We start from the raw sequence: 57,201 nt of genomic DNA, 5'->3' as shown, positions 1-57,201 counted from the left end.
GGCAAACCGCTTGCGCGAAAAGGCCAGCCGGCCGCCGCCTTTCATCACCGTCATCGGGTGATGGGCGACGGAAATCGCGCCGGACCCGCCGGAAAATACATGTTCCTGGTAGAGGAAAGGATGGCCGTCGCGCAGCGCCAGGATCTTGTCGACACTGGCGCCCATGACCTTGTGCCGCAGCCGGAAGACGGCGCGCCAGCCGCCATCCGTCGCGCCGCTCTCGGTGACATCCCAGGCGCTGTTGGCGGTCCAGCCATGCAGCGGCGCCTCCTCGACATCGCTGCGCGAAAACGGCGCGCAGAGGAAATCGCCGGAGAGCCGAACCGTGCCTTGCGGCAGGTCTTGCGGCAGCGTCTCGCCGGCATCGACCCAGGGCGCGCGGTGCAACGGCTTCAGCTGGCGTCCGCCACTCTCGACGACCATGTCGGCGATGTGGCCGACAGTGAGGTCGAGCGAAACCGAAATACCCCGGGCCTTGATCGTGCAGATGGTCATTGCGCTCTCACCGAATCTGAAGGCGCAAACAGAAGCCTTTCGGCGCGGATTGCGCAAGCACCGCGGCCGGCATTTCGCATCACCTACTGCCGCTTGTATTCCCGCACCGGCGATTTTGTCCCGTCGGTGTAGGTGACCTGCACCGACATCGATTTCACGCTGTCGGCGACCTTGAAATAGCCCTTGGCGTCGTAGGGGATGGCGTACGGGTCCTTCTTGTCGCAAGGCGGTATCTCGAGCGATTTGTCGAGCGCGGCGCCATTCAGGCTGTAGCGCACCTCCTTGATGGCGCAGCGGTAGGACAGCATCTGCGTGAAATAGACCAGGCCGTGATTGCCACTGGCGTCGAAAGCGATCCACGACGTCCAGAACTGGTCGAGGATCTGCTTGTTGCCTTGCTGCAGGGCGGCGTCCGGATCGAAACGGATGTCGAACGGGCCGGTCTCGCGGCCCCTGATATCGAGATATTTGATCGCGATCGTGGTCCCCGCCGTGCTGTCGGGCAATTCAAAGCTCGGATTGGCCATCGGCTTGCCGGTGGTCTGGTCGTTCATCGCCAGGAAGCCGGTGTCGGTGAAGGGACCGCTGTTGCCAAGACGCCAGGAGATCGCGGTCGCCGGCTCGGGCAGCGAAATGGTCATCGACCAGCCCTGGTTGGAGCGCATCGGCGTCAGCGAAGGCGCAAAGCGCGCGGGGTCGAGCACGTCGCCAAGCGCTGCCAGCCGGCTGCGGCTGCGGTCCAGCCAGTCGGCCAGCTGCGTCTGGTCGACGAAATATTTGAGCAGCCCGCCATCCCCTTCGTAAGACACGAATTTGGTCAGCGCCTGGGCTTCGTTGCGCTTGTCGGCCAGTGTCTGGCTGCCGAGGCGGTCTTCCGAAAACTCCTGCGCCTTGAGGTAATAGGCCGGCGCGTAGTCGGGATTGGCCGTGATGAAGGCGTTGAGCTTGTCGAGCCGCTGGGCATCGTCGAACTGCAGCAGGTGGACGAGCTTGATCGACGGCGCCTTGGCCTTCTCGGCCAACTGGCCGAACACTTCGCGGGCGCCCGCTTTGCCGTCCTGCACCCGAAGCAGCGTGGCAAAGCGCGTATAGGGGTCGATGGCGTCGACATCGAAGCCGGCGAAGGCGAGGTAGGAGCGCCGCGCATTGAGCATGTCGCCCGACAATTCGTAGACCCGGGCATTGTGGTAGAACTCATCCGGCCGCTTCGGCTCGGCGATCGCCCCGCCCTGCGCGGCGAGCTGGGCAAACCCCTTGGCGATGGTGTCGATCGAGGCGGCGATCTGTTCGGTCGTCGCCTGCAGCTTTTCCGTCTGGGCCTGCTGCTGTTGCTGGCCGGCGGCGAGCGTCTCGGTCGTCTGCTTGACCGCCTCGACGGTCTTTTGCGTCTGCGCCCCCTGCTGCGTCTGCTGCTGCTGGGCGGACGCGATCTGGTCGGTCTTCTGCGCCACCGTGTCGGTCGATTTCTTGACCTCTTCGACGGTTTTTTGCGTCTGCGTGACCGTCTGCTCGATCTTCGCCACTTTTTCGGAGACGATGCCGATCGACTGCTGCAACTGCGCGATCGCCGGCACCAGGCCGGCGATCACCCCGTTCTGCGAATTGGTCTCCTGCTGCACGGCATAGACACCGCCGGCGACGGCCGCCGCACTGGTGGCGAACACCAGCGCCGGCAGCGCCTTGGTCGCCAGCACCAGCCGCAGCACAATGGCAATGGCAATGATGGCCGCCGCGATCGCCGCGACCAGCGCGATATAGGCGGCGAACGGCGCCAGCGGATTGAGCACGTCGCCAACGGCGCCGCTGATGAAAGCGACGCTGCCGGCCCATTTGCCGGTGCGGCTGAGCGATGCCTTGATAAGCGAGGGCGCTGCGCCCCCGGCCCCGATGTCAGTCATGCCACCCCCCAGCCAGCCGATGCCACGTCCCTTCCCAGAGGAAACGCGGTTTTGGCAAGGAAAGATAGGAAACGGGCGTTTTCGGGGCGGCTTTCGCAAGCCAGCGAAGGCTCGACAATCCTGGGTCTGTCAGCCATTAACCAAATGGACGCATCAAGCGCGTTACGTTAGCTTCGCCTCATCTCAGCAACAAGCATCGCCAGAACAGTCCTGCCCTTGTCCAACCTGCGTCCCTTCTCGCTCCTCCAGAGAGTTTTCGTCGCCCTCGGCCTATTGCTGCTGGTCGCCGGCTGCTCGACCACGACCCCGCCGGACTCCGTGCTGACCGTGCCCGCGCCGCCGCAGAAATATGCGGCCATCGTCGTCGACGCCAAGACCGGCAAGCAGATGTTCGAGGTCAACTCGACGGCGCAGCGCTATCCGGCTTCGCTGACCAAGATGATGACGCTCTATTTGCTGTTCGAGGCGATGGAGTCCGGCCGCGTCACCAAGGAAACGCAGATCCCGGTCTCCGACCATGCCGCTTCGCAGCCGCCGACCAAGATGCGCTTCCGGCGCGGCGAGAGCATCGATGTCGATTCCGCCATCCGCGCCATCGTCGTCAAATCGGCCAATGACGTGGCGGTGGCGGTCGGCGAATATCTCGGCGGCTCGGAGGACCAGTTCGCCGCCATGATGACCTCCAAGGCGCGCTCGCTCGGCATGTCCAGCACCACCTTCCGCAACGCATCCGGCCTGCCCGACGACAGCCAGATGACCACGGCGCGCGACATGGCGGTGCTCGGCATGGCGCTGCGCCAGCGCTTCCCCCAGCATTTCCACTATTTCTCCGAAAGCGACTTCATGTTCCGCGGCAGGCTGGTGCGCGGCCACAACGACATGCTCGGCCGCGTGCGTGGCGTCGACGGCATCAAGACCGGCTACATCAGGGCCTCAGGCTTCAACATCGTCACCTCCTACAATGCCGAGGGCCGCCAGCTGATCGTGGTGGTGATGGGCGCCGACTCGGCCCGCCAGCGCAACGACCATGTCGAGGCCCTGATCCAGCGCAGCCTGTCGCCGACGGATGGCACCAAGACCAGGCTGATGTTCGCCGAACAGCAGTAAGAAGCGAACGGCTAGGAGCGGAGCCTCCCCTCGACTTCGTCATCCACGGGCGGAGCAAGGAGCGCAGCGACGCAGCGCAGACCCGAGGATCCATGCCGCGACCTCCGAGCGTTGCCACGGTGCGGAACTCTGCTCCGCTGCACCCTACGATCAACGTCCCGGCATGGATCCTCGGGTCCTTCGCGACGCCGCTTCGCGGCTGCTACGCCCGTGGATGACGATGTTGGGCGCGCCCAGCCCAAAAACAGCCCCCAAAGAACCCACAGCCGGCTATTGTTACCCGACTGTCACGCAATCGTCCGGAAGCCATGGCATAGGCTGCGAAAACCGACGGTGGCTATGCCCCGCCACCTCGGCGTATCCTCATATACAGCGCCACAGCAGGAGCCCGCACCATGAGCACTGTCCCCAAGACGCCAGAGCAGAAGGCGGCGGCCAATGAGAATGACAGCGGCGGCGAATATTTCGAGGCGCCGACCACTGAAGAAGACCTGCACGAGGTTTCGGACGAGCATTTCGACACCCCCGAAGTGCCGGACTCCGAACCATCAGGCCCCGGCGCATCGCGGATAAAGCCCAGGAAAAAACCGTCGGCGATCTCGGGCCGCAAATTCCGCAAGCGCGACCTCGTGCGCATCGACACGCTGCGCCCAAGCCTCGCCGATCGCATTCACGCCGACCACCCGGACCTGCCCAGGGGCGCCCGCATCAGCCGCGAGGAGCTCGGCCGCTACCGCATGCGCTACATGGAGGAGCTGCTGCAGCAGGAGCACGGCGAATTCTCCGAGCTCGACCGCCAGGTGGTGGAATCGATCGCCAGGCAGGACACGATTTCGGAAAACTCGGAAGAAGAGTTCGAGGAGCACCGCACCTTCCCCGACCGCGTCTCCGACAACATGGCCGCCTTCGGCGGCAGCTGGTGGTTCCTGATCTCGTTTGCCAGCGTGCTGCTGGTCTGGATCGGCATCAACCTGTTCGAGGGTTTGAATGGCGCCTTCGACCCCTATCCCTTCATCCTGCTCAACCTCCTGCTCTCCTGCATCGCCGCCATCCAGGCGCCGATCATCATGATGAGCCAGAAGCGCCAGGAGGTGAAAGACCGCCTGCGCTCCTTCAACGAATACCGCGTCAACCTCAAGGCCGAGCTCGAAGTGCGCCACCTGCACGAAAAACTAGACTACCTCATCTCCCGCCAATGGACGCGTCTGGCCGAGATGCAGCAGATGCAGCTGGATGCGATGAACGAGCTGGCGGGTGCGAAGAAGGTGAAGCGGGCGGTGCGCGGGGTGAGGAGAAGGACGGTTAAGGGGGAGGCGGGGCAGTAGACGCCCGAGGGCAGGGAGTCCGCAAAGGACCGGATGCGATCATGACAGCGAACTCGCGATCGGTTGCCCGGTGACGGCAATTATGCTATAAATTTGCCCATGGTGCTGATTTGCGCCAGCGACCCGCCGCCGAGGCGGGTTTTTCGTTTCAGGCGCCATCCTTCCGTGCGCCTTGGCTTCTCTAGTCTTCGAGAGGGGCTTGATCAAGGGACGCCCATGGCATCAGGATCCCGAAAGCACGTTAATCTCAGTTCGCGGCCCTGCGGCCCGCCAATTGCCCGTTGAAGCCCGCGCCAGCTTCCGCTAAGAAGCCGTGACTTGCCGGTTCGCCGGCTGGTTCGTTTTCCGGAACACCGGGAAGCACCCGTAGCTCAGCTGGATAGAGCGCTGCCCTCCGAAGGCAGAGGTCACAGGTTCGAATCCTGTCGGGTGCGCCAGTTCTTTCAAACAAGCGGCTTCACGCAAACGTGCAACCCTTGCAACAGCCTGGCCGACAATTTCCCCGCCTCTGGCCCGCCCATCCATCATTGCCAACAATCCACCCGCCCCCTATCTCCACCCATCAATCCTGATGAGGCTCGCACCCACTCGGCCATAGCCTCATCGACAGCAGAAGAGGGCGCTACCCAGTCCCGTCGGAGTATGTCCCAGTGTCCATCGCAGCCGCCGCAGCGTCCGCCAACGCCGTTCCCGCCAATCCGCGTTCGCGCGTCATCCTGGCGAGCCTGATCGGCACCACCATCGAATTCTACGATTTCTATGTCTACGCCACGGCGGCGGTGCTGGTGTTCCCGCATCTGTTCTTCCCGGCGGGCAACGAGACGACAGCGCTGCTCGCCTCCTTTGCCGTGTTCGGCGCGGCGATGATCGCGCGGCCGCTTGGCGCCATCTTCTTTGGCCATCTCGGCGACAGGCGCGGCCGCAAGATCACGCTGGTCGGCGCGCTGCTCACCATGGGTGTCGCGACGTTCCTGATCGGCCTCTTGCCGACCTATCCCGTGGCCGGCTGGTTTGCGCCAGCGCTGCTGGTCCTGCTGCGGCTGGCGCAGGGCTTCGCGCTCGGCGGCGAATGGAGCGGGGCGGCCCTGGTGGCGACGGAGAATGCGCCCAGGGAAAGCGCGCGATCTATGGCACGTTTCCGCAGCTTGGCGCGCCTATCGGCTTCATCATTGCCAACGGGCTGTTCCTGATCATTGCCGCGGCATTGCCGTCCGACGATCCGTCGCGGCCTTCGCTCGCCTTCCTGGCGTGGGGATGGCGCATCCCGTTCCTGTTTTCGATCGTCATGGTCGCCATCGGCCTATGGGTGCGCCTCAGCCTGGTTGAAAGTGCTGCCTTCGAAAACGCGGTCCGCAAAGGCGAGGTCAAGAAGGTGCCGCTGGCGGCAGCGGTGAAGACGCACTGGCGGCAGCTGATCCTCGGCACATTCTACATGCTGGCGACCTACGTGCTGTTCTACCTGATGACGACCTTCTCGCTCAGCTATGGCCGGGCTGCGCCCACAGGCGCGGTTCCGGGCCTCGGCTACGACTACACGACCTTCGTGCTGATGATGATCATCGGCGTGGTGTTCTTCGGCATCTTCACCCTGGTTTCCGGCCCGTGGGCGGAGCGTTGGGGGCGGCGCAAGACACTGATCGCGATCACGCTCGGCATCATTGTCTTCGGCTTGCTCTGGGTTCCCATACTGGCGGTCGGCACCGTCGGTGTCATGGCCTGGCTCATCATCGGCTTCACCCTCATGGGCATGACCTTCGGGCCGATGGGCGCCCTGCTGCCGGAACTGTTTCCGGCCAGCGTCCGCTATACGGGTTCGGGCATCGCCTACAACGTCTCCTCGATCCTTGGCGCCGCGGTCGCGCCGTTCATAGCGGTGGCGCTGTGGCGCGTCGGCGGCGGCAGCCCGTTCTGGGTCGGCGTCTATCTCTCGGCGATGGCCGTGCTGACGCTGATCGCGCTGCTGATCGGGCAGGAGACCAGGGATATCGACATCGATAAATAGCTCTGCCCGGGTCCCGTGCCGACCGCGTGTTCAGCATCGCGGCCAGCCGCTAACGCTCACCGCTTGCGCACGAACTCCGTGCGAAGGACGAGGCCCTTGATCGCCTCATGCCGGCAATCGATTTCATCCGGATTGTCGGTGAGCCGGATCGACTTGATCAGGGTCCCCTGCTTCAGCGTCTGACTGGCGCCTTTCACCTTGAGGTCCTTGATCAGGATCACCGAATCACCGTCGGCAAGAACATTGCCGGCGGCATCGCGTGGCACAATGCGCCCTGCCTCGGCGGAGGCAGCGATCTCCGAGGCCGGACGCCATTCACCGGTGGCCTCATCGTAGATGTAGTCTTCGTTTTCGTCGGCCATGATCGCCTCTGTCGCTCGAGTTGGACACCTTCCGACCCGATGCGGCGGTCTGGCGCGAGCCATCTATATCAGGCGCGGCCTATTCTCAACCGCGGCTCCCGGGTCCATGCCGGCAACCGCGGACCGCAGGGGGCGCCGATGAGCACGCCGAGATAGACGGTCGCCTCTCAACCCGTCAGCCTCCTGCCACGGCGCGCACGCTCTCCCGCTCCACCAATGGGCATTCCAGCTTGGTGATGGGATAGCGCCCCTGCCCGGGCGCCGCCGGCGCCTCGAGCTGCTCGATCGCCCATTGGCCCATCGCCATGTGCGGCAGGATCGAGGTCGTCAGCGGCGGAAACAGATGTCGGGCGATTTCCTCGTCGTCGTAGCCGACCACGGAAATGTCCTGGGGGATGTGCAGGCCGGCTTCCTTCAGCGCTTCGTAGCAGCCGATCGCGGTGCGGTCGTTCTGGCAGAAGATCGCGGTCGGGCGGTCCTTCAGCGCCAACAGCTTCACCGTCGCGGCATAGCCCGCACTGGCCGACCAGTCGCCCTCGACCACCAGCTCCGGGTCGAACGGAATGTCGGCGGTGGCAAGCGCGCGGCGGTAGCCCTTCAGCCGGTCCTGTGCCGCCTGCATCCACGGCTCGCCGGTGATGGTGGCGATGCGGCGGTGGCCGTGGCTGATCAGATGCCGGGTCGAGCTCTGGCCGCCGGCGATCTCGGAAGGCACCACGGCCGGGAAGGCATAGTCGGCCGTGTAGCAGTTGAGCAGGATCACCGGAATGTCGAGGCTGTAGAGGAAATCGGGCGCCGTGATCTCGCGCGTGAAGATGGTCATGTAGATCAGCGCCGAAATGCCCCGCCTGGTCAGCGCCTGGATGGCGCGCGGCTCCATCACGGCGTCGCCCATGGTCTGCGCCACCAGAAGCACATTGCCGGCATTCCACGAAGCCTGGCGTGCGCCTTCGATGGCGACCACCGCCTCCGGGCTGGTCGCCAGCTGGTCGACGGCGAAGCCGATCACCCCGTCAAGCCCATCAAAGGCGGCAACAGGCTTGCGCAGTGCCGAGAAAGCGGGCGCGCTGTAGCCCAGCGCTCTTGCGGCCTCGATCACCCGTTCGCGGGTCTGCTGCGACAGCCGGATGCCGGGCGAATTGTTGAGCACGAAGGAAACCGTTGCCTGCGAACAGCCGGCGGCCCTGGCGATGTCGGTCATGGTGACCCGCCCTTTGGGCTTTGCCGGCGCCTTGCGGCGCTTCGCGGCCTCGATGGCCGGATCCCTGGTCTCGCTCATTGCATTCGTGTCCCCAATCCCAAGCCTGTCTAGCGGCAGCCTGCCGGGCCGACAAGATGGCGCGGCGGCGTCGATTTATAGAAAACCTCGCCGCATTTATATCTATTAGTATGTTGTTGATCCATCGATCATGCGGCTCCGGGTATTCAGAAAGGCAGGAATAGCAAGGCTTGGACTGCCGCGCTGGCAAGGCAGGCCATCGTTGGCAGGTCGGTCGGGATGCCGCACCGATGTGTCCAGGCACGGGCGAGAACTAATACTGTTTACTAATACAAGGATGCGCTGTAACGTCAATCCGTCGCGTCCGGCCCGATGGGTCCCGGGTGCGGCGGGAGTACTCGTGAATAGTCCGATGGCGAGCGGATATTGCCTCCGCGAGCCTTGTAGCAGATATGTGATATGTCAGACAAATCGGACTATTTACGAATGAGGGATGAGTCTCTAAAGTCCGTGATCGTGGCTGGACGACGCCATTCTTTCAGTGCCGGGAACCCCTGAGGAGGAGGGGCGTCCAAGCTGCAAACGGCAAAACTCAGGTGAGCAAGGCAATTCTAGTGAGTAAGACCGGTCAGCCCGAAGGCTGGACCAAAACGGGAGGTTGAACATGAAGTCCTTGATACGCAATGCATCCGTGGCCGCCGCGGCCCTGGTTGTCGGCCTGACGGCGACGGCCATCGCACGCGCTGACGACAAGCCGACGCTGGCTTTCGTCGTCAACGGCGCTTCCGATTTCTGGAAAGCGGCCGAAGCCGGCGTCAAGAAGGCGCAGGGCGAACTGCCCGACTATACGCTGGAGCTCAAATATCCGGAACAATCCTCGGTCGCCATCCAGCAGCGGCTGATGGACGATCTGGTGACGGCCGGCGTCAAGGGCATCATGGTCTCGGCCGTCGATCCCAAGACCTCGACCGATGGTCTGAACAAGATCGCCTCGGAAACCGCGCTGTTCACCACCGACAGCGACGCCCCGCAGACCAAGCGCGTCGCCTATATCGGCTCGTCCAATGTCGATGCCGGCAAGCAGGCGGCGGAAATCGCCAAGAAGGCGATGCCGAACGGCGGCAAGTGCCTCGGCTTCGTCGGCCTGCTCGGCGCCGACAATGCCAAGGAGCGTATCCAGGGCATGAAGGATGGCCTGGCCGGCACCAAGATCGAGCTCGTCGACGTGCGCGGTGACGACATCGACCAGGCCCGCGCCAAGAAGAATGTCGAGGATGCGCTGGTCGCCAGCCCCGACGTCACCTGCATGGTCGGCTTCTACTCCTACAACACGCCGCGCATCTATGAAGCGCTGCGCGATGCCGGCAAGCTCGGCTCGATCACCGTCGTCGGTTTCGATGATGATCCGATCACGCTGGGCGGCGTCAAGGAAGGCACCATTGCCGCCACCGTCGTGCAGCAACCCTTCGAATGGGCCTATCAGGGCATGAAGCTGATGGCTGCCTATCTCAAGGGCGACAAGTCGGGCATCCCGGCAGGCAACCTCATCATCATCCCGACCAAGATCATCGGCAAGGGTGACGTCGACGCCTACGCCGCCAATCTGAAGGCGATGTCTGGAAACTAAGACCACAGGCAGTTCAGCCGGCTCAGCTCTGCTTGAGCCGGCTGCGCGCATTGACGAACCCTGCTGGGATCGTCAGTCTGCCGGAAGGCCGGCCCGCTAACTGCTGTCAGGCATGATGAACTATTCCGATACATCCATCGCAGCGATGACACCGTTCCTAAGCCTCGAGAACGTGCGCAAGACCTATCCGGGTGTTGTCGCGCTCGATGGTTTTTCGATGGAGGTGAGGCCGGGCGAGGTCATCGGCCTCGTCGGTGAAAACGGCGCCGGCAAGTCGACCTTGATGAAGATCCTTGGCGGCGTCACCACGCCGGACACCGGTACGATCACGGTCGACGGCACTGCCCATAAAGGCCTGAGCGTCGAAGGCAGTCTCGGATCCGGCATCGCCTTCGTTCACCAGGAACTCAATCTGTTCGAGAATCTCGACGTCGCGGCCAACATCTTCTTTGGCCGCGAACCGCTGCGCGCCGGGCCGCTGAAACTCGTCGACCGCACGAAGCTGCGGGAGATGGTGGCGCCGCTGTTGAAGCGCGTCGGTGCCAATTTCTCCGCCGACACGCAAGTCGCCGACCTGTCGCTCGCCCAGCAGCAGATGGTCGAGATCGCCAAGGCGCTGTCGATCAAGGCAAGGCTGGTCATCCTCGACGAGCCGACATCGAGCCTGCCGATCGCCGAGACCGACAAATTGCTCGACGTCATCAAGGCGCTGAAGGCCGACGGCATCAGCGTCATCTTCATCTCGCACCGCCTGCACGAGGTCGAGCGCGTCGCCGACCGTGTCGTCGTGCTGCGCGACGGCATGCTGGCCGGCACGTTGCAAAAGCGCGACATCGGCCACGACCAGATGGTCAAGCTGATGATTGGCCGCATGCTGAAGGAGCGCGAAAAGGCCTCCGAGGCCGCGCGGGCGCCGGGCGCCACGGCACTTGCGGCCAAGGCCATCCGCACTCCCACCTATCCCAGCCGGCCGGTCGACCTCGACGTCAGGCGCGGCGAGATCCTCGGCCTTGCCGGCCTGGTCGGTTCCGGCCGCACCGAACTGGCGCGCGTGTTCTTCGGCATCGACGGCAGCCTTGGCGGCGCGCTCGAGCTCGACGGCAAGCCGCTTGTGCTGGGCTCGGCGGCCGACGCCGTCGCGCATGGCATCTTCCTGGTGCCGGAAGACCGCAAGCTGACCGGCATCCTGCTCGACCTGTCGATCGCGCAGAACATATCGCTGCCCAATCTGCCGGCGCATGCGAAGCGCTCATTGGTCTCCGCGAGCGCCGAAACGGTAACCGCCGAGAAGCAGAAAAAAAATCTCGGCATCAAGGCGCCTTCGGTGCAGACGCGCACCGGTACGCTGTCGGGCGGCAACCAGCAGAAGGTCGTGCTCGGCAAGTGGCTGGCCATGAACCCGAAGGTGATGATCCTCGACGAGCCGACGCGCGGCATCGATATCGGCGCCAAGGCGGAAATCTACGGGCTGATGCGCGCGCTGGCGGACGCGGGCGTCGCCGTGCTGATGATCTCCAGCGACATGGAAGAGGTGATCGGCGTGTCCGACCGCATCGCCGTCATGCATGAGGGCCAGATCTCCGGCATTCTCGACAAGGATCAGTTCAGCCAGGAAAACGTGCTGCTGCTGGCGGTGGGCAAGCAGCCGAAATAGTTTTTGCCGGGGCTCGCGCAAGCGCGGTCCGCTCAGGCAGGCATTGGGGAGACGACGATGAGCAAGAAAGATCTCGGCCTGCTGATCCTGATCCTGGTGGTGGGCGCCATCGTCGCTATCATCAATCCCCGCTTCCTGTTGCCGATCAATCTTGCCAACACCTCGAACCTGATCGGCCTGTTCGGCATCCTGTCGATCGGCCAGGCCTTCGTCATCATCACCGGCGGCATCGAACTGTCGGTCGGCTCGGTGGTGGCGCTGCTGGGCACGCTGTTCATCGACTTCATTGCCGTGCGTGGCATGGGATGGCCTGTTGCCTTCGTGCTCATCCTGGTGCTCGGCGCTATCATCGGTCTGGCGCATGGCTGGCTGATCACGCGGCTCAAATTGCAGCCCTTCGTCGTCACGCTGTGCGGCCTGTTGATCTATCGCGGCGTGGCGCGCTTCTACACCGGCGACGGTACCGCCGGCTTTGCCTTCGGCCAGAATTTTCCGGACCTGGAATTCCTCACCGCCGGCCGCTCCTGGGGCGTGCCGAACAGCTTCATCGCGCTGATCGTCATCGCCATCATCATGTGGGTGGTTCTGCACCGCTCGGTGTTCGGCCGCTATCTCTACGCCATCGGCAAGAACGAGGAGGCGGCGAAATATTCCGGCATCCGCACCGGCCGCATCGTCATGGCCGCCTATGTCATCTGCGGCGTGCTGACGGCGCTGTCGGCGATCTATTTCGCCATGTATACGCGCTCGATCTCACCGGCCAGCCACGGCCAGTTCTACGAGCTCTATGCCATCGCCGCGGCGGTTCTCGGCGGCTTCTCGCTGCGCGGCGGCGAGGGTTCGCTGATCGGCGTCGTGCTGGGCACCGTGCTGCTGCAGGAGCTGCAGAACCTCGTCAATTTGCTCGGCATCCCGTCCTCCCTCAACTTCGCGGTGATGGGCGGCGTCATCCTTATCGGCGTGCTCGTCGACCAGCAATGGGGTGTGTTCCGCGCGCGACGTCTGATGATCGATGCGGCCCGCAAAAACGTGGCGGGTGCGCCAGCGGAATAACGACTTGCCGCGGCGCAATTGCTTGTCCGCGCCTTAAGAATATTATAATAGCATAACCCGAAATAAGTCGGGGGCGGACGGGACATGCGCTGCGATTTGCGAGGCAAGGTAGCGCTGGTCACGGGGGCCGCTGGCGCCATCGGCAGCTCCATCGCCAGACGCTTGTCCGACAATGGCGCCGCGGTTGTCGTTGCCGACATCAACGGCGAGGGTGCAAGCGAAGTAGCGGCCGGGTTGACCGATGCCATGGCCTGCGCCACCGACATCCGTGATCCCGCATCGGTCGACAGCACGGTCGCTGCGATCATGGAACGGCACGGCCGCCTCGACATCCTCATCAACAATGCCGGCGTCAACACGCTGGCGCACCGCGTCACCATTGATGAATTCCCCGCCGAGGAATGGGACCGAATCACCGGCATCGACCTCGACGGCCTCTTCATCATGAGCCGGGCGGCACTTGGCCCCATGCTCGCCGCCGGCAGAGGCGGCCGGATCGTCAACATCGCTTCCGTGGTCGGCCTTGCCGCCATGCGCCTGCAAAGCCCGTTCGTCGCTGCCAAGGCTGGCATCATCCATCTGACCCGGTCGATGGCGATCGAGCTTGGCGCCAAGGGCATCCTGACCAACGCCATCGCACCGGGTTCGGTGATGACGGCGCTGACCGCCAAGCTGTTTTATGGCGAGGACGGCAAGTTCGCCGGCCGCACGCAGGAATTTTTGGCCCATGTGCCGCTCGGCCGCCCGGCTGAGCCGCGGGAGATCGCCGAGGCGGTGCTGTTCCTGGCCTCGCCTGCCGCCAGCTATGTCAATGGCCAGGTCCTGGCTGTCGATGGCGGTTGGACGGCGGGGTACATGATGTGAGTGACGCGATGGAAATCGATCTCAATGGCGCCACGGTGACGCTTGATGGCGACAGCAACCCGGTCGCCGAAGCAGCGATCACGGCGTTACAGGCCAATGGTGGGATTCTTGTCGAGGGCTCCGACGCGCGCGCCGCCGATATCCTACTGATGTCCTGTCCGCTGCGGCCCGGAACAGCGGCGGGGGATCCGAGATTGCTCTACGCCGATGCGCGCAAGATGGCGGTCGCCATGACAGAGCGCGGCAGCGGGCGCGTCATCTTCCTGCTGTCGGCGACCGCCGGCATGCCGATGCGCCGCCATCCGCGCTTTTCCATGGAGAACGCCTCGATCCTCGCCGGCATGCGCACGCTGGCCATGGAGTTCGGGCCAAGAGTGCTGGTCAACGCCGTCGGCGTCGGGGCGGTCGAGGATGAGACCGTGGTGTCAGGCGACAAGGCCATGCTCAGCCACACACCGGTTGGCCGCGCCGGCAGCATCGAGGAAGCGGTTGCAGCCGTGCTGTTCTTCTGCGATCCACTCAACACCTACACGACGGGCCAGATGCTGGGCGTCGACGGTGGATGGACGGCAGGCTATGGGCGCAATTTCTGAATTGGTGAACATCCGATCGGGAACACTCGAAGTCGGGCTGGTGCCACAAATCGGCGGCTCCGTGAGTTCGCTGCGCTGGCGCGGCATCGATCTCATGCGCCGGCTCTCGGATGGTGATCGCGAGGCCGGCAATGTGCTTGGCGTCGCCATGTTCCCGATGACGCCCTATGCCAACCGCATCGCCGGAAACGCCTTCGATTTCGGGGCAAAAAGCTGGCAGGTCATGCCCAACAATCCGCCCGAAAAGTTCAACGTGCATGGCAGCGGCTGGCAACACGCCTGGACCGTCACCGAGGCCGGAACCGCCAACGCCACGCTGTCGCTGGACATTGCTGCCGGAGCCGACCCCTATTCCTACCGCGCGACCCAGACTTTCACGGTCTCCGATGGGGGCCTGCGCGTGACCATGACACTGACCAACGCGGGGCCGGTCGCCATGCCGTTCGGCTTCGGCTTGCATCCCTGGTTCGATCGCGACCCCGACGTGACATTGCAGTTCAGGGCCAGGCGCTTCTACCTTGAAGAGCCCGATGGCATTGCGGGCGATCCGATCACCTTGTCGCCCGAACTCGACTTTGCCGAGCACCGGCTCTTGCCGGGCGGTTGGCGCAACAATGACTATGGCGGCTGGGGCGGTGAAGCGACGCTCCGCTATCCGGCACGCGGCGCGGGACTGCGCATCAAGGGTGATGCGGTTTTCAAGCACCTGATGCTCTACGCCGATCCGACCAAGCCATTTTTCTGCGTCGAGCCGCAGACCAACGCCTCGGGTGCGTTCAACCGAGGCCGATGGGACGATCCGGAAGAAGGCGTGATCGTGCTCGCCCAAGGGGAAAGTGCTGTCGGCAACGTCTCATTCACGCCCTTCGCGCTCGGGGCGTGATGCCAAACAGAGGTTCGATTTCAAAACCGGCGTCAGCTGGAAAAAATCACAGACTCCAGATGGCCGGCGACAGCCGCCATCGGTGGCGAAAGTGGTTTCAATGCGAGCAGGGCAAGATCCAGACGAGGGAGAGACGGAAACCCTTCGGAAGAACCTAACCGTCGCATCCTGGCCGGGATAGTATCCTCTGCCAGAATTGCCGCGCCTAGACCGGCAAGGACGGCTGCTTGCACCGCCGCGAGACCTTGACCGGTGAATGCAATTTGCCAGGCCCGTCCGCTTGCGGTCAGGGCCTCGGTGGCCTGGGAACGATAAAGACAACCGTGCGGGAACACTGCCAGAGGAACCACGTCGGCGGACGAGTCGAATTCGGGCGAAGCGACCCACACCGCGTCTTCAGGCCGTGCAGCCAGCGCCGGGCTCCCACGCGGTTGCTTGACCAGCGCAAGGTCGAGCTCCCCGTTGGCTTGCAGCCTGTTGAGAACGTCGCCCCACGCGGAGGTAACTTCCAGCCTGATGTCGGGCAAATGCAACCTGCAGGATTCGAGCAACTGCACGAGCAGGCTGCTCGACAGGTCTTCAGTCACCCCCAGACGAACCACGACCTGCCGCTTCTCCTTCGAGACCATCGTGCGCGCTTCGGACGAAATGTCGAGCAGCCGGCGCGCATATGGCACCAGGATTTCTCCTGACGGTGTCAGGGCGACACTGCGTCCCGCACGCTGGCGGAGAATCAGCGGCTGCCCGACCTCTTCCTCAAGGCGCTGTATTTGTTGGCTGATGGTGGATTGCGTCCGCGCCAGCCGATCGGCCGCCCGTGTGAAGCCGTCCGCTTCAACCACGGTCAGGAACACTTTCAGCAGGTCGAGATCCATTTCAATATCCAAATCTGCGATTAATTTCATGGAAACATTTAATTTTACAATTAAACGGCGACCGCCACAATGGCTTCAACAGACACAAAGGAGCGATCAATGGCACAGACGAAACGCAAACTCATTTGGCTCGGCGGCAATCCTGGAGATGGCTGGTACGAGATGAGCCAGGGGCTCGTGGAGCTGATCAACGAAGCCAACCCCACTCTCAACGTCCAGCTTTTCGCGGGCGGCGGCCGGAGCAATCTTGAGAATATTCAGGCAGGCCGCGCGGATGTCGGGATGAGTATAGATGTCGTTGCCAGTGCCGCGAGAAACGGCGGTGAACCGTTTACGAGCCCAATGGATCGGTTGAACGTGCTAGGGACAGGCTGGTCGCCGCTTCCATACAATCTGCTGAAAGGGGCCAAGGGCCCCGCGGACCTGTCGGAAGCTCTCCGCATCGATGGATTGCGCTTTGGAGCACCACCCGAGGATACGACAGACGAGCTGGTGTTTCGCCGTGTTCTCGGCTTCTGTGAGACATCCTACAAGGACATCGTGCGACGCGGAGGCAAGATCGTCCTCGACGGGTACGACGCTCTGGTCGACGCCTTGGCGAAAGGGCAGATCGACTACGTCTTTGGTGCGACAACACTGCCGGCTCGAAGCATTGCCCACGCGTCCGCCACCAAGGCACTGCGTCTGTCGGCGCTCTCCGGCAAGGTGATCTCGCATCTGTCGCGCGAGTGGGGACACGGAAGCGGGGTCATTCCCAAAAGCACCTATCCCGGCCTGTGCGATGGCGATATCGCGACATCGTTCGTCCAGACAGTGCTTGTCGCATCCTCGGATGCGCCGGAGAGCGACATACATGCGATTACCAGGACCCTGCTCGAACATCGCAAAAAACTGCCGAGGATTCACCCAAGCCTCGCGGCGCTCAATCCGCGGACGGCCTGGAGGAATGTTCCGGCGCCGATGCATCCAGGCGCCTCGCGGGCATTCCAGGAACTCGGCTTCATGAGTTGAGGAGGCCCGGCTGAAGCAGTCGGGTGCCGTGGTCTTGCCCTAGAGCAGCCGCGCCAGCAGACCACCATCCACTTGCATGGCGCTGCCGGTGACGAAGGACGAGGCATCCGAGATCAGGAAGCCGATTGCGGTGGCGATCTCGGAGGGGTTGGCGATGCGCGCGATGCGGTTGGCCTCGAAGGACAGGCCCAGTGCTTCGGCACCGCCGGCCGCTTCCAGCCCGTCCAGCGTCATTCTCGTGGCAACGGAGCCGACCAGCACGGCGTTGACGCGGATGCGGTCGACGGCATAGTCGAGCGCCATCTGGCGCGACAGGCCGACGACGGCTGCCTTGGTCGCGGCATAGGCGGGCACGCCGGGTACCGTTGCGTCGGCATGCACGGAGGCGATGTTGACGACCGAGCCGCCGCCGGCCGCGCGCAGCAGCGGCAAGGTCGCGCGGCAGACGCGGAAGATGGCCGTCAGATTGACGGCGATCGCCCTGTCCCACTCCGCGTCGGAAACGTCCTCAAGCCGCTTGCCGGTCGGATAGATGCCGGCGCAGTTGACGACGGCGTCGAGCCCTCCGAACCGTGTATTGGCTGCCGATACGGCAGCCTGGACGTCGTCTTCACGGGTGAGGTCGCTCTCGCGGAAGATCAACCGGCTTTCGGCGTGGCGGCTGGCAAGTGCCCTCCCATCATCGCCATCCAGCCCTGCGCCGAAAACCTTGGCACCCTCTGCAGCTAGGTATTCCGCCGTCGCCTGTCCAATGCCGGTTGCAGCTCCCGTGACAAAAATACGTTTGCCGGCGAACATCATGACGAAACCTGTGCAGCCATGGCATGGCGCTCGGCCTGCGCCGCCGTCACCGACCGCAAGACACGATCCTCGCCACCCTCGCCTCGGCCGAATTCGTCGACGATGCGGCCGTCGGCAACGACGAGGCAGCGGTCGCAAAGGCCGATCAGTTCCTCGATCTCGGAAGCCACGATGAGCAAGCCCACACCCTTCTCGGCAAGTTCGACGACAAGCCGGTAGATTTCGTGCCGGGTTGCCGCATCGACGCCCTTGGTCGGCTCGTCGAGCAGCAGCACTTTCGGCGCCCGCATCAGCACGCGAGCAAACAGCAGCTTCTGCTGGTTGCCGCCCGACAGATGGGTGACCGAAGCCTGCGGCGACGACGCCTTGACGTTGAGCGCGCTCATGGCGGCGAGGATGGAACTGCGCTCCAGCCCGCCACGCACCATGCCGTGCCGCGACAAGGGAGCGAGATTGCCGATGGTGATGTTGGCGCCGACCGGCAGGTTGAACAGCAGGCCGTCACGCTTGCGGTCCTCGGTCAGCAGCGCAATGCCGGCCGCGCGGGCGTCGCTCGGCGATCTGATCGATACGGTCCGGCCAGTGACTCGGATTTCGCCATCGGCGGGAACGCGGCCATAGATCCCGTGCAGGATTTCGCTGCGGCCGGAGCCCAGCAGTCCGGCCAGCCCAACGATCTCGCCTGACGCTACGGAGAGGTTGATATCCCTGGCGCCATGGACGGCGCCGCTATGGCGGGCGACCGTGAGGTGGCGAACGTCCAGCGCGGTCGGCGCGCCGACGGGTGCTGCATGTTCGGGAAACAGTCGCTGCAGTCTTTGCCCCGACATCGAGAAGATGAAGGTCTCGGCGTCGAAGTCCTCTCTTGCGATCCGCACCGCCACTTGCCCGTCGCGCAGCACGGTGGCGCGGTCGCAGATGGCCAGCACCTCGGGCAGGCGGTGGGTGATGTAGATCATCGCCACGCCTTGCGCCTTCAGGCGGCGCAGCACGCGGAACAGCGCGTCGACCTCGGTGCCGGAAAGCGAAGCGGTCGGCTCGTCCAGCATCAGCACGCGCGGTTTCATGACAATGGCGCGGGCAATCATCACCAGATGGCGCTGCGCCGAGGTCAGCGACGCGACATAGGCCCTGGGATTGATGTCGATGCCGAGGTCGGCAAAGATTTCGCCAGCACGCAACTCGAGTTTGCGCTGGTGGACCAGCATGCCGTCGCCCAGACCGGTGCGGCCGGCAAAGACGTTCTCGGCGACCGAAAGCTGTTCGAGCACCTCGATTTCCTGCGGCACGTAGCCGACACCGTTCGATCGCGCATCGGCGGGCGAGGCGAAACTGACGGGCCGGCCGTCGAGCTGGATCGTGCCGGTGTAGGAACCGGCCGGATGCACGCCGTTGAGGATCTTGACCAGCGTGGACTTGCCGGCGCCGTTCTGGCCAAGCAGGGCGTGGATTTCGCCGGCAACGACATCGAAATCGACACCGCGCAGTGCCTGCACGCCGCCAAAATTCTTGGCGATGGCGGTGGCCGAAAACAGCTGCGCTTGGGTGGTCGACACGGCGGTCCTCTCAGGATGTTGCCGGGCCCGCCAGATGCGGACCCGGCAGCAGGGTGTTACTGGCCGGCGCTGTCCAGCATCTTGTAATAGGGATCGAGGTCGGCAGCGGTGATCACCTTGGCCGGCAATGGGTTGTTGTAGGGCACGGTCTTGCCCTGGGCGAGGTCGCCGAGCAGTTCGGCAACCTTGGCGCTCTCTTCATAGAGCGGCTGCGCGACGATGCCGTAGGCGGCGCCCGATTTCACCAGGTCGAGGTTCTGCCTGATATAGTCCATGCCGATGATGACGACATCGCGCCCGGCCTTGCGGGCAGCGCCCGACCAGGTCTGGATGCTGTTGCCGGTGGTGCCGAAGGCGGCGGTCACGTCAGGATTGCCCTGCAGGATGGCCACCGCTTTTGCCTCGGCCGCCGACGGCTCAAAACCTTCCATCTGCGTGTCGAGCACCTTGATGCCGGGGTATTTCGCCGCGATGGTCTTGCGGAAGGCGTCCGACATGGCGTTCTCGGTATCGTTGGAAGCGCCTTGCGTCAGCGCCACCGTGCCCTTGCCGCCGAGCTTGTCGCCAATCGCGATCGCCGCATTGGCGCCGACCTCGGCGATGTCTTCGCCGGTCGCCGCCTTCAAGCCATTGACGGTGCCTTCCGGCGGCAGGACATGCCAGGTGACGATCGGGAAGCCTTCCTTGGCAAGCTTGGTGATGTAGGAATAGATCGCCGGATCCACGCCATAGACGCCGATGGCGTCGTATTTGGTGCGGGCAAGGGCGGCCTCGGCCAGCGGCAGCGTTGCGGGGATGTCCCAGTTGGTGGCGCTCGGGTCGCCGACGACCTCGCAGGTATAGCCGAGTTCCTTGCACTTGTTGAGGAAGCCCGCCTGCATCAGCCGGTGCACGGGATGATCCTTCATCGCCTGTACCCAGAGCAGGTGGATGTCCGCCGCCTGGGCAAGGCTCGCTAAACCGAGCGACGTGGCTACTGCCGCCGCGACGAGCGCGGTGCGGATCAGTCCGTTCTTCAGATTTATTCTCATGTCGTACCTCCCTTGGTTCGCCGGTATTTTTTGCCGGCGCAATATCCACATTTCCCGCGATTTGCTCAGGCTCCGGCGATGAAGTAGCGGCGGCGCACGATGTCGAGGCCGACGGCCATGACCATGATCACGCCGACCGCGATCTGCTGCCAGTTGGAGTTGACGCCGATGACGACGAGGCCGCTCTGCACAATTTTCAGCAAAAGAATGCCGACAACGCCGCCGGCCACCGTGCCGGCGCCGCCGAAGAGGCTGACGCCGCCGACCACGACACCGGCGATGACCGTCAATTCCCAGCCGCTGCCGATCGAGGTGCCGCCGCTGCCGAGATCGGCCATGACGAACATGCCGGCGATCGCCGACAGCGCGCCGACGACAATGAAGGCGCCGATCTTGTAGGCATTGGTGTTGATGCCCACGACGTGCGCCACTTCCTGGTTGCCGCCGGTGGCATACATGTTGCGCCCGAGCACGGTGCGCCGCAGGACGAAGTCGGCAATGACGGCCGCGATGATGAAGAAGGCAAAGCTCCAGCCGAGGCCGAAGGCAAGGTCGGTGCCGCCGATCGTGTTGATCGCCTCCGGCAGCGGGTAGACCGGATAGCCGCCGGTCACCACCTGGATCAGGCCCTGGCCGATGAACAGCATGCCGAGCGTCTGGATGAAGGTGGGAATGCCGAGCCTGACGACGATCAGGCCGTTCAGCAGCCCGATCAGGGCTCCGACGCCGATGCCGCCGAGAATGCCGACCGTGACCGGCAGGGCGGCCGCGGTCATCAGCTTGGCCGCGACCACGGCCGACAGTCCAGCCACCGAGCCGACCGACAGGTCGAACTCGCCGGCAACCAGCAGGATGGTCTGGCCGATGGCAATGATGCCGACAAAGGAGACGACGTTGAGAATGGCGCGGATGTTGCGCTCCGACAGAAACGCCGGTTCTAGCAACCAGAAGAAGGCGATCAGCAGGGCCATCGCTGCCAGCACGCCGACTTCGCCGACGGCAATGAAGCCGATCAGTCGCCGCCGGAACGATTGCGCGTCCCGCGGCGGCGAGCTCACCTCAGCCACGCTGTCCATCCTGACCTCCCTTGCGGTGCCTGTCGCCGGCTCTTGCGACCAGCGCCACGCACCCGCGCCGATCTTGGCGCGCTCCTCGCAGCCATTAAGATTATAATATTATAACTTGTCAACGGCGAAATTCCCCGACCCGGCGATGGCTGGGCCGGTTGCTGGAAACTGTCCGCCACAACCGCTATGAAGTGGCGACGCGATCGGCAGGATATTGCTTTGCTGGATCGCGCTCTCTTGGAGCAGGGTGATGATCGACAAGCCGCCGGCGGGCGAGAAGAAGCCGCAACGCCTCGGCGTCCGCGAGATCGCCAAGCGTGTCGGCGTTGCGCCGATGACGGTGTCGCGCGCACTGTCCAATCCCGACATGGTCTCGCCGGAAACCCGCGCCAAGGTGCTCGAGGCCATCGAACAGGCCGGCTTCGTACCCAACCGGCTGGCCTCCAGCATGCGCGGCAATGGCCGCATGATCGGCACGGTGGTGCCGCCGCTGATCAATTCGGGCATCGCCGAACAGGTGCAAGGCATGTCGGACGAATGCCATGAGAGTGGCTATTCAATGCTTCTTGTGCAGGGCGAATTCACGCAGGAAGCCGAGGAGAAATCGATCCGCAATTTGCTTGGCTGGCGCCCGGTCGGCATGATCCTGCAGAGCTTCGTGCAGAGCGAGACGGCGCGCGCGCTTCTGAAGAGCAGCGGCGCGCCGGTGGTCGAAATCTCCGAAATCAAGGGCCGCAAGCCGATCGACATGGTGGTCGGCGTCTCCAATTTCGAGACCGCCTACGCCATGACCATGCATCTGGCGGCCAAGGGCTACAAGCGCATTGGCTTCGTCTCGACGCCGATCCATGGCAATGACCGCTTGCAGCAGCGCCGCACCGGCTACCATGCCGCGCTCACCGAACTCGGCATCAAGAACCATGCCGACATGGAGGTCGAGGTGCCGATCACCGCGCAGGGCGGCGCCGAGGCGCTGGTGACGCTGACGTCTCGCCACAGGGATATCGACGCCATCTTCTTTTCCAGCGACACGCTGGCGGTCGGCGCCGTGCAGGAATGCCACCGGCGGCGCTGGGCGGTGCCGGGCAAGATCGCCATTGCCGGTTATGGCGACATGGATCTGGCAGCCCAGCTCTATCCGCCGCTGACCACGGTCAAGGTCAATCGCTACGAGATGGGTCGCCGTGCGGTGCGGCAGCTGCTGGCAAGGCTCGGCGGCGACACCAAGGTGCCGACCATCACCAGCCTCGGCTTCGAGATCGTCGACCGCGAGAGTGCCTGATCAGCCTTTTCGCTTCGGCTTCGCAGTCTCGTCACGCCGTCCAAGGCGCTTCTCCCAGCCTTCGGCATGGACGTTGAGATAGGCATCGGGATCGTAGGGATGATCCTTGATCGCATCGATGTTGAGATCGATGCCGAGCCCCGGTGCATCCGGCAGCGACAGATGGCCGTCCTTCGCATCGACCGTTGGGTGCCAGGTCACCAGATCGCGTGTCCACGGGTCGTTGAAGGCATCGAAATGCTCCTGGATGAGGAAGTTCGGCACCGCCGCCGCCAGTTGCAGGCACACCGCCGTCGCCACCGGCCCGCCGCTCTGGTGTGGTGCGATATAGCTGCCATGGGCGAGCGCCAGATTTGCCACCTGCACCGATGGCGCGATGCCGCCGAGCGACATTGGCTCTGGCTGGAAGATGTTGACGCCGCCGCCCGCCGCCAGCGCGTAGAACTGGCCGACCGTGTCGTACATTTCACCCGTCGCCACCGGGATCGGCGAGCGATGCGCCACTTCGTGCACGGTCTCTTGCCGGTCGCGCGAGGTCGGCTCCTCCCACCAGTAGATATCCAGATCGGCGAATTTTTGCGCTGCCTGCAGGGCCGCGATTTCGGTGAAGCGCGCATGCACGTCGATCAGGATCAGCGTGTCCTTCTGCAGCTTGTCGCGCAGCATCCGGCAGATGGCGTAGGAGAGGTCCAGCTCCTCGCGCGAAATAAAACCTTGCGCGGTGCCGAACGGGTCGAGCTTGAATGCCCTAAAACCTTTGGCCAGCACGGCCTTGGCGGCTTCGAGAAAGGCTTCCGGCGTACGCTCGGTGCGGTACCAGCCATTGGCGTAGCCAAGCACGCTGTCGCGAACCTGGCCGCCGAGCAGCTGGTGGATCGGAACGCCCAGGCTCTTGCCCAGTATGTCCCAGCAGGCGACCTCGATCGCCGCGATGACGGTACGGTGGATATGGCCGCCATCGAGCGAGACGCTGTCCAGCATGCGCTTGGCCAGCGCATTGATGCGGCGCGGATCCTGGCCGATGGCGAGATGCTTGAGCTCATGCACGCTGGCTTCGGTGGTCTTGATGAAGCCGTTCAGCGTGCCTTCGCCGATGCCGTGGATGCCCTTGTCGGTATGGACTTTGACGAACAGCCAGTTCTTCCAGCCGGCGCCGACGGCAAAGGTCTCGATCTCGGTGATCTTCATGCGGAACCCTAACTCAGTGCAGCGATCGTCGCGATGACGGCCTCGGTGGTCAGGCCATACTTCGCTTGCAAGGTCGGCACCGCACCACATTCGATATAGCGGTCGGGCAGGCCGATGCGCGTCACTGTCTTCGCAATGCCGGCATCGAACAAGGTCTCGACGACAAGGCTCGCCAATCCACCGACCACGACATGGTTTTCCGCCGTGACAACACGGCCAACTGAGCCGGCAAACTTGGCCACCGCTTCGGCATCGAACGGCTTTATGGTCGGAACATGCAACACGCCGACGGAGATCCCCTGTTTGCGCAAGGCGTCCGCCGCGTCCAGCGCCCGCTCGGTCATGAAGCCGGTAGAGATGATACCGACATCGCTGCCTTCTCGAAGGTGACGCGCCTTGCCGATATCGAAGATGTAGCCGGGTTCGAACACGACAGGCACGCTGCCGCGCAGCAGTCGCATGTAAACCGGTCCTCGATGCTCGGCGATCGCTGCCGTCGCTGCGTCGATCTCGGTGGCATCACAGGGATCGATGATGGTCAGGCCGGGGATCATGCGCATCAGCGCCAGGTCCTCGATCGCTTGATGCGTGCCGCCATAACCGGTCGTCAAGCCCGGCAGGCCGGCGACGATCTTGACGTCGAGGTTGGAGTGGGCGAGCGCGATGGCGACGAAATCATAGGCCCGCCGGGTCGCGAACACGCCGTACGTGGTGGCGAACGGCACCTTGCCGGTGCGCGCCAGACCGGCGGCGACAGCGACCAGATTCTGCTCGGCCATGCCGACATTGAAGAAGCGATCGGGAAAGGCATCGCGGAACGGCAAGATGTCGGTGTATTTGCCAAGGTCGGCGGTCAGCCCGACAATGTCGGGCCGGCTCTGGCCGAGTCGCGCCAGCGCCTTGCCGAACGGCGTCTCCACGCTTCGCCGTCCGCCGCCAACCGCTTCGTCCTGGCCCATGGCCAGGGTGCGTCCGGCCTCCGCGCTGCTCATTGGGCTGCTCCCGCACTTTGTTCGAACTCGGCGATGATGCCGTCCCATTGCGCCACGTCGACGCGGAAGAAGTGCGATTTCTCAGAGATCTCGATGCGCGGTACGCCCTTGCCAGGCAGCGTGCGCAGAACAATCGCCTTCGGCTTGCCGTTACGGTTTCTCGCATTGGCCAACGCGCCGACCACCGCTTTCATGTCGTTGCCGTCGATCTCCGATGTTTGCCAGCCGAAGGCGCGCCATTTATCGGCCACCGGCTCCATGTCGAGCACGACGGGTCCGTCGGCCTGGATGCCATTGCAGTCGATCAGCGCCACCAGTCCGTCGAGCCTGAAGTGGCTGGCCGACATCGCTGCCTCCCAGGTCGATCCCTCCTGCATTTCGCCATCGGACAGTTCGACGAAGACGCGTGCGTCGGATTTGTCGAGGCGCAGGCCCAACGCCTGGCCGACGCCTTGCCCGAGACCATGGCCGAGCGAACCACCGATCATTTCGACGCCTGGCGTGGTGTCAAGCGTCGACATCTCCAGCCGGCTATTGTCGGCGCCATATGTGATCAATTCCTCGACCGGGAGGATGCCGGCCTCGGCAAGTGCCGCCCACAGCGCGATGGAATAGTGTCCGGTCGAGAGCAGGAAACGGTCGCGTTCGGGCCACGCCAGATTGTGCGGGTCATAGCGCAACTCGTGGAAATAGAGCGCCGCCAGCGTATCGGCGATGCCGAGACCCTGGCCGATATAGCCCTGGCCCTGGCCGCGCGCCATGGTCAGCATATGGCGACGCAATTGCGTTGCCTTGCGTTCGAGCGCGCCGATATCGGCGGTGCCGGGTGGGGAATTTCGCAGCATGGGATCAGTCCTTGTCGAGCCCGCCCGACATGTTGAGCCGCTCGGCGGTCATGTATTTCGGTGCGTCGAGGCAGAGCCAAACCACCGCTTCGGCGACTTCGGCGATCTCGGCGCGGCGGCCGAGCGGGATGCGGCGGGTGCGCTCGTCGAGAAAGGCCTGCAGATCGTTGCGGCCATTGGCGCGGGCGAGGTCAACCTCGGTCGAGCGCTGCATTTCGGTGTCCATCATGCCGGGCGCCAGGCTGTTGACCAGCACGCCATAGGGCGCCAATGCCACCGCAGCGGCACGGGTGATGGAATCAACGCCGGCCTTGCTCGCCGTGTAGGCGGTGTAATCGGGCAGCGCCATGCGCGAGCCCGGTGAAGTGATGTTGATGATGCGCCCGGAGCGCTGCTCGCGCATCACCCGGCCGGCCGCCTTGCAGGCCATGGCAAGCGCTGTGACATTGAGCGCCAGCGTGCGCGTCCAGGCCTTGAAGGTGGCGTCGAGGAACGGCTCGATCACGCCATAGCCGGCATTGTTGACCAGGATGTCGATGCCACCCCATCGCGTGACCACGCTTTCCACCGCTGCCTCCGGCGCGCCCTCCAGCGTGAAATCGCCGGTTATGATTTCGGTTTCCGCACCGGTTTCACCGATCTGCCTGATGGTCTCGGCCAGTCCCTCGCCATTGATGTCAGTGATCGCGACGCTACAGCCACGCCGGGTCAGCTGGATCGCCACCTCGCGGCCGAGGCCGCCGGCGGCGCCGGTGACCAGCGCTCTCCTTGGTGTCGTGTTTTGATTTTCGGCAGGCAAGCGAGCACCCTCCCGGTGGCCATCTTGACGGGATTGATACCGGTACCATAAATGGCTGTCAACGCCGATGTGCTATTGTCGCGTCGACCACACGGTCCGCTGCAAGGGGAGAGAAAAGATGAAAGTCGTTGCGCTCGAAACGTTGCAGCTGGCCGAGTTCCCGTTCCTGTTCTGGCTGCGCGTTCACACCGATGCCGGCATCATTGGTACCGGCGAGACATTTTGGGCGCCGGGGCCTGTTGCCGCCTATGTCCACGACAATGTCGCGTCCTATCTCCTGGGCAAGGATCCGCGCGACATCGAGCTGCACGACCGCACGCTGGGCAGCGTCTATGTCGGCGCCCGCGATTCCGGCGCCGAGGTGCGCGGCAATTCCGCCGTCAACATCGCGCTGTGGGATATCTATGGCCAGGCGCTTGGCGAGCCGGTCTGGCGGCTGCTTGGTGGCCGCACCCACAAGACCGTGCCGATCTACAACACCTGCGCCGGCTACAAACATGTCCGTGCCACCAAAAAGAACGCCCTGTTCGAGCGCGGCGAGGACTGGTCGCTCAAGGCTGGCGATTCCAACGAGGGTCCGTATGAGGACCTGCTCGCCTGGCGCTACAATGCCGGCGACCTCGCCAAGAGCCTGAAGTCGGAAGGCATTGGCGCTATGAAGATCTGGCCGTTCGACATTGCCGCCGAGGCCTCGAACGGCACCCGCATCTCGCTGGCCGACCTCGACAAGGCGCTGGAGCCATTCCAGAAGATCCGCGACGCCGTCGGCCGCGACATGGAGATCATGGTCGAGCTGCATGGGCTGTGGACCTTGCCGCCGGTGCTGCGCATCGCGGAGGCGTTGAAAGCCTACGACGTCGCCTGGCTGGAAGAGCCGATCCGCTACAACGAGCTCGACGCCATGGCCGAGCTGGCCCGCCATACCTCTATCCCGATCGCCGCCAGCGAGCGGCTGGCCTCGCGGCAGATGTTCAAGCAGCTGATCGACAAGCGGGCCGCTTCGGTGATCATGATCGATCTCGCCTGGTGCGGCGGGCTCTCCGAAGCACGCAAGATCGCCAACATGGCCGAGGCCAGCGAATTGCCGGTGACCTTGCACGATTGCACCGGCCCGATCGTCTATGCCGCCAGCTGCGCGCTGTCGGCGACCTTGCCGAACGTCAATTACCAGGAAGCGGTGCGGGCCTATTTCACCGGCTGGTACACCGAGATCGTCGCCGACATTCCGCCGGTCAAGGATGGCCATGTCGCGCCGCTCGAAGGGCCGGGGCTCGGCCTCAGCCTGCGCCCGGAGCTGTTTCAACGGCCCGATGCGACCGTGCGGATCACGAAAATCTAGCCCCCGCACGCCTCTGTTTGGAGTCAGTAGACATTATGCTATTATAATCTATGATGCGCCGAAGCGAGTGACCAACAAGCTCGCCGCCGGCGCTTTGCCGCCCGGCGTCAGACGCATTCAGGGAGGCTTTGGTGGCAATGTCTGCGGCGCGCGCACGCGACGATTTTAAGGGCGCTCCAAACCTGCCCGATCGGAAGATACTGCTCGATCTGTTCGAACGCATGGTGCTGTTGCGACGCTTCGAAAGCATCGCCCAGATCGCCTGCCGCAAGGGCGAAACGCCGGGCTTCCTGCATCTCTATATCGGCGAGGAGGCGACCGGCGTCGGCGTATGCGCGCATCTCAGGCCGACAGACTGGGTCACCTCGACCCATCGCGGCCATGGCCACGCGCTGGCCAAGGGCGCCAACCCCGGCCGCGTGATGGCCGAGCTGTTCGGCAAAGTTGACGGCATTTGCGGCGGCCGCGGCGGCACCATGCATCTCTACGACCGCTCGGTCGGCCTGTTCGGCACCAATGGCATCGTCGCTGCCGGCATCGGCCATGCCGTTGGCATCGGCATGAGCGCGCGTCAGCAGGGCCGGGACGACATCGGCGTCGCCTTCTTCGGCGATGGTGCCGCCAATCATGGCGGCTTCCACGAGGCGCTCAACTTCGCGGCCGTGCAGCGGGCGCCGGCGGTGTTCATCTGCGAGAACAATCTCTACGCCACCGCCACCCCGCTCAAGTCCATCACGCTCAATCCCGAGATCGCCACCAAGGCTGCGTCCTACGGCATGCCCGGCGTCGCGGTCGACGGCAATGACGTCTTCGCCGTCTGGCTGGCGATGAAGGAAGCCACCGAGCGCGCCCGTTCCGGTAAGGGGCCGACGCTGATCGAGGCCAAGACCTATCGCACCGTCGGCCACCATGAGGGTGATCCGGTCATCGGCACCTACCGGACGCAGGAAGAACTCGATGCCTGGATCAAGCGCGATCCGATCGACATGTTCCGCAAGAAGCTGGTCGAGGACTACGGCATCGCCGATGCCGAAGCGCTCGCGGCAATAGAGGCGCGGATCGAGAAGGTGGTCGAGGGCGCGCTGGCCTTTGCCCGCAATTCGCCTGAGCCCGATCCGGCAACCGTGCGACTGCATGTCTTTGCCGATCCGATCAATCCGGCTGTAGCCATGCAGCCGAGCACCGTCGGCGAGACGCGCACGCAAGGCTGGCTCGAAGCGGTGCGCGATGGCATCGCCGAGGAGATGCGCGCCAATCCGGCGATCCTCTATTTCGGCGAGGGCACCGGCGAACGCGGCGGCAGTTTTGCCCACACCAAAAACCTCTGGCAGGAGTTCGGTGCCGAGCGCATGGTCGACACGCCGATCTCCGAACAGGGCTTTACCGCCGCTGCCGTCGGCGCCTCGGCCACCGGCGCCCGCACCGTCTCGGACCTGATGTTCGCCGACTTCGCTTTCGAGACCGCCGGCCAGATTTTTTTGCAGGCGGCCAAGCTGCGCTACATGACCAGTGGTTTGATGAGTGCGCCGATGGTGGTGCGCGTCGGCGCCGGCGCGCTGCGCAGCTCCGGCCCCCATCACAGCGGCATCTATCATCCCGTCTTTGCCCATATGCCCGGCCTCATCGTCTGCCTGCCGTCGACGCCGGCCGATGCCAAGGGCCTGATGAAGACAGCGTTGAGGGCCGGCGATCCGGTCATCATGCTCGAGCCCAAGGCGCTGTTTGCCTCCAAGGGCGAGGTGCCGGTCGGCGAGCATTTTGTGCCGTTCGGTGTTGCCCGCATTGCTAGGCCGGGTACTGACATCACCATCGTCGCCGCCGGCCAGATGGTGCAACGCGCGCTGGAGGCCGCCGATGCATTGGCCGCCGAGGGCATCGAGGCCGAGGTGATCGACCCTCGCACCATCATGCCGCTCGACATCGACACCATCGTTGCCAGCGTGCGGAAAACGCATCGTCTGCTCATCGTCGACGAAGCCTGGGCGATGTGCGGCCTTGGCGGCGAGATCGCCCAGGCCATCAACGAGCTCGCCTTCGACGAACTCGACGCACCGCCCGGTAGGCTGCACACAGCGCCGACCTCGCATCCCTTTGCGCCGATTCTCGAGCGCGCCATGCTGGTCGACACCGCCCGCATTGCCCAGGGCGTGCGCGACGTCATCGCTGGCAAGCCGCCGGTGCCGGATCACTGGTATACGGTCGGCCTGAAAGATGCTGTGCCGGCTAAACCTGCGCCTGCTCCAGCCAAAGCGGCCGCGGCTGCGCCACCGATTCAGACAGCCACTGCCGGCGATGATGAGCCGATCACAATGCCGTTCGGCGATCTCACCGTCAGCGAAGGCACTGTTATCAAATGGCTGAAGGCGGTTGGCGACGCGGTCAAGGAAGGTGAGCTGATCGCCGAGATCGAGACCGACAAGGCCGTGGTCGAGATCGAGGTGCCGGTCACCGGGACGCTCAGCGTCATCGATCAGCCGGTTGGCGCCGTGGTGCCGATGGGCGGCCGCATCGGCGGCATCAAGAAATAGACCATGATCCCGAAAAGTGGAATCCGGTTTTCGGACGAGATCATGGTCAACCAAGAAGACTTGTTACACGTGAAATCCAAAGGACTGGCATGAAGATCCTGTGCGCCAACTGGCAAGCCGCCGACGAGGCTGAACTCGAGCGCGAGCATTATCTCGACATCGAGTTCGTCCTTGCCAGATCGACCAACGACAAGGCCGCGACGCTGGATCCGGCAATCTGTGAAACGGTCGACGCCGTCATCAATTATTCGCCCACGCACAATGTCGCCGCCGCTTCGACCGCGTTCCCCAAGGCGCGGATCGCGGTTCGCTCCGGCGTCGGCTTCGACAACATCGACACATCAGGCTGGGGCGCGCGGAAAATTCCGGCCTGCAACGTGCCGGACTATGGCACCACCGAGGTCGCCGACCATGCCATCGGCCTGATGCTGGCGCTGACGCGCGGCACCTCCGCCTATGGTGCGGAGCTTTCCGGCCATGGCGCCGAAGGCTGGCATTTCTCGAAAGCGCCGCTGGTGCGCAGGCACAAGGGCGCCACCTTCGGCATTGTCGGGCTCGGCCGCATTGGGCTTGCCACCGCGCGTCGTGCCGCTGCCTTCGACATGAAGGTCGTGTTCTACGATCCGCATCTGCTGTCCGGTGTCGATTTGTCGACCGGCTACGAGCGTGTCCATTCGCTGGCCGAATTGATGGGGCGAGCGGATTTGGTCAGCATCCACACGCCGCTGAGCGAGGAAACCCGCAAGATATTTGGCGCTGCCGCCTTCGCCGCCGCCAAGCCTGGTCTCGTGCTGGTCAACACCGCGCGCGGCCCGATCGTCGATCTCGACGCGCTGGAGGTGGCGATGCGCGAAGGCACAGTCGCCGGCGCCGGATTGGACGTGCTGCCGAACGAACCCGGCGATCTCGATCATCCGCTGCTGGCGGCATGGCGCGCTCGGGAGCCATGGATCGCCAATCGCCTGATCGTCACCCCGCACGCCGCTTTCTACAGCCCCGCATCGATGCGCGACCTCCGGCTGAAGTCGATCGAGGTGGTGCATGCCTATCTCGTCGAAGGACGGCTGACCAACTGTGTCAATTCAGAGTATCTGAAATGAACATGGCGGTCGCGCAAACCGGACGCCTGGCTGTTTCGCCCTATGCCCGTCGCCTGGCACGCGAGCGTTCGCTGCCGCTCGCAGCGCTTCGCGGTAGCGGCCCTGGCGGCCGCATCCTGGCTGCCGACGTCATGGGCTTTATTCCAGTTGCCGTGCCGGCAGTTTCGCCTGATGTCGTCGCTCCCGCGGCCGCGCCGTCCATTGCCGCGCCTTGCATTGCCGCCTTTGCCACATCGATCGCACTGGACGCTCTGAAGGACCTGCTGGCGGCGCTTGAGAACTCGGGAAATATATTGGCTATCGACGACGTGCTGTTGCGAGCGGCCGGTCGAGCATTTGCCGAGATACCGGATGCCGCCAAGGCTGGTGGCGCTTCCGTGGCGCTGGAACTGGCGGGTCGGCAAACCGTATTCGCTATGACCCCCGAAATGCCCCTGACATCGCTGCGCGCAATTAGGCTTGCGGCACTGGCCGACAGTCGTGATGAAACGGAAACCCCGGCGGACCTGTCGCTGCGGCTGCTGCCGGCGAGCGACGTCAGGCCGATGATGATGCCGCTCCTTCCCGACCGCGCCATGCGCCTCACCGTCTCGCTCAATACGGCGGGCGACCATGCCGAATGCCTGCTGACGGTCGATGCGGCAGGCGTTGATGAGGCCACAGCTGCCGCGTGGCTGGCGACCCTGAAATCGGCGATCGAACACCCGCTTCGGCTCTTTGTCTGAGACGGTCGATCGTCAACAGCCTTGCCTAGCCTCGGGCGCAGGAAGCTATTATAAAAGCTTCGACACAGGCGCGACGAGGCACATGGATCATCCCACCATCGACAGTCTTCCCAAGCGTACACTCGGCCGCGCCAACGGCCCGCTCTATCGCCAACTCGCCGATATATTGCGCGAGCCGATCGGCAACGGCACTTTCCCCGTTGGCGGCGAACTGCCGAAGGAAGCGACCATCGCCGAGCATTTCGGCGTCAGCCTGATCACCGTGCGCCAGGCGCTGCGCGACCTCGAGGCCGACGGCCTGATCCGGAAGCGTTCGGCCAAGCCGGCCGTGGTCGCGGCGCGCAGCCCCTCGGTCAATCTGAGCTGGAAGTTCAAGAATTTCGCCGACATGGCGGCCTTCACCAAGGATGCTGAACTGACGGTGAAATCCTACCGCAAGGAGGTTTCGCCCGTGCTTCAGCGCCATTTCGGCATGGGCAAGGACGAGGCCGGCTATTGTCTGCGCAGCGTGCTGTCGATCGGCGAACAGCGCAAGGCGCAGATCACCACCTATTTCCCGCCCGATATCGGCGCGCGCCTGAAGCGCGAGGATTTCTCCGACGTGCTGATCTTCCGTTCGGTGCAGAAACATCTCGGCCTGCGGCTCGATGTGGCGCATGTCACGGTGCGCGCCGAGATCGCCGACGAGGCGGTTGCCGCCGACCTCGGCATCACGCTCGGCAGTCCGGTGCTGACGGTGGAGATGCTCTACCAGTCGGCAGACCAGCGCAGCATCGAATTCTCCGTTGCCCGCCACCCCGCCGATATTTTCAGCATCACCTACGACGCGCCCAACGACCTGTCCTGAAGCTTGCCAGCGGCGGCATTTTCTATGCGGATCGCATAGACAGGCTCATAAAATTATAATAGCATGATAGCTAGGCTGAAGTGCCGGCCACGAAAGACATCGCAGGGGAGGAAATCCGGCGAATTCTGATCGCGGACGCAGCCTTGGGGGAAGCCTGGTCAAATTGACATTTGCAATTGGTACCGGTATCAATTTGCCGTCTTCATCCGATCAAGATGGCGCAGTCCATCACCGGCTGGGCAGGAAACACTAGGGAGGAAGACCATGAAATTGAGGAGCTTGTGCGCCGGCTTCGTGGCGCTTGCCGGGTTCGCAGCCTCGATGGGTGCGATGCCCGGCCATACCGAAGACAAGAAGCCCTACCTCATCTATCTCTCGAACAATTTTGTCGGCAATGACTGGCGCCAGCAGATGGAGCGCGTCGCCAACGTCGCCGTCAACAAGGGTCCGCTGAAGGGCCGTGTCGACCTGAAGATCGAAAATGCCGAGAACACCGTTCAGGCGCAGATCAATTCGCTGAACAATATCATCCGCCAGAAGCCGGCAGCCATCCTCATCGATGCCTCCTCGGCGGAAGCGCTCAATCCGACCATCAAGAAGGCCTGCGATGCCGGCATCATCGTCGTCAGCTTCGACCAGACCGTCTCGGCCGAATGCGCCTACAAGATGCATTCCGATTTCGACATCATGGCCAACAACCAGGCGGAATGGATGGCTTCCATCCTCGGCGGCAAGGGCAAGGTCTTCATGGATCGCGGCCTTGCCGGCGCGCCGATCTCCGAGCAGTTCGAGAAAAACTTTGGCGCCGTGCTGAAGAAATATCCCGGCATCGAGATCGTCGGCTACTTCAACGGCAACTATGCCGCCGGCCCCGAACAGGAGGGCGTCGCCAGCCTGCTCGCCGCGCATCCTGAAGTCGACGGCATTTTCTCGCAGGGCTATGGCACCGGCGCCATCAAGGCGCTGCAGAATGCCGACCGGCCGATGGTGCCGGTCGTCGCCGCTGCCTTCAACGGCACCGGCGTTACGTGCGCTGAGACCAAGGGCGCCAAATGCTGGCTGGGCGCCAATCCGCCCTCGCTGTCGGCCGAGGCGATCAAGCTCGCCGTCGACATCCTCGACACCGGCAAGAAGCCGGCCGACACCACCGTGCTGTTCAATTCACCAGGCCTGACCACGGATATGGTCGATGCCAAATACGCCCCGAATTCCTCGGCGGTGAAGATCGAACTCGGCAAGACGGTATTTCCGGATCTGGCGCCGGGGCTTTCCTTGCCGGTATCGCCGAGCTGGGTCGAGATCACGCCCAAGGAGGCCTCGGGAACCTGATTTGACAAGTGCAAGGCGTCACATTGGGCGCCGCGATTTCGAAACAAAGAATGGGAGGAGAAAATCATGAAAACATTGAGCCGTAACATCGGCCTTGCAGCGCTCGCAGCCGCCATGATGGCGGTGGGCATGCAGGCCGGCCACGCCGAGGACAAGAAACCCTATACCATCTATCTCTCGAACAATTTCGTCGGCAATGACTGGCGCCAGCAGATGGAGCGTGTCGCCACGGTGTCGGTGAACAAGGGGCCGCTGAAGGGCCGCGTCGACCTCAAGATCGAGAATGTCGAGAACACCGTCCAGGCGCAGATCAATTCGCTGAACAACATCATCCGCCAGAAGCCGGACGCCATTCTCGTCGATGCCGGTTCGGATTCGGCCTTGAACCCGACCATCAAGAAGGCCTGTGACGCCGGCATCGTCGTCATCAGCTTCGACCAGGTGGTGACCGAGCCCTGCGCCTTTGCCGTTGCCTCCGACTGGGATCGTATCCCTTCGGTGATGGCCGAATGGATGGCCACGCAGCTCGGCGGCAAGGGCAATATCATCCTCGACCGTGGCCTTGCCGGCGCGCCGATCTCGGCGCAGCTGCAGGGTGGCTATGAGAAGGTGCTGGCCAAATATCCCGACATCAAGGTCGTCGGTTACTACAACGGCAATTATGCGCTCGGTCCGGAACAGTCTGGTGTCGCGGCCCTGCTTGCCGCCAATCCGAAGATCGACGGCATCATGACGCAAGGCTACGGCTCGGGCGCCATCCAGGCGTTGAAGGATGCCGGCCGGCCGATCGTCCCGGTCGTCGGCTTCTCCTACAATGTCGCCGCCGTCACCTGCGCCCAGACGCAAGGCGCCAAGTGCATCCTTGGCTCCAACCCGGCCTATCTCTCCTCGGAAGCGATCAAGCTGGCGGTCGACATCCTCGACACCGGCAAGAAACCGGCCGAGCGCTCGGTTTCGGTCAAGGGTGATTTCGTCACCACGGATCCCTTCGAGTCCAAGCTCTATCCGGGCACCAAGATGATCAAGATCGCGATCGGCGAAAATGCCTTCCCCGACCAGGCGCCCGGCCTGACGCTGCCGATCACGCCCGACTGGGTCGAGATCACCGCTGCGGAAGCCGCCGGCAGCAAGTAACAGCCATCACCACGACCCTGTCTCCCGGCATCGCAAGATGTCGGGAGAGCTTTTCGAAGGCGCAAGCATGGACCTCGTCACCGTCAACGGCCTGTCCAAACGCTATGGCGGCATTGTCGCGCTGAGCGAGGCGACATTCAGCGCCCGCGCCGGCGAAGTGCACGCGCTGCTCGGCGAGAACGGCGCGGGAAAGAGCACCTTCATCCAGATCCTGTCGGGCGCCGTCCAGCACGACGGCGGCTCGATCCTCGTCGATGGCCAGGACTACCGCCCGGCCAATCCGGATGCCGCGCAGGCGCGCGGCATTGCCGCCGTCTTCCAGGAACTGTCGCTGATCCCCGACCTCAGTGTCGAGCAGAACATCTGGTTCCGCCATGAGCCAAGAACGCTGCTGCGCACCGTCAATCGCGCGGAGATGCGTCGCAAGACGCTGGCGCTGCTCGACAAATACAATTTTCCGGCACTCCGCCCGGACCAGGAACTGCGGCGGCTGACATTGGCCGAACGGCAGATCGTCGAGATCGCCAAGGGCCTCGCCAAGGACCCGCGCATCCTCATCCTCGACGAGGCGACCTCGGCGCTGCCGGCGCGGGAGGCCGAATGGCTGTTAAAGCTCACCCGGCAACTCGCGGCCGAAGGCAGGCTGGTCATCTTCATCTCGCACCGCATGGCCGAAGTGCGCGCCATCGCCGACCGGCTGACCATCTTCCGCAATGGCGCCACCGTCGCCGCGCATGAGGCCAATGCCGTGTCCGACAACGAGATCGTCACCCAGATGATCGGCCGGCATCTCGACCGGCTCTATCCCGAGCGCGTGGCAACCGCGACCGACCGCGTCGCGCTGAGCGTCAAGGGGTTTTCGAGCGGCAGTCGGCTGTCCGGCGTCGAGTTTGCATTGCGTGAGGGCGAGGTGCTGGGCGTCGGCGGCTTGCAGGGCCATGGCCAGCGCGAACTGTTCCAGTCACTGTTCGGCGCCACAAAAGCGAGCGGCACGATCGAACTCTGGGGCAAGCCCACCTCGATCGGCAATCCGCGCCAGGCGCTGACTGGCAAGGACGGCATCGCCCTGGTGCCGGAGGACCGGCGCGGGCAGGGCCTGCTCCTGACCAAGAGTGTGCGCGAGAATTTGACGCTGTCGGTCATCAAGCGCTTTACCGAAAATGGCTTGCTCAGCCGGCAAAAGGAAGCCGCGCTGGTCAAGGAGATGGTCGACTTCCTGCGTATCAAGGCCGGGACATCGGAGCAGCTTGCCGGTACCTTGTCGGGCGGCAACCAGCAGAAGGTGATCTTCGGCAAGATGCTGCTGACGCAGGCGCGCGTGCTGCTGCTCTACGATCCGACGCGCGGCGTCGATGTCGGCACCAAGGGCGAGATTTTTCAGCTGATGCGCGACCTGGCGGCCAAGGGCTATGCGATCCTGTTTCATTCCAGCGACATGCCGGAACTCGTCCATGTCGCCGACCGCGTGCTGGTGATGCGCAACGGCCGCATTGCCGCGACGCTGGAGCGGGATCACATTTCGGAGGAGGAAATCCTGCGTGCAGCCATGCTTGAAACCAAGGCGGCTTGAGGCATGGTGATGTCCGTCGTGGAGAGACCGGTGAACATGGCGCAAGCGCCCGCTGAAAAGAAACCCGCCAAAACGGGCGTCGACTGGCGTGACCGCGTGCTCGACCGCGCGCCGTTCCTGGTCGCCTGCCTGATGCTGGCGTTGATTATTGGCATCTATGGCAGCCTGCAGTCCGGTGTCTTCACGCTGGACGAACTCAACCTCGACACGGCGGCGGCGATGACGCTGATGCTGGCGGCGACGGGGCAGACCATCGTTCTGGTGCGCGGCGGCATTGACCTCTCGATCGGCGGCATGATCAGCCTCGGCACGGTGATCGCGGCGACGCGCTTTACCGACGACCATTCGACCGTGGCGCTCTGGACGCTGGTCATTCTGGCGCTTGGTTTCGTCATCGGCGCGCTCAATGGTCTGCTGATCTCCCTGCTCAAGCTGCAGCCCTTCCTGGTGACGCTTGCCACCTGGTCGATCCTCAACGGCGTTGCCATGATCATCCTGCCGACCGATGGCGGCAGCGTTCCCGGCTGGTGGGTTGGCTTTGCATCTGAACAGATCTTCGGTCTGACCAGCCCGGTCTGGATGCTGCTGGCGCTGCTCGTGTTCTGGTGGTGGTTTCGCGCGACCCGGGTCGGCATCGCCATCCAGGCGACCGGCTCCAACGAGAAATCGGCCTTCCTGTCCGGCGTCTCGATCACAAGGGTCAACCTCGTCACCTATGGCCTGTCCGGCCTGTTTGCGGCCGGAGCGGCGCTGTTCCTGGTGACGCAGACCGGCGCCGGTTCGCCGACCATCGGCAAGGACTATATCCTGCCCTCGGTGGCGGCGGCGGTCATTGGCGGCGTCAGCCTGTTCGGCGGTCGTGGCCATCTCGCCGGCACGCTGATCGGCGCTTTCGTACTGACCCTGATCGGCAACCTCGTTTTCGTCCTGCATGTGTCGAGCTACTGGCAGCCGGTCGCGTCCGGCGTCATCCTGCTGCTCTCGGTGCTGGCCAGTTCCGTTGCCGAAAAGGCCGCAAGGAACCGTGTCCAATGAGCGCCTTCCTCGCCCGCAACCGGCTGATCGTGCTTGCCTATGCCGGCATGGTCGTGCTGCTCCTGGTCACAGCGATGTTCTCGCCGGGCTTCCTGTCGGTTTCCAACATGCGCTCGACCGTCGTGCTGGCGGCATTCGTCGGCATCGTCGCGCTCGGCCAGACCTTCGTCATCATCGGCGGCGGCATCGACCTGTCGGTACCCTGGGTGCTGAATTCCGCCGCCATCATCATGGCGCTGCTGTGCGGCGGCCAGGATCTGCCGCTGATCTGGGTCATGCCGCTGCTGCTTGCCGGCGGCGCCTTCATCGGCCTGATCAACGGCGTCGGCGTTGCCCAGTTCGGCGTGCCGCCGATCATCATGACACTGGCCACCAACGTCATCCTGCAGGGCCTGATCCTGGTGTTGACCGGCGGCTCGCCGACCCCGTCGGCGCCGGCCCTGATCCAGTTCCTGTCGGTCGGGCGCATCGGCGGTTTTCCGGTGATTGCGCTGATCTGGCTGGCGCTGACGCTGGTGGCGACGCTGCTGCTCTCCAAGGCGGCGTTCGGCCGCCATCTCTACGCGCTCGGCACCAGCGCCACCGTGGCCGAATTCTCCGGTGTGCCGACGGCGCGCACCACCATCCTCACCTATGTCATCTCGGGCCTCACCGCCGCCTTCGCCGGCATGCTTTTGACCGGCTATTCCGGCCAGGCCTATCTCGGCATGGGCGACGCCTATCTGTTCACCTCGATCGCCGCGGTCGCCATCGGTGGCGCCTCGATCCTTGGCGGCAGCGGCCATTATCTGGGCACCGTGGCCGGCGCCATGGTGCTGACCATCCTCACCGGTCTTTTGCCGGCGCTGAACCTGTCGAGCGGCGCACTGCTCATCGTCTATGGCGCGGCGATCCTGCTCACCGTGTCGATCGGCAGCGAAACCTTTGCCGGGCTTGGCGGCAGACTGCGCAGAAAAGAGGGCTGACCATGGTCGAAATTTCTTGTGTCGTCGACGCCAGGGCCGAACTCGGCGAGGGCACGCTCTGGGACCCCAAGGCGGGCGTACTGTGGTGGATCGACATCTGGAAGAAGCTGATCCACCGCTACGATCCCGCGACCGGCAAGGATGAGGTCTTCGAGACGCCGGAATATCTCGGCTGCCTCGGCCTGCGCGAAAAGGGCGGCCTGGTGCTGACGATGACCAACGGCTTCCATTTCTTCGACCCGGCGACCGGCAAATTCGAGGCGATCGTCGACCCGGAATCGCATATGCCGGAAACGCGCTTCAACGACGGCAAGCCGGACCGCCAGGGCCGTTTCTGGTCGGGTTCGATGTTCGAGGTGCCGGGCCAGCCGATCGAATTCGTCGGCGCGCTCTACCGGCTCGATCCCGATCTCTCCGTCCACAAGATGATCGACGGCATCGGCTGCTCCAACGGGCTCGCCTGGAGCCCGGATTCGAAGACCATGTATTTCTCCGACAGTCATGCCGGCGCGGTGTGGGCCTATGATTTCGACCCTGCCACCGGCGACATCGAGAACCGCCGCACCTTCATCGACATGACGGTGACCGGCGGCGTCGCCGATGGCGCCACGGTCGACGCCGAGGGCTGCTACTGGGTGACCATCCCGGTGACCAGCAAGATCTGCCGCTACGATCCTCATGGCAAGCTGATGCAGACGGTGCTGCTGCCGACCGATCTGCCGACCTGCTGCGAATTCGGCGGCAAGGATCTCGACATCCTCTATGTCACCTCCGCCGTGCTCAAGCGTCCCAACATCCACTTCATCGGCCAGAACAATCCAGGCGGATTGTTCGCGCTCGACGTCGGCGTCAAGGGCCTGACCTTGCCGGCGTTCAAGGGCTGAAGATCAGACCGCCGACATCACCAGCGGGTTCTCGATCTTGGGTGTCATTCCGGTAGCGAAACGACGTTCCAGATAGCCGGCATAGAGCGACAGCGGCCAGCACAACGCGAAGTAGATGATCGACACCGTGCCGAACACCATCACCGGCTGGAAGGTCACCGTGTTGACCTGTGTGGCCGCCCGCGCAAGCTCGGTCAGCCCGATCAGCGAGGCGATCGACGTCGTCTTGACGATCTGCACCATGAAGCCGACCGTCGGCGGCAGCATCAGCCGCACCGCCTGGGGAATGATCACCAGGCGCAATATCCTGACAAAGCGGAAGCCGAGCGCTGTCGCTGCTTCCCACTGCCCCTTGGGGATGGCCTCGATGGCGCCGCGAAAGATCTCGCCGAAGAAAGCGCCGCCATTGAGCGAGAAGGTCACGGCCGCAGCCACCCACGGGTCGGGCCGATAACCGAGGAACGAAGAACCGTAATAGGGCCATGAACAGCTGGATCAGGATCGGCGTGCCCATGAAGAACTGGATGTAGCCGGCGGCCAGCCAGCGCAGCGGTCGCGCCGGCGCCACCCGGATCGCCGCCACGATGAGGCCGATCAGGCCTGCTTGGTCAGCAGCGCCGGAATGCGGCCGGGCGAAGTGACGGTGACGAACTCGACCGGAACGCCAAGTGCCTCACCCATCTTGTTGGCGACCTCGATGTCGAAGCCGGTTGGCTTCAGATTGGCGTCGAGAAAGCCGTAGGGCGGCGTCGTTGTGTCGATGGCGATGACCAACTTGCCGCGCGCGATGATATCCTCGACCGACTGCGCCGAAGCGATCGACGGCTTGAGCGCCGACAGCGCCAGCACGATGCCAGCCAGCAAGGCGCCGGCCCTTCCCAGGAAAGTCCGCATGTTTTCCTCCCATGCATTTTTTGGGCGCCTCGCATCGATATCGTTCGGGCGGGGCGCGCTGGCCGCCCAAGGATTTGAAACAGATCGGTCTCGCCCGCTGCCATCCCTTGCAAACCCGGGATTCAGCCGTTCCTCTCCGAGTTATAATGGTATGCTATTATAATGTTATTCGCCTGTCTACGATCGTCCAGGCAGGAAGTTCTACCACCTTGATACCGGTACCATAATTTTCGGTTTTACATCCGGCGTCAACGGATCCGACGCCGGCCGATGGTGGTCGTAAAAGCTACCGCTTGATCGCGCGTGCCGCGCGGCGAACGCTTTGCAGCAGGATGGCGAGGCAGCCGACCAGCAGAAGCGCGCCGCCGAGCAGTGGCGGCAGTGCGAGCAGCTTTACCGCCGCCACGACGGCGGCCACCAGCATCAGCGCCAGCAGCGCCAGATTGCCGTCATCGACGAACATGCCGAAGAACTCCCTGGCAACAAGACGAATGCCGTTCATCGGGCGAGCCCTCCAACTGATACGGGGTAGGTGCTGCGCAGCCAGCGCACCATGGCAAAAGACGCCAGCGCGACGATGGCGAAGATGGCGAGCAGAGCGAGATCGGCACCCGGCCAGTCGGCACCGATGCCTTCGCCGGTCCAGAAGATGCCGAAGCTGGTCAGCATCAGCCCGACGACGAATTTGAGCGCATTCTCCGGCACGCGCGCCAGCGGCCGGTGGACAGCCAGGCCGACAAGCATCACCAGGACGAACGCCGCCAGTGCGCCCAGGCTGGCATACAGCGTCTGCCCGTGGGCGGCACCGACGGCAATGACGATGAACACCACCTCGACACCCTCGAGCAGCACCGCCTTGAACGACGCCAGCCCGGCGAGGTAGTCGGCGCGGCGATCGTCGGCCTGCTGGTGCAAGGCGGCGGTTTCCTTGGCGAAGGCTGCGTCCTCGTCATGCAGGGCGATGACGCCGACGCTGCGCAAAATGGCCTTTCGCAGCCAGCGCATGCCAAACAGGATCAGCAGCACGCCCACGACGAACTGCAGCGTGGTGATGGGTACCAGCGCCAGCAACGGGCCGAATGCCAGCACCAGCGCCGCCAGCACCGCCAGCGCCAGGGCGGCGCCCGTCAGGGCCGGGCGCCAGCTGCGCGTCACGCCGACCGCAAGCACAATGGTGAAGGCTTCGACGACCTCGACCAGCGAGGCAAGAAATGCCGCCGTGACTGTCGAGAGGATGGGTGTCAGTGTCTGCATGAAGGCGTCCTGTACTGGCTTGTTGGCCCCATATGCCAAAGGGGTTCCCGGGATCGTGGTCTGGAATCACTTATGCGGTCAGCACCACACAGCGCTCCGGTGGCAGCGAAAATGCAAGTGAGGCGCCAACCGGCGGCGCTTCGGGCCAGTCGAGCCGCACGCGCTGCGGGCCAAGGTCGACCGCCAGCCGCCAGCATCGGCCCTGGAAGGCACTCGACAGAACCCTGCCCTGCAGCCGATTGTCGGGATAGGCGTCGGCCGGGCGCGCGTCCTCGGGACGAATGACCAGCATGCCGGCACCGGAACGAGCGCCTGGCGTGCGCACCGTTTCGGCATCGCTGTCGGCGATCTTGAAGAGCTCGTCTCGGACCTGCCCGCGGACGATCGAAAAGCCGCCGATGAAGCTGGCGACGAAGGAATCGGCCGGTGCTTCGTAGATCGTGCGTGGCGTGTCGAACTGAACGATCTCGCCCGCCCGCATGATGGCAATGCGGTCGGAGACGGCCATCGCCTCCGCCTGGTCGTGCGTGACATAGACGACGGTGATGGCCTCGCGGCGCACCAGTTCCATCATTTCGATGCGCATGTCCTCGCGCAGGGCCGCGTCGAGATTGCTCAGCGGCTCATCGAACAGCATCAGCGCCGGACGCGCCGCAAGGCAGCGCGCTATGGCGACGCGCTGTTGCTGGCCGCCGGACAATTCGGTGGGATAGCGATCCCGGAACGGGGCGAGACGAGTGACGTCGAGGGCATGCGCGAGCCGCTGGGTGATTTCGTGATCCGAGAGCCGCTGTGCCTTGAGCCCGAAAGTCAGATTGTTGGCGACCGTCATGTGCGGCCACAATGCATAGTCCTGGAAGACCATGCCGATCCGTCGCTTTTCAGCAGGAATGACCGAGCTCTTGCTCCACACCACACGCCCGTCCAGTGTGATCAGCCCGCTTTCGGGCTGGACCAGTCCGGCAATGATGCGCAGCAGCGTGGTCTTGCCGGACCCGCTGGCGCCGAGAAGGGACACCACTTCGCCCGCGTCGATCTTGAGATCGAGGTTGGTCAGGACGGCGCGCCCGCCGAGCGACTTGCAAATGCCGGCGCAATGCAGGGAAGCGGTCATGACAAGTTTCCTGCTCTCGCAATCTGATTGCTGCCCACATCAAGATGGCCGGCACTTCGACGCGGTTTGACGAGCCGCTGAAGCGGAAACCAGACCAACGCCGCTCCGATGCCCGCGGCCGTCATGGCCACCAGCGCGATCGCAGATGCCAGGCCGTCGCGGTCGTGGCTGAACAGCCTCAGGATGAGCGTCGGCGCCGGCGGGCCGCTTTGGGGAATGAGCATCTGCGAGATAGGCAGTTCGAACACGGTGCGGATAAACGTCAACAGGAAGGCCGTCACCACGCTGAGCAGGACAAGCGGCAAGGTGATCGCCAGCAATCGCCGGATTGTCCCGACACCGTGCAGGCGCGCCGCGTCCGTCAGGCTCGGCGCCAGCTGGCCGATGGCTGCAAGGATCACCACCAGACAGTAGGGAAGCGCTGCCGCGACATATCCCATGACCAGCAGCGAGCCATCGCCATAATGGGGAAACGGCCAGTCGCGGAAACCCGGCAGGCGGTTCCAGACAAGGATATAGCCGAAGCCTAGCACGATGCCCGGTATTGCCACCGAGCCTAGCGACAGGCCAACGACGGCGGTGCGCAGGACTGGGCTCGCTCGATCGAGCTGCGCCGACAAGAGCAGGGCAAGCGCGCTGGCGATAACCGCCGTCAGCCCGGCATAGAAGAGGCTGCGCAGCAGGCCGTCATTGGCCTCGGTGTTCAGGCTAAGCGCCGCCACCATATTGGCCGAGGTGAAATTGCTCCAGATGAGCCCATTGCCCAGCGTTTGCGTCAGGGCGCGCGCGGCGATCGCGGCGAGCGGCAAGACGAGCGCCAGGAAGGCGATGGCAAGGGCTGCCGCCATGGCGAGCGCCTGCCATTTGCCGAGATTGTACAGGCGCGCCGGCCTGGAGCGGCCCGAAATCAGTCGTGGATCGGCACGGCGACGCAGCAGCCGGTCCGCCACCACGACGAGCAGGACAAGGCCAAGCAGGACGAGAGCCTGGGCGCCGGCGGCGGGAAAGTCGACGGGATATTCGCTGGCCGCCGCGTAAATGCCATAGGTTAGGACACCGAAGTCGGACATTCTGGCGATGGTCGAGGCAAGGCCGAAATCGGACAGCACCTCGGCGAAGGTGGCGATGAAACTCAAGGCAATGGCAGGCGCCAGCAAGGGGCCGTTGATGCGCAGCCAGATCCTGAGCGGCGAGGCGCCGGAGAGCCGCGCGGCATCCTCCAGTTCGCTGCCCAGCCCGGCGAGCGCGTTGCCGATGATGAAGACCGCCAGCGGAAATAGGCTGAGCGTGTGAACGAACACCAGGCCGGTCAGACCGAAAAACGACGTGCCCAGCCAGGGAGGCAGCAAGCCAAACTGCGCCAGGTAGCCGCCGGGCGACATCAGCAGTACCCAGGCGAGCGCCTTCAGATACGACGGCGTCAGGAAAACCAGCCACGGCACCGTTGAAATCGCTGTCCGCAGCGGGATGTCGCAGCGTTGGACCAGGACCGCGAAGACGCCGCCCAAGGCCGTTGTTGTGCAGGCAACAAGCATGCCGAGTTCAAGCGAATGAAGGACCGATCTGGCGACGTGGGGCGAGTTGAAGACATGGGCCAAGGGCTCGAAGCTTAAAGCGTTGCTGCCGTCTTGCGCGGCAAACAGGCCCGGCATGATTGCCTGGACCAGCACCAGGGCAAGCGGCAATCCGATCAGCAAGGCAAACACGGCGTAGATGGCAAAGGGTCCGCCGCAGCGAACGAGCGCCGCCCGTCCGCCTCGCGGCAGTCTTCCGGCGCCGACGCCGCGGGCACAAGCCGCGGCGTCGGTATGCAGCATGAATGTCATTGCTGGAACGTCCGGGTCACTGGACGAAAGTTTCCTTGTACCACTGCTTCCATTCCTTCTCGTGGGCGGAGGCTGCGGCATCGTCGAGATGCGTATAGGTGATGTTGGTTTCGCGACCGGGCTTGGCATTGATGCCTTTGATGATCGGAATGTAGAAGAAGTCGGTGTCGTCGCCATTCAGCATGACGGCCTGGCCTTCGGCGCTGGTGACGAAATCGATGAACTTCCGCACCGCGTCCATATGCTGGGTCTTGGCGCTGATGCCGAGCCCCTGCGGCAGGGATACCGAACCTTCGCTCGGGTAGACAGCGACGACGGGCTCGCCCGCCGCAATCTTGGAAAAGATCGAACTGTCCTGATTGATGCCGATCGAGGCGTCTCCGGTAAGGATGGCCTTGTCCACCTTGCCGCCGCTCGACAGGCCGGCGAACGTTTTGTTGGTCAGGGTTTTGGTCAGCAGGGCCTTGCCGGCGTCGACGCCATTGGTCTGGAAGAAGCCGGCCAGCCACTGATAGGCCGGGCCGGAGAGATTGGGATCCTTGGCCGCGACGCTGCCGGCAAACGACTGAAGATCGGCCCAGGACTTGGGCATCTTGTCGGCGGGCACCTTCTTGGTGTTGACCTCTATGGCCGTCGTGCTGGTGCCGGTCGGCAGGAAGGCGTGGCTCTGCGGGATCAGCGACTTGCCGAGATCCGTGAAGGCCACCTTGTCGTAGGCGGCGGCGGGAATGGCCTGCAGCACGTGGTCGGCGGCCATGCGCTCCATCACGGCGGAGCCATCGACCCATACGATGTCGAATTGCGGATTGTTGCCTTCAGCAGCGATCTTGCCCAGCGTTTCGCCGGTGCTGCCGGGCTCGACGACGTCTACGGTAAGCCCGGTCTTGGCCTGGAAGGCCTTTGCCACAGGACCGGCGAAATCGAGCGCGTCGTAAAGCACCAGGTCGGACGCCGAAGCGGGCATCGCCAGGGCGAGCGTGCTCAAGCCAATTGCGAAGCATAATGTCGTGCGGGTTTTCATGTTTTCTCCGGTAGTTTGCCACGGGCAAAGTAATGCCCATTATACCATGCTCATATATTTTGAATGTTTTATGTCATTTTGGGGAACTGTTGGATTTATTCTTGCGAACACCTCGTTTGATCCATGCCTTGTCAATTGAGCCGCGCAGCGTGCTCAACCGTTCAAGGGCATCAAAGGCGGTTTCGCTGTCCCGTTTCGCCAGCCCGATGATCATTGCCTCGATGAGCACGATCGTGCCGCCATGCATGGCCAGGTGATCGGCCTTGCCGCGCGGGATCGGCAGCGTTTCCGCCACCTTGCCAGACACCAGCGGAGCCAGATTGTCGCTGATCAGCACGACCGGGACGTCGAGCCGCATGGCCTGTTCGAGGACGATCTCGACCTCGCGATAGAGCGGCGCATAGGCCATCATCAGCACGGCATCGCCCTTGCCGAGCCACAGCAAGCGGTCGGCGAGCGCAATTCCCGATACCGACAGCGCGCTGGTCGGCAGCCCGATCCGGTTGAACTGCAGGCTGGCATAGTCGGCCATGGCGCCCGAGGGGCCGATGCCGAAGACATGGCGGCGATTGGCCCGCGCCAGGATGTCGACACTGCGCTCGAATGCTGCCGCCATCTCCGGACACTTGAGCACATCGAGCACGCTCTCATGGAGGTCGATCACGTGCCGCAACGCGCCAGCACCATCGTCGCCGGTCTCCTGCAAGGTGCGCGCCAGCCGCTTGCCGGGGGACGGCGTGCCGGTCAGGTCCGACAGCAGCATCTGGCGAAGCGCCGAGAGGCTTTCAAAACCGAGCGAACGCGCTGTCCGGACCACGGTCGCGTCGCTGGTGCCGGCCAGTTGGGCGATCTCGGCCGCCGAGCCCAGGAGAACGGCCTGCTTCTGGTCGACGAAGAATCGCGCCATGCGCTGTTCGGCGGGCGGCAGGCTTTCGAGCGTGGCTTGAACCCGCGCATCGACCGTGATCTTACGGTCTTCCGAAGCATCATCCGTCATGGCGGTCGGTCCGTTTGCGTGTCTGTAGTGATTACAACAGAGCTCACCATCCGAAATGTCTGTTACAAGGATGTGACAGCGGGGTCAGGTGCAGGCGAACATGTTGCTTGGCCGCAGGCGAGCGGCGGCGAACCGCCGGGAGCGGCGGCGGCCGCGACATCGTCATGCGTCGAAATTGAAGCTGCAGGCTCTAGATCAGGCCCGACATGTCGGAGAAGGCCATCGCCTTGCGCAGAATCTCGGCGAAGCGCTCGCCGGCCACCTCACGCGGACCGCTATTGTCGATCGAGGTCACGCCAGCGCCGGTCAGCGTCACATTGGCGCTGCGCGCCAGGCGTGCCAGCACTTCGCCGCGCGACTCGCGGCCGCGCATCGCCAGCCGCTCGGCCAGCACGTCGGGCGAAGCGGTGATCTCGACAATGGCCAGATTGGCATAGCGCTCGCGCAGCATCGGAATGATGGCGCGCGACACATTGGCGACGGCAACATGGCCGTTGGCGACCGACCAGTCGACATCGGCCGGCAGACCATAGCGCAGGCCATGCGCCTCCCACGAAATGGCGAAGGCGCCGTCGGCCTCGGCCTCGACAAAGGCGGCGTCGGCCAGCGTGTCGTGATCCTCGCTTGCCGCATCACTCGGCCGGGTGATGACGCGGCGGATGAACTCCAGCCGGCTCTCGTCGGCAAAGAGCGCGCGGGCATAGCCGATCACCGTGTCCTTGCCGGCACCGCTTGGGCCGACGACGGCGACAAAGACACCATGGCGGATCGGAAACGCTTCAGCGGACAATTCACGCTCGATCAAGGCTGACACCATCATGCAACCCGGCGCCCCTGCCGCCAGACGGTGCGCACCACCGGAACATGGTCGTCGACGCGCACGCGCACCAGATCCGCCCTGCGGCCCTGCTCGATGATGCCGCGATCTTTGAGGCCAACCGCATCGGCCGGGTTCTTCGACACCATGGCGACCGCTTGCGGCAGCGAAATGCCTTCGACCATATCACCGAGGAAGAAGGCGGACTGGATCAGGCTGAAGGGAATATAGTCTGAAGACAGGATGTCGAGCAGGCCGTCGCTGGCCAGCGTGCGTGCCGAGACATTGCCCGAATGCGAGGCGCCGCGCATGACGTTGGGCGCGCCCATCAGCACGCCCAAGCCCGCGGCTTTCGAAGCGCGCGCCGCTTCTTCGGTGGTCGGAAACTCGGCGACCCGCACGCCTTGCTCGATCGCCTCGTCGACGTGGCCTGATGTGGCGTCGTCATGGCTGGCGAGCACGATACCGCGCTCATGGCAGGCGGCGGCGATCACCGCCCGGTTCGGCGCTGAATTGCGCGCCGATTCACCCATCCGCTTCTCGCAGAACAGCTTGAAGTCACGGTCGGTCAATTTCAGCTTGCGCTGGTAGTAGTAGGCATAGGTTTCGAGATTGACGAACTGGCGTTGGCCCGGCGCATGGTCCATCAGCGAGGCCAGTTTGACCCGGTCGTCCTCATCGAAATTGGCGAAGGCCTGCAGGCAGTCCGGCGCCGAAACCTCGCAGCGCAGATGCAGGAAATGGTCGGCTCGCAACCGGTCCTGTGCGACGCTGTCCTCGATCGCGTCGGCCAGCTTGCGGATATCGTCCGATGTCAGGTCGGCGTCCTCGTCCATGCCGACGCGCAAGGCGTCGAGCACGGTGGTGATACCGGCGGTCGCCACCTGCGCGTCATGGGCAAGCACGGCGGCGATCGGGTTCCAGCGTACCTTCGGCCGTGGTGCGTAGTGGCCCTCGAGATGGTCGGTGTGCAGTTCGACCAGCCCGGGAATGACATAGTCGCCGCCCATATCCTCGCCGGTCCGGCCAGAACCTGCATCGATGCCGGCGATAAAGCCGTCACGCAGCACCAGTGAACCCTTGACGATTTCGTCGGCAAGCACGATGCGGGCGTTGGAAAGAACGGTCTCGGCGGTCATTTCAGGCAGTCCTTGGTTATTCCTGGTCGGAGCTATTCCGGCTGGAGTTATTCAGGCGATTTTTCTGGCCGGGCGACGTCCCAGCGCGTGCTGGGAAAGCACCATGAACGGCGCACCGGGTTCGGGTTCGACAAACAGCGTCAGCGCGTCGACCAGCACCGGTTGCCGCAGCACCTCCGCGAACAGGCTGTCGATTGCTGCGCGCAGACGAGGGCTTTCCTGTGGCCCGGCCCGGCCGGACAGCGTCATGTGGAAACGAAAAGTCTCGAAGACATAGGGGTAGCCCCACTGGCAGAGATTGCGGAACTCGGCCGGCTTCAGCGAATCCGGGCTGCGCAGTTCGATCTCGGCCTCGGTCAGCGGCGCGCGAAACCGGTCGAAATCGCGCACCACATCGTCGGCGAAACGGTTGAGCGAAGGCAGCGGCCCCTCCGGCACCAGCGCGAAGAAGCTGTCGATCTGGCTGACGACGAGACGCGGGATCGTCACCACCGGGGTCGCTTCGGCAAAATGGTCGAGCCCCGCGCGCAGCGAGGTCTCGGTCTCGTTGGCAGCCAGGCGGAAGGGGGCTTTCAGCGTCGCATGAAAACCATAGCGGCGTGCCGAAGCGGTGTGGAAGGCCACTTCCGCCGCCGCCAGATCGGCCACGGCCTCAACCGGCCTGGTCGCGGCGCCGAACGGATCGCGGCCCAGCCAATTGGCGGCGATCCGCGCCAGCGGTTCGTCCTGCCGGGGGGTGAAGTAGATGGCATAACGCATGGGAAGTCCTCGTTAAAGCGCGCCGCGATGCGCGCTTTAAGTCTTCATTTGGTGCATGTCGTCGCCCCAAAACCGCTGCACACTTTTGGGCGACATGCATTAGCCCCGCTGCCATAGGTGATTTCCATGACGGATTGACGAAGCTTTGAAGGGTTTTCGAAGGCAAATCGACCCGAGAAGTCCTTAGCCGACGATTTTTCCCAGCTGGACCAATAAGTTCGGCCGGAATCTCGAACCGGTCAGGCCTTCATCAACCATTCGTGCTCGGGTGCATTGTGGAATTTCCACGTCCGCTTCGGCCCGGCCATGACGTTGAGATAATAGAGGTCGTAGCCATGGCAGGCAGCGCAGGGGTGATAACCCCTGGGCACCAGCACCACATCGCCATCCTCGATCGCCATCGCTTCGTCGAGCGCGCGATGGCCATCCTTGTCGGCGTCGGTATAGACGCGCTGGAAGGCAAAGCCCTGCGGCGGGTTGAGGCGATGGTAATAGGTTTCCTCGAGATAGGACTCGGCTGGCAGATTGTCCTGGTCGTGCTTGTGCGGCGGATAGCTCGACGTGTGGCCGCCGGGCGTGATGACCTCGACCACCAGCAAGGAATCCGCAGGCTTGCCTTCCGGCAGGATGTTGGTGACATAGCGCGTGTTGGTGCCCTTGCCGCGCACCTCCTGGCCAAGATCGTCGGGTCTGATCACACGGACCGGCAGTCCGCCGCTTAAGCCCGGTGCCGAGCAGACCGCGAGTTCGAGCTCGGTATCGGCCGTCACCGACCAGTCCGATCCCTGGGGAACATAGACCGACCACGGCTTGCCTTCGAAGGGCGACATGCGCTCGCCGAGCAGGCCGAGATCCTTGCCGCCGGCTTTCGCGGTGCCCTTGCCGGTGACGAACACCATGCAGATTTCGCGATCGTCCGTCTTGCCTGAGGCGCTCTCGCCGGGTTGCAGCCGATGCAGGTCGAAACCGACATAGGTCCAGCCGGCGCTTTTCGGCGTCACATGGGCAACGCGGCCATGGCCCTTGTCGGCCTTCACCAGCAGCTTCGACATTTTTTTCTCCCTACACTTCGATTTTCAGGCCTGCTTGCGGCCAAGGTTCAGGCTCGATGAACAAACTTCGGAGATTGGCCGAAGCCCTCTCAACTTCGTCATCCTAGGGCGAAGCAGGAGCGAAGCTCCGTCGCGGAGACCCTAGGATCCATTCCGTGACCTCGGCCGAAGGGCGAAGCGGAGCGGAGTTCTGCACCGTCACACCAGCTTCAAACTCACGGCATGGATCCTAGGGTCTGCGCTGCGTCGCTGTGCTCCTTGCTCCGCCCTAGGATGACGAAGCGAGAAGCGTTCCGGCCAATCGCCGACGTATGCGATTTGCCGGGTATCAAGTGTCCTATCCACAGGTGTTTCCGCGCCATCGACCGTTTCATTCCTTGGGCTCGGCCGGAGGCTTAGCCTCCTCGGCCGGCTTGTAGAGATAAAAAAACTGCCAGACGGCATAACCGGCAAAGCCGAGCGCGATGACGCCCCAGAACGGCGTGCCGGTGGCGAATTCGATGATCGACCAGATGACGCAGACCGCGACAACGGCGACACGCCGCCATAGCGGGCGGAAGAAGGGGTGCTCGTAATCTTTCATCGCGCCAATCTACAGCAACCTGCTTCGCCGTGAACCCATCGCGTCAGGCATTCGGAAACCCTCCGGGTTTCCACCGTGTAGCCGGCAGCCGTCATCACCCGCATCAACTCCTTGTGGCCGACCTGCGCCATCTTGAGCGGCGGGTTCTTCTTCGGATCCTGCTCGGCCTCGACCACGAACCAGCCTTCATAGCCATGGTCGGCAAAGCGCTGCACGATGGCGCCGAAATCCAGCGAGCCGTCGCCTGGCACGGTGAAGGCGCCGAGCGCCACGGCATCGAGGAAGGACTGCTTGGTGCGGTCGAGCCCGTCAATCACGCCCATGCGCACATCCTTCACATGGACATGGCTGATGCGCTTGTGGTGGTTGTCGATGGCGCGCAGCACGTCGCCGCCGGCAAAGGCCAGGTGTCCGGCGTCGAGCAGCAGCGGAATGCCTTCGCCGGAATGGCGCATGAAGGCATCGAGCTCCGGCTCGGTCTCGACCACCGCCGCCATGTGATGGTGATAGGACAGCGGCATGCCTTGTTCGGCGCACCATTCGCCGAACTCGGTCAGGCGCCTTGCATAGGCTTTCATCTCATCGCTAGAAAGTTTCGGCTTGGTGGCGAGCGGCTTGGAGCGATCACCCTGGATCGAGCGGCCGACCTCGCCATAGACGATGCAAGGCGCATTGACCGCCTTGAACAGGTCGATCATCGGCTGGATGCGATCCTTGTTCTTGCTCATCTCCCCATCGACCAGCGTGCCCGAAAACCAGCCGCCACACAGCGTCACGTCGGCCGCCTTGAGGATCGGCAGCATGACAGCGGGATCGTTGGGAAAGCGCCGGCCCATTTCCATGCCGGTGAAACCAGCCGAACGCGACTGGCGCAGACATTCCTCCAGCGACACGTCATCGCTGAGTTCGGCAAGATCATCGTTCCACCACGCAATGGGGGACATGCCCAGTTTGGCTTTCAAGTCGTCACTCCAGATTAGAACAGTTCATTGTTTGGCCGCCGGCGCCGCCCCTCATCCGCCTGCCGGCACCTTCTCCCCGTATAGGGACAGGGAGAAGGGAGCTAGCATCAATCGCCGATGGTCTGCATCTGCCGCTTCTCGTCATAGGATTTGCGCGCCGCGTTGACCTGGGGCCGTGCTGACACTTCCGGCACCGCCACATCCCACCAATGGCCACCGGCGTCGGTGGAGACCAGGGGATCGGTGTCGATGACCAGCACGGTGGTGCGGTCGTTTGTCTTGGCCTTCTGCAGTGCGTTTTCCAGCCCGGCGATCGACGGCACTTTCTCGGCGATCGCGCCCATGCTTGCCGCATGGGCGGCAAAGTCGATATCGGGCAGGATCTCGTGGCGCGAGTCCTTCAGGAGATTGTTGAAGTTTGCGCCGCCGGTCGCCATCTGCAGCCGGTTGATGCAGCCATAGCCACGGTTGTCGAGCAGCACGATGGTCAGCTTCAGGCCGAGCATGACCGAAGTGGCGATCTCGGAATTCAGCATCAGATAGGAGCCGTCGCCGATCATGACGACGACCTCTTCGCCGGGTTTCGCCATCTTGGTGCCGAGCCCGCCGGCAATCTCGTAGCCCATGGTCGAGAAGCCGTATTCAGCGTGGTAGGAGCCCGGCGCACCGGCCTGCCACAATTTGTGCAATTCGCCGGGCAGTCCGCCGGCGGCGTGCAGCAGCGTCACACCGGAGCCCATGGCGCGCTGCACGGCGCCGATCACCTGCGCATCGGAGGGGAAGGCGGCATTGGTCGAGGCCGTCACCTTGGCCGCGTCAGCCTGCCAGGCCTTCTTGCCGGTGGCCGCATTGTCGGTCCAGGCGGCAGGCGCCTTCCAGCCCTTCAGCGCGGCACCGAGCTCGGCCAGTCCCTCGGCCGCGTCGGCGACCAGGGGCAGTGCCCGGTGCTTGCCGGCATCGAAAGGCTGCACGTTCAAGCCGATGATGGTCTTGCCGGAATTCTTGAACAGCGCCCACGAGCCGGTGGTGAAATCCTGCAGCCGCGTGCCGATGGCGAGCACGACATCGGCCTCTTCCGCCAGCCGGTTGGCGGCCGAGGTGCCGGTGACGCCGACCGCCGCCATGTTGAGCGGGTGATCGTCCGGCAGCGAGGATTTGCCGCCTTGCGTCTCGCAGACTGGAATGCCGGCGCTCTCGACGAACTTCGCCAGCTCATCGGAGGCCTGCGAATAGAGAACGCCGCCGCCGGCGATCACCAGCGGCTTCTTCGCACCCTTGAGCGCCACGACTGCCGCCGCAAGCTCGTGGCGGTCCGAGCGCGGCCGGCGCTGGTGCCAGACACGTTCGGCGAAGAAGCTCTCGGGATAGTCATAGGCCTCGGCCTGCACGTCCTGGCAAAGCGACAGCGTCACCGGGCCGCAATCGGCCGGATCGGTCAGCACCTGCATCGCACGGCTGAGCGCCGGGATGATCTGCTCGGGCCGGGTGATGCGGTCGAAATAGCGTGACACCGGACGGAAGCAGTCATTGACCGTCGCCGTGCCGTCGGAAAAATCCTCGGCCTGCTGCAGCACCGGGTCGGGGATGCGGTTGGCGAAGACGTCGCCGGGCAAAAACAGCACAGGCAGCCGGTTGACATGCGCAAGTGCTGCCGCCGTCACCATGTTGAGCGCCCCGGGGCCGATCGACGAGGTCGCCGCCATGAAGCGGCGGCGGAAATTGGCCTTGGCATAAGCGATCGCCGCATGCGCCATCGCCTGTTCATTGTGGGCGCGGAAAGTCGGCAGTTCGTCGCGCACCTGGTAGAGTGCCTCACCGACGCCGGCGACATTGCCATGGCCGAAGATCGCCCAGACTCCGCCGAAGATCGGCACTGCCTTGCCGTCGATCTCGGTCATCTGGCGGGACAGGAAGCGGGTCAGCGCCTGCGCCATCGTCAGGCGGATTGTCTTGCTCATGGTGGTTTCCTCCGCAGTCCTCTGCCGCGCCTTTATGCTGCTTTACGGCCGCGCGCGGCAAGCCACGCTTCGGTCAACTGTTCGAAGCGCGAGGCCATGTCGGCGACAGCCTCGTCATCCGACATCCTTCCGGCCAGCCACTCTTCGGCCGCGTGGACGAAGATGGTGCGGCCGACGGCAAAACCCTTGACGATCGGTGCCTTGGCGGTGGCGGCGAAGGCGGCCTCCAGCTCGTCCTGCGGCGCTTCCAGGCCAAGCAGCACGATGCCCCGGCACCAGGGATCGTGCTTCAGGATCACTGCCTCAATCTTGGCCCAGGCGCCGCTCGACGCCTGCGGCTCGAGCTTCCACCAGTCGGGCTTGATGCCGAGCGCATAGAGTTCCTCCAGCGCCCGCGGAATGGTCGTGTCGTCGAGCTTGCCGTGCTTGCCGGCGATGATCTCGATGAGCAGTTCCCGGCCGACTTTGCGCGCGGCCTCGAACAGCGCGCGCAGCTTCTGCTGCTGTTCTTCCTTGAGCGCCGCCGGATCGTCGGGGTGGTAGAAGCACAGGCATTTGATGCAGTGATCGACAGGCCATTCGGTGAGCTGCGAGCCGATATCCTGCGAGAATTCGAAGCGCAGTGGCCGCGAGCCCGGCAGTTCGACCGGCCGTCCAAGCCAGGCGAAGGGATGCCTGGCGAATTCGAACATCGCCTCGCGGCCATGTTTCTCGTCGATCAGCATGCCATAGCCGTCGCGGCCGGCGGCGACCCTTGCCGCCGCCTTGACCGCCAGCACCTTGAAATCGCGGATGCGCGCCGGATCGGCACCGGTCTTCGCGGCCACGTCCTCGAGCTGGATGCGATGATCGCAGGCGAGCGCCATCATCGAGGGAATGTCGCGCCGACGCGTCGTCGCCCAATGGATATGATTGATCGCGTCGTCCTTGCGCAAGGCGAGATGCTTGCTGCCGTTCTTGAGGAAGAACTGCAGCTCCTCGAAGGTCGGATACTCCGGCGCGCATAGCAGCCGCGACACCGCGAAGGCGCCGCAGGCATTGGCCCAGGTCGCCGCCGTCGCATGGGCTTCGCCGCCCAGCCAGCCGCGCAGGAAGCCGGACATGAAGGCGTCGCCGGCGCCCAACACATTGTAGATCTCGATAGGGAAACCTTTGCCGACGACGCCGTCCTCGAGATCGTCGCTGATCGGTCCGTCATAGACGATGCAGCCCATGGCGCCGCGCTTCAAGACGATGGTGGCCGCGGACAGCGAACGGATCGTCTTCAGCGCGCTCAGGCAGTCGTCGGCGCCCGACGCGATCATGATCTCTTCCTCGGTGCCGACGATGAGATCGCAATCAGGCAGCACGGTCTTCAACTGGGATGAGACCCGGTCCGATTTGACATAGCGCTCGAAGCCCTCGGCATGGCCGGCGAGACCCCACAGATTAGGCCGATAGTCGATGTCGAAAACAACCTTGCCGCCCTTGGCTTTCATGATGCGGATCGCCTTGCGTTGGGCGGCATCGCTGTTGGGTCTGGAAAAATGCGTTCCGGTGACGACGATCGAGCGCGCCGAGGTGATGAACGCCTCGTCGATGTCCTCCGGCGCCAGCGCCATGTCGGCGCAGTCGCTGCGATAGAAGATCATCGGCGAAACGCCTTCGCTCTCGACCGAGAGCAGCACCAGCGCAGTCAGCCGTTCCTTGTCGGTCTTCAATCCGTCGGTGTTGACGCCTTCGCGCTTCAACTGCTCGCGGATGAAGCGGCCCATCTGCTCGTCGCCGACGCGCGTGAGCAGCGCCGAGCGCAGGCCGAGCCTCGCCGTGCCGACCGAAATGTTGGCCGGGCAGCCGCCGACCGACTTGGCGAAAGACGTGATGTCCTCCAGCCGCGAGCCGATCTGCTGGCCATAAAGGTCGACGGAGGCGCGACCGATAGTGATGACGTCGAGCGGCGCCTGTTTCGCGTCCACGGCTTCGCTCATTGGAACCTCCCGTCAGTCTTGTTGTCAGGAACAACATTGTTTGGGTAACACGCGCGAGCGGCAGCGTGGTGCCGGCAATATGAAATAATAATTCCAATCCATAGTCAATATGGAATGAGCATTCCCCGGTCTAAAATTGGCTTTTGGAGTGCAGGCTCAGGCTTTGCGCTTGCGGGTCGCGTCGCGTCGCTTTTCGCCGACGCCGACCGTCAGCGCCATGGCCAGCGCCATCGTGGCCGACAACGAACGGAAGCCGGCGAAGTCAGCCTCTGCAACCTCGAACCAGACTTTGGCGAACTGGGCAAGCGGCGAAAACGAGCTGTCGGTGATGGCAACGATCGGCACACCCTGTTCCGAAATGGTGCGTGCTTCCTCGATGGTCGCCGGCGCATAGGGTGAGAAGCTGATGGCAATGACGGCATCCGCCGGCGTGGCGAAGCTGACCATCTCGGCATTCAGCCCGGCGGCCGATTCGATCAGCTGGTTGCGGATCTTCAGCTTGCCCAGCGCATAGGCGATGTAGGACGCCACCGGGTAGGAGCGTCGCTTGGCTAAGACATAGATGGTCTGCGCCTTTGCCAGCAGCGAAATCGCGTCTTCCAGATGGGCATCGTCCAGCGTGCGCGAAATGTCGTTGAGCGAGGTGCTGGCGGCGGCGACGAATCCGTCGAAGATGGCACGATGACCGGCGCCGCCCTCGGCCTTGACGCGCAACGCCTGCAACCGTTCGTCATAGGACGAGTTGCGCTCGCGCAGCCGCTCGCGAAACACCTGCTGCAGGCTGGTGAAGCCGTCGAAGCCGAGCTGCTGGGCAAAGCGGATCAGGGTGGAAGGTTGCACGCCGGCCGAGGCGGCGATGCTGGCGGCGGTGCC

Annotated in this window: 50 protein-coding genes, 1 tRNA gene and 2 pseudogenes (2 of these 53 running past the window's edge); 23 read left to right on the top strand and 30 right to left on the bottom strand. The window is 63.9% G+C overall.

Annotated features, from left to right (window positions below):
• On the bottom strand, positions 1 to 495 hold the beginning of the coding sequence (locus tag AC0V7N_RS03460) for a hypothetical protein (RefSeq protein ID WP_475454723.1). It extends 606 nt beyond the left edge of the window; the window shows 495 of its 1,101 coding nt (coding positions 1–495); its start codon is at positions 493 to 495; the stop codon falls past the left edge of the window.
• An 83-nt stretch (positions 496 to 578) separates the two neighbouring features.
• Complete coding sequence (locus tag AC0V7N_RS03455) at positions 579 to 2,393, bottom strand: methyl-accepting chemotaxis protein (RefSeq protein WP_475454721.1); 1,815 nt, start codon at positions 2,391 to 2,393, stop codon at positions 579 to 581.
• Positions 2,394 to 2,609: 216 nt separating this feature from the next.
• On the opposite strand from AC0V7N_RS03455, the gene AC0V7N_RS03450 reads away from it, so the two are divergent.
• The 4 genes and pseudogenes from AC0V7N_RS03450 (at position 2,610) to AC0V7N_RS03435 (ending at position 6,827) form a co-directional block, all read left to right on the top strand.
• A complete protein-coding gene (locus AC0V7N_RS03450) occupies positions 2,610 to 3,500 on the top strand; it encodes a D-alanyl-D-alanine carboxypeptidase family protein (RefSeq protein ID WP_475454719.1) in 891 nt (296 codons plus the stop codon).
• 395 nt (positions 3,501 to 3,895) lie between these two features.
• Positions 3,896 to 4,825 (top strand): DUF1003 domain-containing protein, encoded by a 930-nt coding sequence (locus AC0V7N_RS03445; RefSeq protein WP_475454717.1) that lies wholly within the window; start codon positions 3,896 to 3,898, stop codon positions 4,823 to 4,825.
• Positions 4,826 to 5,185: 360 nt separating this feature from the next.
• Positions 5,186 to 5,262 (top strand) — tRNA-Arg (locus AC0V7N_RS03440).
• Positions 5,263 to 5,475: 213 nt separating this feature from the next.
• Positions 5,476 to 6,827, top strand: a pseudogene (locus tag AC0V7N_RS03435) (MFS transporter).
• 56 nt (positions 6,828 to 6,883) lie between these two features.
• Here AC0V7N_RS03435 and AC0V7N_RS03430 read toward each other — a convergent pair.
• Both AC0V7N_RS03430 and AC0V7N_RS03425 read right to left on the bottom strand, forming a co-directional pair.
• Positions 6,884 to 7,189, bottom strand: coding sequence for a zinc ribbon domain-containing protein YjdM (locus AC0V7N_RS03430; protein WP_475454713.1), 306 nt, complete (start codon positions 7,187 to 7,189; stop codon positions 6,884 to 6,886).
• 175 nt (positions 7,190 to 7,364) lie between these two features.
• A complete protein-coding gene (locus tag AC0V7N_RS03425) occupies positions 7,365 to 8,468 on the bottom strand; it encodes a LacI family DNA-binding transcriptional regulator (RefSeq protein ID WP_475454711.1) in 1,104 nt (367 codons plus the stop codon).
• Positions 8,469 to 9,072: 604 nt separating this feature from the next.
• Between AC0V7N_RS03425 and AC0V7N_RS03420 the strand changes: the two genes are divergently transcribed.
• From AC0V7N_RS03420 to AC0V7N_RS03395, 6 genes are all read left to right on the top strand, one after another.
• A complete protein-coding gene (locus tag AC0V7N_RS03420; RefSeq protein WP_475454709.1) occupies positions 9,073 to 10,035 on the top strand; it encodes a sugar-binding protein in 963 nt (320 codons plus the stop codon).
• A gap of 115 nt (positions 10,036 to 10,150) precedes the next feature.
• Positions 10,151 to 11,689: a sugar ABC transporter ATP-binding protein gene (locus AC0V7N_RS03415; protein ID WP_475460189.1), complete on the top strand. Its 1,539-nt coding sequence runs from the start codon at positions 10,151 to 10,153 to the stop codon at positions 11,687 to 11,689.
• 57 nt (positions 11,690 to 11,746) lie between these two features.
• A complete protein-coding gene (locus AC0V7N_RS03410) occupies positions 11,747 to 12,742 on the top strand; it encodes an ABC transporter permease (RefSeq protein WP_475454707.1) in 996 nt (331 codons plus the stop codon).
• Positions 12,743 to 12,826: 84 nt separating this feature from the next.
• Complete coding sequence (locus tag AC0V7N_RS03405) at positions 12,827 to 13,606, top strand: glucose 1-dehydrogenase (protein ID WP_496627706.1); 780 nt, start codon at positions 12,827 to 12,829, stop codon at positions 13,604 to 13,606.
• Between the two features lie 8 nt (positions 13,607 to 13,614).
• The gene (locus AC0V7N_RS03400) at positions 13,615 to 14,199 is read left to right on the top strand and encodes an SDR family oxidoreductase (protein ID WP_475454703.1); all 585 of its coding nucleotides are present in this window, start codon (positions 13,615 to 13,617) and stop codon (positions 14,197 to 14,199) included.
• Positions 14,183 to 15,082, top strand: coding sequence for an aldose 1-epimerase (locus tag AC0V7N_RS03395; RefSeq protein ID WP_475454701.1), 900 nt, complete (start codon positions 14,183 to 14,185; stop codon positions 15,080 to 15,082). The genes AC0V7N_RS03400 and AC0V7N_RS03395 overlap by 17 nt, the downstream gene beginning before the upstream one ends.
• A gap of 32 nt (positions 15,083 to 15,114) precedes the next feature.
• Here the strand turns inward: AC0V7N_RS03395 and AC0V7N_RS03390 are convergent, their stop codons facing one another.
• The gene (locus AC0V7N_RS03390) at positions 15,115 to 15,987 is read right to left on the bottom strand and encodes a LysR family transcriptional regulator (RefSeq protein ID WP_475454699.1); all 873 of its coding nucleotides are present in this window, start codon (positions 15,985 to 15,987) and stop codon (positions 15,115 to 15,117) included.
• Positions 15,988 to 16,056: 69 nt separating this feature from the next.
• On the opposite strand from AC0V7N_RS03390, the gene AC0V7N_RS03385 reads away from it, so the two are divergent.
• Positions 16,057 to 16,968: a TAXI family TRAP transporter solute-binding subunit gene (locus AC0V7N_RS03385; RefSeq protein ID WP_475454698.1), complete on the top strand. Its 912-nt coding sequence runs from the start codon at positions 16,057 to 16,059 to the stop codon at positions 16,966 to 16,968.
• 39 nt (positions 16,969 to 17,007) lie between these two features.
• Here the strand turns inward: AC0V7N_RS03385 and AC0V7N_RS03380 are convergent, their stop codons facing one another.
• The 4 genes from AC0V7N_RS03380 to AC0V7N_RS03365 all read right to left on the bottom strand — a co-directional run bounded on the left by AC0V7N_RS03380 (position 17,008) and on the right by AC0V7N_RS03365 (position 21,432).
• Positions 17,008 to 17,766, bottom strand: coding sequence for an SDR family NAD(P)-dependent oxidoreductase (locus AC0V7N_RS03380; RefSeq protein WP_475454695.1), 759 nt, complete (start codon positions 17,764 to 17,766; stop codon positions 17,008 to 17,010).
• A complete protein-coding gene (locus AC0V7N_RS03375) occupies positions 17,766 to 19,325 on the bottom strand; it encodes an ATP-binding cassette domain-containing protein (RefSeq protein WP_496627705.1) in 1,560 nt (519 codons plus the stop codon). Before AC0V7N_RS03375 ends, AC0V7N_RS03380 begins: the two co-directional genes overlap by 1 nt.
• 56 nt (positions 19,326 to 19,381) lie before the next feature.
• On the bottom strand, positions 19,382 to 20,356 hold the full coding sequence (locus tag AC0V7N_RS03370; RefSeq protein ID WP_475454691.1) for a sugar ABC transporter substrate-binding protein: 975 nt from the start codon (positions 20,354 to 20,356) through the stop codon (positions 19,382 to 19,384).
• Positions 20,357 to 20,421: 65 nt separating this feature from the next.
• On the bottom strand, positions 20,422 to 21,432 hold the full coding sequence (locus tag AC0V7N_RS03365) for an ABC transporter permease (protein WP_475454689.1): 1,011 nt from the start codon (positions 21,430 to 21,432) through the stop codon (positions 20,422 to 20,424).
• Between the two features lie 241 nt (positions 21,433 to 21,673).
• Between AC0V7N_RS03365 and AC0V7N_RS03360 the strand changes: the two genes are divergently transcribed.
• The gene (locus AC0V7N_RS03360; protein ID WP_475454687.1) at positions 21,674 to 22,705 is read left to right on the top strand and encodes a substrate-binding domain-containing protein; all 1,032 of its coding nucleotides are present in this window, start codon (positions 21,674 to 21,676) and stop codon (positions 22,703 to 22,705) included.
• Here AC0V7N_RS03360 and AC0V7N_RS03355 read toward each other — a convergent pair whose 3' ends face one another.
• Genes AC0V7N_RS03355 through AC0V7N_RS03340 form a run of 4 tightly spaced genes read right to left on the bottom strand, consistent with a single transcriptional unit; the run spans position 22,706 to position 26,529 of the window.
• A complete protein-coding gene (locus tag AC0V7N_RS03355; protein WP_475454685.1) occupies positions 22,706 to 23,893 on the bottom strand; it encodes a mandelate racemase/muconate lactonizing enzyme family protein in 1,188 nt (395 codons plus the stop codon).
• Positions 23,894 to 23,901: 8 nt separating this feature from the next.
• Positions 23,902 to 24,885 carry a transketolase family protein gene (locus AC0V7N_RS03350; protein ID WP_475454683.1) on the bottom strand — a complete coding sequence of 328 codons (984 nt, stop codon included), beginning with the start codon at positions 24,883 to 24,885 and terminating at the stop codon, positions 23,902 to 23,904.
• On the bottom strand, positions 24,882 to 25,730 hold the full coding sequence (locus AC0V7N_RS03345) for a transketolase (RefSeq protein WP_475454681.1): 849 nt from the start codon (positions 25,728 to 25,730) through the stop codon (positions 24,882 to 24,884). The genes AC0V7N_RS03350 and AC0V7N_RS03345 overlap by 4 nt, the downstream gene beginning before the upstream one ends.
• Positions 25,731 to 25,734: 4 nt before the next feature.
• A complete protein-coding gene (locus AC0V7N_RS03340) occupies positions 25,735 to 26,529 on the bottom strand; it encodes an SDR family NAD(P)-dependent oxidoreductase (RefSeq protein WP_475454679.1) in 795 nt (264 codons plus the stop codon).
• 118 nt (positions 26,530 to 26,647) lie between these two features.
• Between AC0V7N_RS03340 and AC0V7N_RS03335 the strand changes: the two genes are divergently transcribed.
• The 11 genes from AC0V7N_RS03335 to AC0V7N_RS03285 all read left to right on the top strand — a co-directional run bounded on the left by AC0V7N_RS03335 (position 26,648) and on the right by AC0V7N_RS03285 (position 39,985).
• Positions 26,648 to 27,868 carry an enolase C-terminal domain-like protein gene (locus AC0V7N_RS03335; RefSeq protein WP_496627704.1) on the top strand — a complete coding sequence of 407 codons (1,221 nt, stop codon included), beginning with the start codon at positions 26,648 to 26,650 and terminating at the stop codon, positions 27,866 to 27,868.
• Between the two features lie 137 nt (positions 27,869 to 28,005).
• Complete coding sequence (locus tag AC0V7N_RS03330; RefSeq protein ID WP_475454673.1) at positions 28,006 to 30,396, top strand: thiamine pyrophosphate-dependent enzyme; 2,391 nt, start codon at positions 28,006 to 28,008, stop codon at positions 30,394 to 30,396.
• 89 nt (positions 30,397 to 30,485) lie between these two features.
• Positions 30,486 to 31,496 carry a C-terminal binding protein gene (locus tag AC0V7N_RS03325; RefSeq protein ID WP_475454671.1) on the top strand — a complete coding sequence of 337 codons (1,011 nt, stop codon included), beginning with the start codon at positions 30,486 to 30,488 and terminating at the stop codon, positions 31,494 to 31,496.
• Positions 31,493 to 32,221 carry an E3 binding domain-containing protein gene (locus AC0V7N_RS03320; protein WP_475454669.1) on the top strand — a complete coding sequence of 243 codons (729 nt, stop codon included), beginning with the start codon at positions 31,493 to 31,495 and terminating at the stop codon, positions 32,219 to 32,221. Before AC0V7N_RS03325 ends, AC0V7N_RS03320 begins: the two co-directional genes overlap by 4 nt.
• Before the next feature lie 82 nt (positions 32,222 to 32,303).
• Positions 32,304 to 33,068, top strand: a complete 765-nt coding sequence (locus AC0V7N_RS03315; RefSeq protein WP_475454667.1) for a GntR family transcriptional regulator — start codon at positions 32,304 to 32,306, stop codon at positions 33,066 to 33,068.
• A 264-nt stretch (positions 33,069 to 33,332) separates the two neighbouring features.
• Positions 33,333 to 34,397 carry a substrate-binding domain-containing protein gene (locus tag AC0V7N_RS03310; protein WP_475454665.1) on the top strand — a complete coding sequence of 355 codons (1,065 nt, stop codon included), beginning with the start codon at positions 33,333 to 33,335 and terminating at the stop codon, positions 34,395 to 34,397.
• 66 nt (positions 34,398 to 34,463) lie between these two features.
• On the top strand, positions 34,464 to 35,531 hold the full coding sequence (locus AC0V7N_RS03305; protein ID WP_475454663.1) for a substrate-binding domain-containing protein: 1,068 nt from the start codon (positions 34,464 to 34,466) through the stop codon (positions 35,529 to 35,531).
• Positions 35,532 to 35,598: 67 nt separating this feature from the next.
• Entirely contained in the window at positions 35,599 to 37,101 is a 1,503-nt protein-coding gene (locus AC0V7N_RS03300; protein WP_475454662.1) for a sugar ABC transporter ATP-binding protein, read from the top strand.
• A 36-nt stretch (positions 37,102 to 37,137) separates the two neighbouring features.
• The gene (locus AC0V7N_RS03295; protein WP_475460187.1) at positions 37,138 to 38,136 is read left to right on the top strand and encodes an ABC transporter permease; all 999 of its coding nucleotides are present in this window, start codon (positions 37,138 to 37,140) and stop codon (positions 38,134 to 38,136) included.
• Entirely contained in the window at positions 38,133 to 39,101 is a 969-nt protein-coding gene (locus AC0V7N_RS03290; RefSeq protein ID WP_475454660.1) for an ABC transporter permease, read from the top strand. The genes AC0V7N_RS03295 and AC0V7N_RS03290 overlap by 4 nt, the downstream gene beginning before the upstream one ends.
• 2 nt (positions 39,102 to 39,103) lie before the next feature.
• Complete coding sequence (locus AC0V7N_RS03285) at positions 39,104 to 39,985, top strand: SMP-30/gluconolactonase/LRE family protein (RefSeq protein ID WP_475454658.1); 882 nt, start codon at positions 39,104 to 39,106, stop codon at positions 39,983 to 39,985.
• A gap of 3 nt (positions 39,986 to 39,988) precedes the next feature.
• Here the strand turns inward: AC0V7N_RS03285 and AC0V7N_RS03280 are convergent, their stop codons facing one another.
• From AC0V7N_RS03280 to AC0V7N_RS03200, 17 genes and pseudogenes are all read right to left on the bottom strand, one after another.
• Entirely contained in the window at positions 39,989 to 40,408 is a 420-nt protein-coding gene (locus AC0V7N_RS03280; RefSeq protein ID WP_475454656.1) for an amino acid ABC transporter permease, read from the bottom strand.
• A 171-nt stretch (positions 40,409 to 40,579) separates the two neighbouring features.
• The gene (locus AC0V7N_RS03275) at positions 40,580 to 40,879 is read right to left on the bottom strand and encodes a transporter substrate-binding domain-containing protein (RefSeq protein WP_475454654.1); all 300 of its coding nucleotides are present in this window, start codon (positions 40,877 to 40,879) and stop codon (positions 40,580 to 40,582) included.
• Positions 40,880 to 41,165: 286 nt separating this feature from the next.
• Positions 41,166 to 41,381, bottom strand: coding sequence for a hypothetical protein (locus AC0V7N_RS03270; protein ID WP_496627703.1), 216 nt, complete (start codon positions 41,379 to 41,381; stop codon positions 41,166 to 41,168).
• The gene (locus tag AC0V7N_RS03265; protein WP_475454652.1) at positions 41,378 to 42,133 is read right to left on the bottom strand and encodes a COG4280 domain-containing protein; all 756 of its coding nucleotides are present in this window, start codon (positions 42,131 to 42,133) and stop codon (positions 41,378 to 41,380) included. Before AC0V7N_RS03265 ends, AC0V7N_RS03270 begins: the two co-directional genes overlap by 4 nt.
• Before the next feature lie 70 nt (positions 42,134 to 42,203).
• On the bottom strand, positions 42,204 to 43,247 hold the full coding sequence (locus AC0V7N_RS03260) for an ABC transporter ATP-binding protein (protein ID WP_475454650.1): 1,044 nt from the start codon (positions 43,245 to 43,247) through the stop codon (positions 42,204 to 42,206).
• A complete protein-coding gene (locus AC0V7N_RS03255; protein WP_475454648.1) occupies positions 43,244 to 45,073 on the bottom strand; it encodes an ABC transporter permease in 1,830 nt (609 codons plus the stop codon). Before AC0V7N_RS03255 ends, AC0V7N_RS03260 begins: the two co-directional genes overlap by 4 nt.
• Positions 45,074 to 45,089: 16 nt before the next feature.
• Positions 45,090 to 46,058, bottom strand: a complete 969-nt coding sequence (locus tag AC0V7N_RS03250; protein ID WP_475454646.1) for an ABC transporter substrate-binding protein — start codon at positions 46,056 to 46,058, stop codon at positions 45,090 to 45,092.
• Between the two features lie 109 nt (positions 46,059 to 46,167).
• Positions 46,168 to 47,091 carry a MurR/RpiR family transcriptional regulator gene (locus AC0V7N_RS03245; RefSeq protein WP_475454644.1) on the bottom strand — a complete coding sequence of 308 codons (924 nt, stop codon included), beginning with the start codon at positions 47,089 to 47,091 and terminating at the stop codon, positions 46,168 to 46,170.
• 190 nt (positions 47,092 to 47,281) lie between these two features.
• Complete coding sequence (gene phnN / locus AC0V7N_RS03240) at positions 47,282 to 47,911, bottom strand: phosphonate metabolism protein/1,5-bisphosphokinase (PRPP-forming) PhnN (RefSeq protein ID WP_475454642.1); 630 nt, start codon at positions 47,909 to 47,911, stop codon at positions 47,282 to 47,284.
• Complete coding sequence (locus AC0V7N_RS03235) at positions 47,908 to 49,047, bottom strand: alpha-D-ribose 1-methylphosphonate 5-triphosphate diphosphatase (protein WP_475454640.1); 1,140 nt, start codon at positions 49,045 to 49,047, stop codon at positions 47,908 to 47,910. Before AC0V7N_RS03235 ends, phnN begins: the two co-directional genes overlap by 4 nt.
• Before the next feature lie 51 nt (positions 49,048 to 49,098).
• Positions 49,099 to 49,806, bottom strand: coding sequence for a DUF1045 domain-containing protein (locus tag AC0V7N_RS03230; protein WP_475454638.1), 708 nt, complete (start codon positions 49,804 to 49,806; stop codon positions 49,099 to 49,101).
• 239 nt (positions 49,807 to 50,045) lie between these two features.
• Positions 50,046 to 50,858: a 5-deoxy-glucuronate isomerase gene (gene iolB, locus AC0V7N_RS03225; RefSeq protein ID WP_475454636.1), complete on the bottom strand. Its 813-nt coding sequence runs from the start codon at positions 50,856 to 50,858 to the stop codon at positions 50,046 to 50,048.
• A 370-nt stretch (positions 50,859 to 51,228) separates the two neighbouring features.
• The gene (locus AC0V7N_RS03220; protein WP_475454634.1) at positions 51,229 to 51,441 is read right to left on the bottom strand and encodes a DUF3329 domain-containing protein; all 213 of its coding nucleotides are present in this window, start codon (positions 51,439 to 51,441) and stop codon (positions 51,229 to 51,231) included.
• A 43-nt stretch (positions 51,442 to 51,484) separates the two neighbouring features.
• Positions 51,485 to 52,403: pseudogene (gene iolE, locus AC0V7N_RS03215) on the bottom strand (myo-inosose-2 dehydratase).
• 107 nt (positions 52,404 to 52,510) lie between these two features.
• The gene (gene iolD / locus AC0V7N_RS03210; protein WP_475454631.1) at positions 52,511 to 54,361 is read right to left on the bottom strand and encodes a 3D-(3,5/4)-trihydroxycyclohexane-1,2-dione acylhydrolase (decyclizing); all 1,851 of its coding nucleotides are present in this window, start codon (positions 54,359 to 54,361) and stop codon (positions 52,511 to 52,513) included.
• A 32-nt stretch (positions 54,362 to 54,393) separates the two neighbouring features.
• A complete protein-coding gene (locus tag AC0V7N_RS03205) occupies positions 54,394 to 56,328 on the bottom strand; it encodes a bifunctional 5-dehydro-2-deoxygluconokinase/5-dehydro-2-deoxyphosphogluconate aldolase (protein WP_475454629.1) in 1,935 nt (644 codons plus the stop codon).
• A 156-nt stretch (positions 56,329 to 56,484) separates the two neighbouring features.
• Positions 56,485 to 57,201, bottom strand: the 3' portion of a protein-coding gene (locus AC0V7N_RS03200) for a MurR/RpiR family transcriptional regulator (protein ID WP_475460185.1). The gene runs 129 nt beyond the window's last position; only the last 717 of its 846 coding nucleotides appear in the window; its start codon lies off the right edge, out of view — the gene reads right to left on this strand; it ends in the stop codon at positions 56,485 to 56,487.

Source organism: Mesorhizobium kamtschaticum (assembly GCF_056174585.1).
The sequence above is the reverse complement of the archived record's forward strand: the minus strand, read 5'-3'. Positions and strand labels throughout refer to the sequence as shown.

Coding starts and splice junctions, on each gene's coding strand:
- AC0V7N_RS03455 (WP_475454721.1), bottom strand. CDS start 2,393: ATGACTGACATCGGGGCCGGGGGCGCAGCGCCCTCGCTTATCAAGGCA.
- AC0V7N_RS03445 (WP_475454717.1), top strand. CDS start 3,896: ATGAGCACTGTCCCCAAGACGCCAGAGCAGAAGGCGGCGGCCAATGAG.
- AC0V7N_RS03430 (WP_475454713.1), bottom strand. CDS start 7,189: ATGGCCGACGAAAACGAAGACTACATCTACGATGAGGCCACCGGTGAA.
- AC0V7N_RS03425 (WP_475454711.1), bottom strand. CDS start 8,468: ATGAGCGAGACCAGGGATCCGGCCATCGAGGCCGCGAAGCGCCGCAAG.
- AC0V7N_RS03420 (WP_475454709.1), top strand. CDS start 9,073: ATGAAGTCCTTGATACGCAATGCATCCGTGGCCGCCGCGGCCCTGGTT.
- AC0V7N_RS03415 (WP_475460189.1), top strand. CDS start 10,151: ATGAACTATTCCGATACATCCATCGCAGCGATGACACCGTTCCTAAGC.
- AC0V7N_RS03410 (WP_475454707.1), top strand. CDS start 11,747: ATGAGCAAGAAAGATCTCGGCCTGCTGATCCTGATCCTGGTGGTGGGC.
- AC0V7N_RS03405 (WP_496627706.1), top strand. CDS start 12,827: ATGCGCTGCGATTTGCGAGGCAAGGTAGCGCTGGTCACGGGGGCCGCT.
- AC0V7N_RS03400 (WP_475454703.1), top strand. CDS start 13,615: ATGGAAATCGATCTCAATGGCGCCACGGTGACGCTTGATGGCGACAGC.
- AC0V7N_RS03395 (WP_475454701.1), top strand. CDS start 14,183: ATGGGCGCAATTTCTGAATTGGTGAACATCCGATCGGGAACACTCGAA.
- AC0V7N_RS03390 (WP_475454699.1), bottom strand. CDS start 15,987: ATGAAATTAATCGCAGATTTGGATATTGAAATGGATCTCGACCTGCTG.
- AC0V7N_RS03385 (WP_475454698.1), top strand. CDS start 16,057: ATGGCACAGACGAAACGCAAACTCATTTGGCTCGGCGGCAATCCTGGA.
- AC0V7N_RS03380 (WP_475454695.1), bottom strand. CDS start 17,766: ATGTTCGCCGGCAAACGTATTTTTGTCACGGGAGCTGCAACCGGCATT.
- AC0V7N_RS03370 (WP_475454691.1), bottom strand. CDS start 20,356: ATGAGAATAAATCTGAAGAACGGACTGATCCGCACCGCGCTCGTCGCG.
- AC0V7N_RS03365 (WP_475454689.1), bottom strand. CDS start 21,432: ATGGACAGCGTGGCTGAGGTGAGCTCGCCGCCGCGGGACGCGCAATCG.
- AC0V7N_RS03360 (WP_475454687.1), top strand. CDS start 21,674: ATGATCGACAAGCCGCCGGCGGGCGAGAAGAAGCCGCAACGCCTCGGC.
- AC0V7N_RS03355 (WP_475454685.1), bottom strand. CDS start 23,893: ATGAAGATCACCGAGATCGAGACCTTTGCCGTCGGCGCCGGCTGGAAG.
- AC0V7N_RS03350 (WP_475454683.1), bottom strand. CDS start 24,885: ATGAGCAGCGCGGAGGCCGGACGCACCCTGGCCATGGGCCAGGACGAA.
- AC0V7N_RS03345 (WP_475454681.1), bottom strand. CDS start 25,730: ATGCTGCGAAATTCCCCACCCGGCACCGCCGATATCGGCGCGCTCGAA.
- AC0V7N_RS03335 (WP_496627704.1), top strand. CDS start 26,648: ATGAAAGTCGTTGCGCTCGAAACGTTGCAGCTGGCCGAGTTCCCGTTC.
- AC0V7N_RS03330 (WP_475454673.1), top strand. CDS start 28,006: ATGTCTGCGGCGCGCGCACGCGACGATTTTAAGGGCGCTCCAAACCTG.
- AC0V7N_RS03325 (WP_475454671.1), top strand. CDS start 30,486: ATGAAGATCCTGTGCGCCAACTGGCAAGCCGCCGACGAGGCTGAACTC.
- AC0V7N_RS03320 (WP_475454669.1), top strand. CDS start 31,493: ATGAACATGGCGGTCGCGCAAACCGGACGCCTGGCTGTTTCGCCCTAT.
- AC0V7N_RS03315 (WP_475454667.1), top strand. CDS start 32,304: ATGGATCATCCCACCATCGACAGTCTTCCCAAGCGTACACTCGGCCGC.
- AC0V7N_RS03310 (WP_475454665.1), top strand. CDS start 33,333: ATGAAATTGAGGAGCTTGTGCGCCGGCTTCGTGGCGCTTGCCGGGTTC.
- AC0V7N_RS03305 (WP_475454663.1), top strand. CDS start 34,464: ATGAAAACATTGAGCCGTAACATCGGCCTTGCAGCGCTCGCAGCCGCC.
- AC0V7N_RS03300 (WP_475454662.1), top strand. CDS start 35,599: ATGGACCTCGTCACCGTCAACGGCCTGTCCAAACGCTATGGCGGCATT.
- AC0V7N_RS03295 (WP_475460187.1), top strand. CDS start 37,138: ATGGCGCAAGCGCCCGCTGAAAAGAAACCCGCCAAAACGGGCGTCGAC.
- AC0V7N_RS03290 (WP_475454660.1), top strand. CDS start 38,133: ATGAGCGCCTTCCTCGCCCGCAACCGGCTGATCGTGCTTGCCTATGCC.
- AC0V7N_RS03285 (WP_475454658.1), top strand. CDS start 39,104: ATGGTCGAAATTTCTTGTGTCGTCGACGCCAGGGCCGAACTCGGCGAG.
- AC0V7N_RS03275 (WP_475454654.1), bottom strand. CDS start 40,879: ATGCGGACTTTCCTGGGAAGGGCCGGCGCCTTGCTGGCTGGCATCGTG.
- AC0V7N_RS03270 (WP_496627703.1), bottom strand. CDS start 41,381: ATGAACGGCATTCGTCTTGTTGCCAGGGAGTTCTTCGGCATGTTCGTC.
- AC0V7N_RS03265 (WP_475454652.1), bottom strand. CDS start 42,133: ATGCAGACACTGACACCCATCCTCTCGACAGTCACGGCGGCATTTCTT.
- AC0V7N_RS03260 (WP_475454650.1), bottom strand. CDS start 43,247: ATGACCGCTTCCCTGCATTGCGCCGGCATTTGCAAGTCGCTCGGCGGG.
- AC0V7N_RS03255 (WP_475454648.1), bottom strand. CDS start 45,073: ATGACATTCATGCTGCATACCGACGCCGCGGCTTGTGCCCGCGGCGTC.
- AC0V7N_RS03245 (WP_475454644.1), bottom strand. CDS start 47,091: ATGACGGATGATGCTTCGGAAGACCGTAAGATCACGGTCGATGCGCGG.
- phnN (WP_475454642.1), bottom strand. CDS start 47,911: ATGATGGTGTCAGCCTTGATCGAGCGTGAATTGTCCGCTGAAGCGTTT.
- AC0V7N_RS03235 (WP_475454640.1), bottom strand. CDS start 49,047: ATGACCGCCGAGACCGTTCTTTCCAACGCCCGCATCGTGCTTGCCGAC.
- AC0V7N_RS03230 (WP_475454638.1), bottom strand. CDS start 49,806: ATGCGTTATGCCATCTACTTCACCCCCCGGCAGGACGAACCGCTGGCG.
- iolB (WP_475454636.1), bottom strand. CDS start 50,858: ATGTCGAAGCTGCTGGTGAAGGCCGACAAGGGCCATGGCCGCGTTGCC.
- AC0V7N_RS03220 (WP_475454634.1), bottom strand. CDS start 51,441: ATGAAAGATTACGAGCACCCCTTCTTCCGCCCGCTATGGCGGCGTGTC.
- iolD (WP_475454631.1), bottom strand. CDS start 54,361: ATGAGCAAGACAATCCGCCTGACGATGGCGCAGGCGCTGACCCGCTTC.
- AC0V7N_RS03205 (WP_475454629.1), bottom strand. CDS start 56,328: ATGAGCGAAGCCGTGGACGCGAAACAGGCGCCGCTCGACGTCATCACT.